At 27.9% G+C, this 57671-nt stretch carries 57 protein-coding genes and 1 other annotated feature (2 of these 58 cut by a window edge); of the genes, 16 read left to right on the top strand and 41 right to left on the bottom strand.

What is annotated here, in order from left to right; translation table 11 throughout:
- On the bottom strand, positions 1-34 hold the start of the coding sequence (infC, locus tag RWY47_RS00475) for a translation initiation factor IF-3 (protein ID WP_332840782.1). It extends 458 nt beyond the left edge of the window; only the first 34 of its 492 coding nucleotides appear in the window; the start codon lies at positions 32-34; the stop codon falls past the left edge of the window.
- A 372-nt stretch (positions 35-406) separates the two neighbouring features.
- Here infC and RWY47_RS00480 point away from each other — a divergent pair, with 372 nt between their 5' ends.
- Positions 407-1807 (top strand): ATP-dependent metallopeptidase FtsH/Yme1/Tma family protein, encoded by a 1401-nt coding sequence (locus RWY47_RS00480; RefSeq protein WP_021428474.1) that lies wholly within the window; start codon positions 407-409, stop codon positions 1805-1807.
- Positions 1808-1846: 39 nt separating this feature from the next.
- Here the strand turns inward: RWY47_RS00480 and thrS are convergent, their stop codons facing one another.
- The 13 genes from thrS to queG all read right to left on the bottom strand — a co-directional run bounded on the left by thrS (position 1847) and on the right by queG (position 17866).
- Complete coding sequence (thrS, locus tag RWY47_RS00485) at positions 1847-3766, bottom strand: threonine--tRNA ligase (protein ID WP_224170640.1); 1920 nt, start codon at positions 3764-3766, stop codon at positions 1847-1849.
- A gap of 54 nt (positions 3767-3820) precedes the next feature.
- Positions 3821-4051, bottom strand: a binding site (T-box leader).
- A 90-nt stretch (positions 4052-4141) separates the two neighbouring features.
- Positions 4142-4744 (bottom strand): DUF445 domain-containing protein, encoded by a 603-nt coding sequence (locus tag RWY47_RS00490; protein ID WP_224170639.1) that lies wholly within the window; start codon positions 4742-4744, stop codon positions 4142-4144.
- Between the two features lie 81 nt (positions 4745-4825).
- Positions 4826-5626 (bottom strand): putative sporulation protein YtxC, encoded by an 801-nt coding sequence (locus RWY47_RS00495; protein WP_021431710.1) that lies wholly within the window; start codon positions 5624-5626, stop codon positions 4826-4828.
- A 5-nt stretch (positions 5627-5631) separates the two neighbouring features.
- Positions 5632-6396: a DUF6873 family GME fold protein gene (locus RWY47_RS00500; protein WP_224170638.1), complete on the bottom strand. Its 765-nt coding sequence runs from the start codon at positions 6394-6396 to the stop codon at positions 5632-5634.
- A 144-nt stretch (positions 6397-6540) separates the two neighbouring features.
- Entirely contained in the window at positions 6541-7476 is a 936-nt protein-coding gene (locus RWY47_RS00505; RefSeq protein WP_035116942.1) for an ABC transporter permease, read from the bottom strand.
- Positions 7476-8570 carry an ABC transporter permease gene (locus tag RWY47_RS00510; RefSeq protein ID WP_021428498.1) on the bottom strand — a complete coding sequence of 365 codons (1095 nt, stop codon included), beginning with the start codon at positions 8568-8570 and terminating at the stop codon, positions 7476-7478. Before RWY47_RS00510 ends, RWY47_RS00505 begins: the two co-directional genes overlap by 1 nt.
- On the bottom strand, positions 8563-10131 hold the full coding sequence (locus RWY47_RS00515) for an ABC transporter ATP-binding protein (protein ID WP_224170637.1): 1569 nt from the start codon (positions 10129-10131) through the stop codon (positions 8563-8565). Before RWY47_RS00515 ends, RWY47_RS00510 begins: the two co-directional genes overlap by 8 nt.
- A gap of 460 nt (positions 10132-10591) precedes the next feature.
- Complete coding sequence (locus RWY47_RS00520) at positions 10592-11620, bottom strand: BMP family lipoprotein (RefSeq protein ID WP_021431705.1); 1029 nt, start codon at positions 11618-11620, stop codon at positions 10592-10594.
- A 215-nt stretch (positions 11621-11835) separates the two neighbouring features.
- Positions 11836-12306: a tRNA (uridine(34)/cytosine(34)/5-carboxymethylaminomethyluridine(34)-2'-O)-methyltransferase TrmL gene (gene trmL, locus RWY47_RS00525; RefSeq protein ID WP_021431704.1), complete on the bottom strand. Its 471-nt coding sequence runs from the start codon at positions 12304-12306 to the stop codon at positions 11836-11838.
- Positions 12307-12411: 105 nt separating this feature from the next.
- A complete protein-coding gene (locus RWY47_RS00530) occupies positions 12412-13779 on the bottom strand; it encodes a VanW family protein (RefSeq protein WP_224170636.1) in 1368 nt (455 codons plus the stop codon).
- Positions 13780-13782: 3 nt separating this feature from the next.
- Entirely contained in the window at positions 13783-14436 is a 654-nt protein-coding gene (gene nth, locus RWY47_RS00535) for an endonuclease III (protein ID WP_024619970.1), read from the bottom strand.
- A 223-nt stretch (positions 14437-14659) separates the two neighbouring features.
- Entirely contained in the window at positions 14660-16873 is a 2214-nt protein-coding gene (locus RWY47_RS00540; RefSeq protein ID WP_024619969.1) for a Lon protease family protein, read from the bottom strand.
- A 99-nt stretch (positions 16874-16972) separates the two neighbouring features.
- Positions 16973-17866 (bottom strand): tRNA epoxyqueuosine(34) reductase QueG, encoded by an 894-nt coding sequence (gene queG, locus RWY47_RS00545; RefSeq protein ID WP_150841910.1) that lies wholly within the window; start codon positions 17864-17866, stop codon positions 16973-16975.
- A 65-nt stretch (positions 17867-17931) separates the two neighbouring features.
- On the opposite strand from queG, the gene RWY47_RS00550 reads away from it, so the two are divergent.
- Complete coding sequence (locus RWY47_RS00550) at positions 17932-18336, top strand: RusA family crossover junction endodeoxyribonuclease (protein WP_021431699.1); 405 nt, start codon at positions 17932-17934, stop codon at positions 18334-18336.
- 27 nt (positions 18337-18363) lie between these two features.
- Here the strand turns inward: RWY47_RS00550 and RWY47_RS00555 are convergent, their stop codons facing one another.
- The 9 genes from RWY47_RS00555 to RWY47_RS00595 form a co-directional block, all read right to left on the bottom strand.
- The gene (locus RWY47_RS00555; RefSeq protein WP_021428514.1) at positions 18364-19359 is read right to left on the bottom strand and encodes an aldo/keto reductase; all 996 of its coding nucleotides are present in this window, start codon (positions 19357-19359) and stop codon (positions 18364-18366) included.
- A 117-nt stretch (positions 19360-19476) separates the two neighbouring features.
- A complete protein-coding gene (locus RWY47_RS00560; RefSeq protein ID WP_150841909.1) occupies positions 19477-20316 on the bottom strand; it encodes a deoxyribonuclease IV in 840 nt (279 codons plus the stop codon).
- 75 nt (positions 20317-20391) lie between these two features.
- A complete protein-coding gene (locus RWY47_RS00565; protein WP_024619966.1) occupies positions 20392-20955 on the bottom strand; it encodes a winged helix-turn-helix domain-containing protein in 564 nt (187 codons plus the stop codon).
- Positions 20956-21035: 80 nt separating this feature from the next.
- Positions 21036-21953 carry a glutaminase A gene (gene glsA / locus RWY47_RS00570; RefSeq protein WP_021428511.1) on the bottom strand — a complete coding sequence of 306 codons (918 nt, stop codon included), beginning with the start codon at positions 21951-21953 and terminating at the stop codon, positions 21036-21038.
- 95 nt (positions 21954-22048) lie between these two features.
- On the bottom strand, positions 22049-23704 hold the full coding sequence (locus tag RWY47_RS00575; RefSeq protein ID WP_150841908.1) for a nucleoside kinase: 1656 nt from the start codon (positions 23702-23704) through the stop codon (positions 22049-22051).
- 54 nt (positions 23705-23758) lie between these two features.
- Positions 23759-24502, bottom strand: a complete 744-nt coding sequence (locus tag RWY47_RS00580; RefSeq protein ID WP_224170635.1) for a TIM barrel protein — start codon at positions 24500-24502, stop codon at positions 23759-23761.
- 9 nt (positions 24503-24511) lie between these two features.
- Complete coding sequence (gene lepB / locus RWY47_RS00585) at positions 24512-25045, bottom strand: signal peptidase I (protein WP_021428444.1); 534 nt, start codon at positions 25043-25045, stop codon at positions 24512-24514.
- A complete protein-coding gene (locus RWY47_RS00590; protein ID WP_021428508.1) occupies positions 25029-25859 on the bottom strand; it encodes a hypothetical protein in 831 nt (276 codons plus the stop codon). Before RWY47_RS00590 ends, lepB begins: the two co-directional genes overlap by 17 nt.
- 14 nt (positions 25860-25873) lie before the next feature.
- Entirely contained in the window at positions 25874-26599 is a 726-nt protein-coding gene (locus RWY47_RS00595) for a PrsW family intramembrane metalloprotease (protein WP_021428388.1), read from the bottom strand.
- Between the two features lie 123 nt (positions 26600-26722).
- On the opposite strand from RWY47_RS00595, the gene sleC reads away from it, so the two are divergent.
- A complete protein-coding gene (sleC, locus tag RWY47_RS00600) occupies positions 26723-27985 on the top strand; it encodes a spore cortex-lytic germination protein SleC (protein ID WP_150841906.1) in 1263 nt (420 codons plus the stop codon).
- Positions 27986-28034: 49 nt separating this feature from the next.
- On the opposite strand, the gene RWY47_RS00605 is transcribed toward sleC, so the two are convergent.
- The 3 genes from RWY47_RS00605 to RWY47_RS00615 all read right to left on the bottom strand — a co-directional run bounded on the left by RWY47_RS00605 (position 28035) and on the right by RWY47_RS00615 (position 32298).
- Positions 28035-29390: a DUF3298 domain-containing protein gene (locus RWY47_RS00605; protein ID WP_224170634.1), complete on the bottom strand. Its 1356-nt coding sequence runs from the start codon at positions 29388-29390 to the stop codon at positions 28035-28037.
- Between the two features lie 162 nt (positions 29391-29552).
- On the bottom strand, positions 29553-31211 hold the full coding sequence (locus RWY47_RS00610; RefSeq protein WP_024619961.1) for a PTS transporter subunit EIIC: 1659 nt from the start codon (positions 31209-31211) through the stop codon (positions 29553-29555).
- A 250-nt stretch (positions 31212-31461) separates the two neighbouring features.
- Positions 31462-32298, bottom strand: coding sequence for a PRD domain-containing protein (locus RWY47_RS00615; RefSeq protein ID WP_224170633.1), 837 nt, complete (start codon positions 32296-32298; stop codon positions 31462-31464).
- A 292-nt stretch (positions 32299-32590) separates the two neighbouring features.
- On the opposite strand from RWY47_RS00615, the gene fba reads away from it, so the two are divergent.
- Complete coding sequence (gene fba, locus RWY47_RS00620) at positions 32591-33454, top strand: class II fructose-1,6-bisphosphate aldolase (RefSeq protein WP_021431687.1); 864 nt, start codon at positions 32591-32593, stop codon at positions 33452-33454.
- A gap of 56 nt (positions 33455-33510) precedes the next feature.
- Here the strand turns inward: fba and rlmD are convergent, their stop codons facing one another.
- From rlmD to RWY47_RS00670, 10 genes are all read right to left on the bottom strand, one after another.
- Positions 33511-34869, bottom strand: a complete 1359-nt coding sequence (rlmD, locus tag RWY47_RS00625) for a 23S rRNA (uracil(1939)-C(5))-methyltransferase RlmD (RefSeq protein ID WP_142730569.1) — start codon at positions 34867-34869, stop codon at positions 33511-33513.
- A 23-nt stretch (positions 34870-34892) separates the two neighbouring features.
- On the bottom strand, positions 34893-35615 hold the full coding sequence (locus RWY47_RS00630) for a pseudouridine synthase (RefSeq protein ID WP_021428518.1): 723 nt from the start codon (positions 35613-35615) through the stop codon (positions 34893-34895).
- Between the two features lie 15 nt (positions 35616-35630).
- Positions 35631-35960, bottom strand: coding sequence for a DUF1904 domain-containing protein (locus RWY47_RS00635; protein ID WP_150841904.1), 330 nt, complete (start codon positions 35958-35960; stop codon positions 35631-35633).
- A gap of 148 nt (positions 35961-36108) precedes the next feature.
- Positions 36109-36594, bottom strand: coding sequence for a hypothetical protein (locus RWY47_RS00640; RefSeq protein ID WP_021428520.1), 486 nt, complete (start codon positions 36592-36594; stop codon positions 36109-36111).
- Positions 36595-36617: 23 nt separating this feature from the next.
- A complete protein-coding gene (locus RWY47_RS00645) occupies positions 36618-37178 on the bottom strand; it encodes a 5' nucleotidase, NT5C type (RefSeq protein ID WP_021428469.1) in 561 nt (186 codons plus the stop codon).
- 214 nt (positions 37179-37392) lie between these two features.
- Positions 37393-38184, bottom strand: coding sequence for a hypothetical protein (locus RWY47_RS00650; RefSeq protein WP_224170632.1), 792 nt, complete (start codon positions 38182-38184; stop codon positions 37393-37395).
- 72 nt (positions 38185-38256) lie between these two features.
- Positions 38257-38949, bottom strand: a complete 693-nt coding sequence (locus RWY47_RS00655; protein WP_021428461.1) for a metallophosphoesterase — start codon at positions 38947-38949, stop codon at positions 38257-38259.
- A gap of 61 nt (positions 38950-39010) precedes the next feature.
- Entirely contained in the window at positions 39011-39805 is a 795-nt protein-coding gene (locus RWY47_RS00660) for a GTP pyrophosphokinase (protein ID WP_021428441.1), read from the bottom strand.
- Between the two features lie 58 nt (positions 39806-39863).
- Positions 39864-40769 carry an MBL fold metallo-hydrolase gene (locus RWY47_RS00665; protein WP_150841902.1) on the bottom strand — a complete coding sequence of 302 codons (906 nt, stop codon included), beginning with the start codon at positions 40767-40769 and terminating at the stop codon, positions 39864-39866.
- Positions 40770-40779: 10 nt separating this feature from the next.
- Positions 40780-41508 (bottom strand): YkgJ family cysteine cluster protein, encoded by a 729-nt coding sequence (locus tag RWY47_RS00670; RefSeq protein ID WP_021428409.1) that lies wholly within the window; start codon positions 41506-41508, stop codon positions 40780-40782.
- 87 nt (positions 41509-41595) lie between these two features.
- Between RWY47_RS00670 and RWY47_RS00675 the strand changes: the two genes are divergently transcribed.
- Together RWY47_RS00675 and RWY47_RS00680 are read left to right on the top strand one after the other, a co-directional pair.
- Positions 41596-41844: a hypothetical protein gene (locus RWY47_RS00675; protein ID WP_021428389.1), complete on the top strand. Its 249-nt coding sequence runs from the start codon at positions 41596-41598 to the stop codon at positions 41842-41844.
- Positions 41845-42066: 222 nt separating this feature from the next.
- A complete protein-coding gene (locus tag RWY47_RS00680; protein ID WP_021428442.1) occupies positions 42067-42405 on the top strand; it encodes a hypothetical protein in 339 nt (112 codons plus the stop codon).
- A gap of 109 nt (positions 42406-42514) precedes the next feature.
- Here the strand turns inward: RWY47_RS00680 and adhE (RWY47_RS00685) are convergent, their stop codons facing one another.
- Both adhE (RWY47_RS00685) and RWY47_RS00690 read right to left on the bottom strand, forming a co-directional pair.
- The gene (gene adhE, locus RWY47_RS00685) at positions 42515-45145 is read right to left on the bottom strand and encodes a bifunctional acetaldehyde-CoA/alcohol dehydrogenase (protein WP_150841901.1); all 2631 of its coding nucleotides are present in this window, start codon (positions 45143-45145) and stop codon (positions 42515-42517) included.
- Between the two features lie 229 nt (positions 45146-45374).
- On the bottom strand, positions 45375-45977 hold the full coding sequence (locus RWY47_RS00690) for a DUF4230 domain-containing protein (protein ID WP_021428438.1): 603 nt from the start codon (positions 45975-45977) through the stop codon (positions 45375-45377).
- Positions 45978-46085: 108 nt separating this feature from the next.
- Here RWY47_RS00690 and RWY47_RS00695 point away from each other — a divergent pair, with 108 nt between their 5' ends.
- Positions 46086-47033 (top strand): manganese-dependent inorganic pyrophosphatase, encoded by a 948-nt coding sequence (locus RWY47_RS00695; protein ID WP_150841900.1) that lies wholly within the window; start codon positions 46086-46088, stop codon positions 47031-47033.
- A 58-nt stretch (positions 47034-47091) separates the two neighbouring features.
- Here RWY47_RS00695 and RWY47_RS00700 read toward each other — a convergent pair whose 3' ends face one another.
- A complete protein-coding gene (locus RWY47_RS00700; RefSeq protein ID WP_150841900.1) occupies positions 47092-48039 on the bottom strand; it encodes a manganese-dependent inorganic pyrophosphatase in 948 nt (315 codons plus the stop codon).
- A 108-nt stretch (positions 48040-48147) separates the two neighbouring features.
- Here RWY47_RS00700 and RWY47_RS00705 point away from each other — a divergent pair, with 108 nt between their 5' ends.
- Both RWY47_RS00705 and adhE (RWY47_RS00710) read left to right on the top strand, forming a co-directional pair.
- Positions 48148-48750 (top strand): DUF4230 domain-containing protein, encoded by a 603-nt coding sequence (locus RWY47_RS00705; RefSeq protein WP_021428438.1) that lies wholly within the window; start codon positions 48148-48150, stop codon positions 48748-48750.
- Positions 48751-48979: 229 nt separating this feature from the next.
- The gene (gene adhE, locus RWY47_RS00710; RefSeq protein WP_150841901.1) at positions 48980-51610 is read left to right on the top strand and encodes a bifunctional acetaldehyde-CoA/alcohol dehydrogenase; all 2631 of its coding nucleotides are present in this window, start codon (positions 48980-48982) and stop codon (positions 51608-51610) included.
- A gap of 109 nt (positions 51611-51719) precedes the next feature.
- Here the strand turns inward: adhE (RWY47_RS00710) and RWY47_RS00715 are convergent, their stop codons facing one another.
- Complete coding sequence (locus tag RWY47_RS00715; protein WP_021428442.1) at positions 51720-52058, bottom strand: hypothetical protein; 339 nt, start codon at positions 52056-52058, stop codon at positions 51720-51722.
- A gap of 222 nt (positions 52059-52280) precedes the next feature.
- Complete coding sequence (locus RWY47_RS00720) at positions 52281-52529, bottom strand: hypothetical protein (RefSeq protein WP_021428389.1); 249 nt, start codon at positions 52527-52529, stop codon at positions 52281-52283.
- Between the two features lie 87 nt (positions 52530-52616).
- On the opposite strand from RWY47_RS00720, the gene RWY47_RS00725 reads away from it, so the two are divergent.
- From RWY47_RS00725 to RWY47_RS00755, 7 genes are all read left to right on the top strand, one after another.
- A complete protein-coding gene (locus RWY47_RS00725; protein ID WP_021428409.1) occupies positions 52617-53345 on the top strand; it encodes a YkgJ family cysteine cluster protein in 729 nt (242 codons plus the stop codon).
- Between the two features lie 10 nt (positions 53346-53355).
- Positions 53356-54261 (top strand): MBL fold metallo-hydrolase, encoded by a 906-nt coding sequence (locus RWY47_RS00730; RefSeq protein WP_150841902.1) that lies wholly within the window; start codon positions 53356-53358, stop codon positions 54259-54261.
- Between the two features lie 58 nt (positions 54262-54319).
- Positions 54320-55114, top strand: coding sequence for a GTP pyrophosphokinase (locus tag RWY47_RS00735; protein ID WP_021428441.1), 795 nt, complete (start codon positions 54320-54322; stop codon positions 55112-55114).
- Between the two features lie 61 nt (positions 55115-55175).
- On the top strand, positions 55176-55868 hold the full coding sequence (locus tag RWY47_RS00740) for a metallophosphoesterase (RefSeq protein ID WP_021428461.1): 693 nt from the start codon (positions 55176-55178) through the stop codon (positions 55866-55868).
- A gap of 72 nt (positions 55869-55940) precedes the next feature.
- Positions 55941-56732 carry a hypothetical protein gene (locus tag RWY47_RS00745; RefSeq protein ID WP_224170632.1) on the top strand — a complete coding sequence of 264 codons (792 nt, stop codon included), beginning with the start codon at positions 55941-55943 and terminating at the stop codon, positions 56730-56732.
- Between the two features lie 214 nt (positions 56733-56946).
- Positions 56947-57507, top strand: coding sequence for a 5' nucleotidase, NT5C type (locus tag RWY47_RS00750; protein ID WP_021428469.1), 561 nt, complete (start codon positions 56947-56949; stop codon positions 57505-57507).
- A 23-nt stretch (positions 57508-57530) separates the two neighbouring features.
- On the top strand, positions 57531-57671 hold the beginning of the coding sequence (locus RWY47_RS00755) for a hypothetical protein (RefSeq protein WP_021428520.1). It continues 345 nt past the right edge of the window; only the first 141 of its 486 coding nucleotides appear in the window; it begins with the start codon at positions 57531-57533; its stop codon lies beyond the right edge, outside the window.

Below are 57671 nucleotides of genomic sequence, written 5' to 3'. Positions count from 1 at the left end.
CTCTTATTTCCTTATCTCTTATCTCATCATTGATTGCTAATTCCTTACTAATAGTAGGACACCTCCAATTTTATATTAAAAAAGGCGAATGATATCATCATCCGCCATATAAGTTACTACAATTAATAAAACGCTTAAATCTTAACTTATATTTACCTTACTAACTTTATTGTTGTAAGGTGAGAAGCGGACTTCTTCTTGTTTTTTATTACTCTATATACTATACCATCAGTTTAAATAAGTGTCAATTATTTTTTTAATTTTATAATTAATTATTAGATTTATGGACATACTTTTAATGAATTAAATATTTTTAATTTGAAAAATATAAAAATTTAATAATATTAATTTGAAAATCGGCAAATATATGTAATAACAACAATTTTTATAACTGAGGTGTTTGACTATGAAAATGTTAAATAATTTTTTTAAGAAAATCAACAACCCTGCGCCTGCGTTTAATCAGACAAAAATGGAAAAAGAAACTTCTAATGACAACTCTGATTCAACTAAGCCTAAAACAACATTTAATGATGTTGCTGGATTAGAAGAGGTTAAAGAAGAACTATTTGAAATAGTTGATTTTATGAAAAACCCAACAAAGTATCAAAAAATGGGTGCTAAAATTCCTAAAGGTGTTTTATTCTATGGACCTCCTGGTACAGGTAAAACATTGCTTGCATCAGCTATGGCTGGTGAAACGAACGCATCATTTTTCAATGTAACAGGATCTGAATTCGTTGAAAAATATGTTGGTGTAGGGGCAAAAAGAGTTAGAACATTGTTTGAAAAGGCTAGAAAAGAAGCCCCTAGTATAATATTTATAGATGAAATTGACGCAATAGGAGCCAAAAGACATCTAGAAAGTAATAATGAAAAGGATCAAACATTAAACCAACTTCTTGTTGAGATGGATGGATTTAATAAAGATTCTAACATACTTATAGTAGGTTCAACTAATAGACTAGACTTATTAGATGATGCATTACTTAGACCAGGTAGATTTGACAGACATGTCCATATAGGAGAACCTAATTATCACACTAGATTAGAAATACTAAAAGTTCATACTAAAAACAAACCAATTGATAACTCCGTAGACTTAAACTTATTAGCTAAAAAAACTCACGGGTTCAATGGTGCTCACTTAGCAAATATAGCAAATGAAGCTGCTATATTTGCAGTAAGAGAAAGCAGCGAAAATATCAATAGTATTCATTTTGACAAAGCTATTGAAAGAGTTATCGCTGGACTTGAATCAAAAAATTCAAAACTTATTGAAAAAGAAAAACGTATAGTGTCTTACCACGAAGCTGGTCATGCTTTAGTTAGTAATACATTAGGTATAAACCCTATACAAAAAATATCTATAATACCTCGAGGTCAAGCACTAGGATATGTACTTCAACTTCCAGATGAAGATAGATATATTTATACTAAAGATGAACTTTTAGGAAAAATTAAAATCTTACTTGCAGGTAAAGCTGCTGAAGAAATAATATTTGGTCATAAATCTACAGGAGCTAAGGATGACTTAAAAAAAGTAACTGATATAGCAACTCAAATGGTTTGTGACTATGGTATGAGTAATCTTGGAGCTATGACTATAGATCAAAATCAAAAAAGCTTTTTATCAAAACAAATCCAAGAAGAAACTACTAGTATAATAGACTCTTGTTATGAAGAAACTCTTAATCTTCTAAACTCAAGTTTAAATGACCTTCATTTAGTTTCTCAACATCTATTTGACAAAGAAACTATGACTCACGAAGAGTTAAAAAATATAATAAGAAAAGAATGTGTATAAAAAAAAGTTAGCCTTAAAGGCTAACTTTTTTATTGTTTATTATGCTTGAATTACATTAGTTCTTTCTTCTACTTCTTTTAATACATTTGCAATAAATGCATCTATATCCATTGCACCCATTTCTCCATTATCTCTTGATCTTACAGAAACTTTCTTTTCATTAACTTCTTTTTCTCCAACCACTAACATGTAAGGAACTTTTTGAAGTTGAGCCTCTCTTATTTTATATCCGATTTTTTCAGCTCTATCATCAAGTTCTACTCTTATACCTTTATCAAATAATGCATTTTTAACTTCTTCTGCATATTCTTTAAATCTATCAGATACTAGTAATATTTTAGCTTGAACCGGAGATATCCAAGTTGGGAATTTACCAGCATAATGTTCTATTAATATACCTATAAATCTTTCTATACTTCCTAATGCAACTCTATGGATCATAACAGGTCTATGTTTTTCCCCATCTTCGCCTACATAACTAATATCAAATCTTTGTGGTAATTGCATATCTAATTGTATAGTTCCACATTGCCAAGTTCTTCCTAAGCAATCTTTTAAGTGGAAGTCTATCTTAGGACCATAGAATGCTCCATCTCCTTCATTTATTACATAAGGTAGATTTAATTCTTCTAAAGCTTCTCTTAATCCGTTTTCAGCTGCTTCCCACTCTTCATCTGTTCCCATTGAATCTTCTGGTCTAGTTGATAACTCTAAGTGATATTCAAATCCAAATGCAGAATACACCTTATCTATTAATGAAACAACACCTTTTATTTCATCTTTTATTTGCTCTGGTAGCATGAATATATGTGCATCATCTTGAGTAAATGCTCTAACTCTCTTAAGACCATTTAAAGCTCCAGATAATTCATGTCTATGAACTCTTCCTAACTCAGCCACTCTCATAGGGAAATCTTTGTATGAATGTTGCTTAAAGTTATAGTATAACATACCACCTGGGCAGTTCATTGGTTTTATAGCAAATTGCATATCATCTATATCTACAGTGTACATGTTTTCTTTATAGTGATACCAGTGTCCTGAAGTTTCCCATAATTTTTGGTTTAATATTATAGGAGTTTCTATCTCTACATATCCGTCTTTTCTGTGTAGCTCTCTCCAGAATTTTAATAATTCATTTTTAAGTTCCATACCTTTTGGTAAGAATAATGGAAATCCTGGCCCTTCTTCTGGTATGAAGAATAATTCTAATTCTCTACCTAATTTTCTATGGTCTCTTTTCTTAGCTTCTTCTACTAAGTGTAAGTATGCTTCTAAATCTTTATTCTTTTCAAAAGATGTTCCATATATTCTTTGTAACATCTTATTTTTTTCATCTCCACGCCAGTAAGCCCCTGTTACGTTTTGAAGTCTTATAGCTTTAACCTTTTTAGTAGAAGATAAATGTGGCCCTCTACATAAATCTGTAAAATCTCCTTGTTTATAGAAAGATATAATTTCTCCTTCAGGTAGTTCTGATATAAGTTCTACCTTATAGTTTTCCCCTTGTTCTTCCATTAACTTTATAGCATCTTCTCTACTTAATTCAAATCTCTCTATAGCTAAATCTTCTTTAGCTATTTTTTTCATTTCAGCTTCTATCTTTTCTAAATCCTCTGGAGTTAATCTGTACTCTAAATCTATATCATAGTAGAATCCATTTTCAATACTTGGCCCTATAGCTAATTTAGCTTCAGGGTATAGTCTTTTTATAGCTTGTGCTAGCATGTGAGCAGATGTATGTCTGAACACATCTTTTCCTTCTTCATCATCAAATTTAAATAAATTTAATTCGCAATCTTCATTAACTTCGAAATCTAACCCAACAACCTCTTCATTAACAGATGCAGCTACTATACTTCTAGCTAATCCTTCACTTATCGATTTAGCAATATCCATAACTGTAGTACCTTTAGAGTACTCCTTTACAGATCCGTCTTTTAAAGTAACTTTTATCATGACCTTACCTCCTTAATTTTTTTGTATAAAATAAAAAAACTCGGCCCATGAAAATCATGGGACGAGTAACATTCGCGGTTCCACCCAAGTTGGCATGTTATAAACATTGCCCTCTTGATGACTATAAGGTTGTCAACCGAGTACTTTTACTTATAAGCGCTTATAAGCTACTAAACTCTGCTCCAAGGTAGTTTTCAAATAGTCATTTTTAGATATACTTTCAGCCTATGATATATCCTCTCTGAAAATTGTTTCTATTTTACTCTTCCTTTTCATAGCAACTATATTAATATTAATACAAATTATATCAAATCAAGCGATATATATCAACTCTAAATATTATATAAATTTAAATATTTTTTTGTTACATAAAATTTATATAAAAATTGTTATTATACCTTGTATTATTCCTATAACAAAACCTAGTATTAATCCCAATAATTCTATATGCTTTAACTCATTGCTTGCTATACTAAGTATTATATCTTCTAATTCAAGTAAATCTAAGCTATCAACTTTTTCCTCTACTATTTGTTGTATATTTACTCTTTCATGCGCTTTTGATACAACTTCACTTCCTAGTTCATCAATAGAAGCACTAACTTCTTTTTCTATTATATCCTCTATATAGTTTTTTATAACAGATTTTATATAACTAGGTATAAGAGTCGCTTTTTCCTCTACTATAGAATTAACTTTAGACTTTATATATTCAGTAGCTTTTACTTTATCTTCTTCTGTTATTAAATTTTCTAATATATCATCTAAAGATACAAACTCATCTTGGATAACTTCTCCTATTTTTATAGCTATTTCTTTTCTTCGCTTCGGGATAAGACCTATTATTTCAAAATTTGCAAGAGGTATTTTTATAGGATTTATAGGCCTAAATATAAGCTTTATAGCTAATTTATTAGTTACATATCCGATAATACCTCCAATAATTGCCATTATCAAAATTATATATATATTGTTCATCTCAAATCTCCTTATTATTTTAATTAGAAACAATATATATTTTATACTTTAATGATTTTTTTTCAATACATTTTTTAAATTTTAAGATTTATTTTTTTCTTCTACCTTTTCTTCAAATATCGCTTTTATAGTATCTATAATTTCTCTAGATGAGTTAGTTTGTAAAGAATCGTATATAATTATATGATTTGGGCACAAAGAAAGCAATGTACTAATTAAGAAATCTTCATAATTTAAATTTTCTTTTATAAACATATTTATTAACTCTTCATCATTTTCATTTTCTATTATGTTGTCATTTTTATCATATAATATGAACGAGTTATCTTTCCTTATGTATACTTTCAATGTGTCAATTTTAGTTTCTTGTACATTTATAAAATATCTTAATACACTAATGAATTCATCATAGTCTTTCTCTATTAAATATTCTTCTAGTGCATCTTCACAAATGTTAGCTATATATCCCATTAGTTCTTTCATTCTAAACTTTACAAAACCATCCACATCTATATGGTCATTATTTAATATGTAATTATTCATTCTACAAAATATTATTTCTCTTAATAATAAGTCTTTACTTTTAAATACTTCTAATGATTTTAAATATATTTTTTCTATTTCCTGATTATACTTATCTCCATATGATTTCTGTATATATTCCTTCAATATAACCTCTTTTATTACTTGCATCAAAATATCAGTTATCTCTCTTGATATTTCTAGAACTGTTTCATCCGTTCTATCCTTCGTGCTTATTTTTATTTCTATAACATCATCATTGTAATTTATAATATTGCTAAACTTAGTTTGTTTTACAAATTGATTTACAGCTAATTCATATTTAGGCAATAAGCTCAGATAAATCTCTTTGTTGTCCATAGTCATCACTCCTTTCTAGTCATCAAAGGAATTATAGAACCTAAATCTAATAATTGTTCTTTGCTTAAACTTACTATTTCCTTATTTTTTGATTTTATAAATTTTTTTATAAGTTCATAATCTGGATGTTTTTTTACATCTCCTAAAAAAGCTATTTCATTTTTACTTATAAACCCTGTACATCCACCTATAAATCCATAATCTAATTGAAATAAATTTATATTTCCAGGTCTTATAAGAAGGCAATCTATACCATATTGTTTTACAGATTTATATATCCCTTTATCAGAAGTTATAATTGAATTTTCATCAACTATACAAATCGAACATTTAGAATATCCCTGTTTTACATTTACCTTTATAAGATTTTTTTTGTTTATGTAGTCTAAAATTTTTTCATCTGTATAATCAAAATTATGTATTGCAAATCTTCCCATCATAGTTACATTATATTGAATATTGTTAGGATATTTTTTTTCTATATAGCGACTTCCTTTAATTACATTAAATCCTAATGGAATTAATATCTCTGAATAAAACTCATATACATTTGGCGCTACAACTATATTTCCTTCACCTAAGTTGCATACACATATATCTGGATGATATTTTATAGCATCATAACATTCTTTACATTCTATAGTTTTTATTATTTGTATTTTTCTTCTTTTTAATTCTAGTTCTATATCGCAAGTAATTCTTTTATCTACCAACGCTAGACATAAATCACCATCAATTACAAAAGATTGTCTACTATGTACTGCTTTCATTTCACCGTTCCTTCTATATCGATTTTACTTTTATAATGCAACTAATATTTTATATACTTATTTTCATTTTTAATAGACTAATAATAATTTTTTTATATTTATTTTAGACATAAAAAAAGATGATAGCAATGCTATCATCTTTTTTTATCTTTCACCTTTTTTATATGGGTTTCCTAATGCTGCCGGAGCTTTAGAAGATTTTATAAATAACACTAACACCACTAATGTTATTACATATGGTATCATAGATAATAAATTCTCATTTATTCTAAATGGAAGTTCTGGGTTCCCAAAGAATACAGATAGAGCAGTTGAGAAACCAAATAGTAAACAAGCTGCCATAGCTCCTTGCGGCTTCCACTTACCGAATATAACAGCCGCCATAGCTATATATCCTTGTCCAGAGATCAATGTTGGTCTAAACGAAGAAACAATAGCTAAGCTCATAGATGCTCCTCCCAAACCAGCTAATATACCAGATGAAATTACCGCAATATATCTAACGCGATTTACATTAATACCTAAAGTATCTGCTGCTCCTGGATGTTCTCCAACAGATCTTATTCTAAGTCCTAACTTTGTTTTATATAAAACATACCACACTACAGCTACAAGTATAAATGCTATAAATACTGTTGCATAAGTGTTAAAAACTGTATTTAATATACTACCTTCTGCAAATAAACCATTTAAAGGTCTTGGTATTTTATCTTCCATAGCTATAGTTGGAGTCATCGTTGCTCCATCAAATAATATTTTCGAAGAAAATAATGCTACTCCAGGTGCCAGTAAATTTATAGCAACACCTGATATAGTATGATCTGCATTAAAACTTACAGTTGCAATAGCATGTATTAATGCAAATAAACCACCTGCTAATCCACCTATTAAAAATGCTATCCATGGATTACCTACTAAATAACCTGCTGCTGCCCCTGCGAAAGCACCTATAGTCATCATACCCTCTAATCCTATATTAACTATACCTGAATTCTCTGATAATACTCCACCTAATGCTGTAAATATAAGGGGCGTAGAGTACATTAAAGTCGTACTTAAAATTAAAGCTAAATCTTCCATTATTCAAGTCCCCCTTGTTTCTTTTTATTCTTATATTTGATAAATAACATTCTTATTACACTACTTAGTGCTATAAAGTAAACAATAGACCCTATAACAATGTTTATTACTTCTGATGGAGCTTGTATAGTTTGCATTTTTGTTCCACCATACTTAAGAGCTCCAAATAATAATCCTGAGAAAATTACACCTATAGGATTACTGTTAGCAATAAGTGCAACAGCTATCCCATCAAATCCATTTCCTTCTGGTGCTGCAAGTACTGTTATATTTTGTGCTACACCCATAACTTGAACTGCTCCCGCTAATGCTGCAAGCATACCTGCTATAGCCATAGATTTAAATATAGATGAATTTATATTTATTCCTCCATATTCAGCTCCAAATTTATTGTATCCAACACCTCTAAGTTCGTATCCTAAAGTTGTTTTAGATAATATAAAAGCTATTATTAAAACTAATATAATTGCTATTATTATACCCCAGTTAGCCTTTGTGGCTGGTCCTACTAGTCCCGTTAACCAATCTATACTTATGCTTGCACTCTCATTTATCATATGAGATGCTTCACTATTACCTTCTCTTAACCATGGTTGCATTATCATATAATTATTCAGATAAAACGCAATCCAGTTTAACATTATGGTAGATATAACTTCATTAACTCCAAATTTTGATTTTAAAAAACCTGCAAATCCTCCCCAACAGGCTCCCGCTAGTGCAGCTACAGCTAAAGTAAGAGGTATATGTATTATTGCTGGTAAATGAACTGTATATCCTACTATAGTTGCTGCTAAAGCACCTATAATAAACTGACCTTCTGCACCTATATTGAATAATCCTGTTTTAAACGCAAAAGCTATTGATAAACCTGTTAAAATTAACGGAGTAGCCTTTATAATAGTCCATGCTATATACTTAGGTTTACCGATTATTCCTTCAATCATTACTGAATAAGCTTCTATTGGATTAAATCCCGCTATAGTTAAAGCTATTGCCCCTACTAATAATCCTAAAAATATAGATATAATAGAAAATACTATCGTATTATTAGCAAAAGAAATTTTCTTTTTTGCCTTAACATCATTACTCATTATCTACACCTCCTGCCATCATAAATCCTAAAGTATTTTCATCTGCATTCTTAGCATCCACAATGCCAACTATTTTTCCTTCATAAATTACAGCTATTCTATCTGATAGATTCATAACTTCATCAAGTTCTAAAGATACTAATAAAACTGCATTACCTGCATCTCTTTGTTCAACTATCGCCTTATGAACAAATTCAATTGCTCCAACATCTAACCCTCTAGTAGGTTGCGTTGCTATTAATACCTGAGGTTGTCCTGTCGCATCTCTATCTACTCTTATGTTGTCAACCTCTCTACCAATTATGACCTTTTGTTGATTTCCTCCAGATAAAGATCTAGCCTTTAATGTAAAATCAGTTGGTCTAACATCAAATTCTTCTATTATTTCGTTTGCATGTTTTTCAATTTCTTTATTATTTAAAACTCCATTTTTAGAGAATCTTTTTTCTTTATATCTTTGTAAAACTGTATTTTCAGCAACTGTAAAATCTAGTATAAGCCCTCTTTTATGTCTATCCTCTGGTATATTTTTTATACCTTTTTTGAATATATTAATTGGCTTTTCATTTATAAGTTCAGAACCATTAACCTTTACACTTCCTGAATCTGCTTTTTTCAACCCAGTTAATATTTCAACAAGTTCAGATTGACCATTTCCATCTACACCTGCTATTCCTAAAATTTCTCCAGCTCTTACCTCTAAAGATAAATCATTTAATACTTGTACTTTTCTATTGTCTTTAGCACTTATATTTTTAACTTCAAGTATTATATCTCCTACTTTAGAATCTTCTTTATCAACTTTAAAGCTTACTTCTCTACCTACCATCATAGCTGCCAATTCATCTTCTGTTGTATCTGCTACCTTTACCGTTCCTATATCTTTACCTCTTCTTATGATAGTACAGTAATCTGCTGCTGCCTTTATTTCTTTTAATTTATGAGTTATTATTATTACTGATTTTCCTTGCTTAGTTAAGTTCTTTATAATATTCATAAGCTCATTTATTTCTTGTGGCGTTAAAACTGCAGTAGGTTCATCTAATATTAGTATGTCTGCCCCTCTGTATAAAGCTTTCAGTATTTCAACTCTTTGTTGCATCCCAACACTTATATCTTCTACTTTTGAATTAGGATCTACATGTAATCCATATTTTTTTGAAAGATCACTAACATCTTCTATCGCTTTTTTCATGTCTATTGCTCCGATACCTTTTGTAGGTTCTGTACCTAGTATTATATTCTGAGCAACTGTAAATGGCTGTACTAACATGAAATGTTGGTGAACCATACCTATCCCATGAGATATCGCTACATTAGGGTTTTCCATTCTAACGTTTTCCCCTTTTATAAATATCTCCCCTGAAGTCGGATGGTATAGCCCATAAAGAATATTCATTAATGTTGACTTTCCTGCTCCATTTTCACCTAATAAAGCATGTACCTCACCTTTATGTACAGTCAAATTTATATTATCGTTAGCTGTGAAATTTCCAAACTTTTTAGTTATACTTTTCATTTCTACAACTTTTAGACTGTGGTCTACATTGCTATTAATCATAGTTTATAATAACCCTCCTTATTTACTTATCGCCAATTTTATTATACTAAAAAATAAGTATTATAACAATTTAATTTCAACAAATAGTAGGTAATATTTTATTTATTGTACATACTTTTTGTTATTTTTTGTCATTTTTATAATTTAATTTTATATTTATTATAATTTAAATTTAAATTGTAAGTTATAATACATTAGATTCCTTACAAATAACCATATTATTTATTTTTTATGTTATTCTAAATATTTATGTTATTTTTTGATAAATCCTCTTTATTTATAAAAATTTTTTTAATATTTTCTTAATTTTTTAATTCGTATTCATATATATATAATTCATTTTAAATCTAATTTACATTTATTTACCTCAAACAATTTATCTAAATTTTTATCATAGTTAATTTGGGCGAAAAAAAAGACTAGCATAGCTAGTCTTTTTTATTAAATTAATTTAATTTAATTATTTTACATCTTTCATTGTAGATGGAACTTTTATTTCTCCACTCTTAATTTTATCACCTTGTTTATTAACAAATTCTAATACATCTGGAGATACATCTTCTTTTGTAGTATCTGCTACTCCAACTCCATCTTCATTTAATCCATAAACAGTTACTTTTCCACCATTAAACTTACCATCAACTAGGTTTTTAACAGTATCATAAACCCCAACATCAACTCTCTTTATAGCTGAAGTTATAACAGTTTCTGGAGCAACACTATTTTGGTCTCTATCAACACCTATAGCTTTTTTACCAGCTTCTTTAGCTGCTTCTATAACTCCATTACCAGTATCACCTGATGCATGGAATATTATATCTACACCATTAGATATCATTTGATTAGTTATAGATTTACCTTTTGCTGGATCAGCAAAACTGTTTGCATATTGAGATATTACTTCAGCATCTGGTTTTGCAGCTTTAACTCCTGCTGTAAATCCAGCTTGGAAAGTTTCAATTACTGGGCCTTCCATTCCTCCAACAAATCCTACTTTATTAGTTTCTGTAAGTTTACCTGCTACTAATCCTACTAAGTATGATGATTCTTCTGCTTTAAACATTATACTTTCTACATTTTTAGGTGGTTTTCCACCGAAATCAGCATCTATTAATGCAAATTTTTGATCTGGATAAGATTTTGAAGCATCACCTATAGCCTTTTCCATCTTAAATCCAACACCAATTACTAAGTTTGCTCCATCATCTATTGCTGTTTCTATATTGTTAGCGTAATCTGATTCTTGCTTAGACTCTATGTACTTAACATCTACTCCTAAGTCTTTCTTAGCTTTTTCTAAACCTTCCCATGCACTTTGGTTAAAAGATTGGTCATTTACTCCACCAACGTCAGTTATCATAGTTACTTTTACTTTGTCATCCCCACCTGAATTGCTGTCTTTTGAATCTTTAGAAGGACTGCATCCTACTAACATCGATCCTGCTAATACAGTAACAAGACCTATAGACAATAACTTTTTAAGTTTCATAATTACCTCCTATGAACATCTTTCTTATAATTTCTTACCATAAATTTTACACTATATGCAAAATATTTTCTACATTTAATTTTAATTTTATTCACTTTTTTTAATATTTAGTGTATACAATTTAAAAAAATAAGAAGATAGGAAATCTTTTTCATAATCATAATAAGATTTCTCACCTTCTTTTTGAACCTATTTTTTATCATATAGTATACACTTTATCTCAGATTAGGATATCCTATTTGTCTTAACGCTTCAAATAATACTATAGCTACAGAATTTGATAAATTTAAAGATCTAGCTTTTTCTATATCAACCATAGGTATTCTTATTGCAGTTTCTAAATTATCCATTATTAAACTTTCAGGTAATCCTTTAGTTTCTTTTCCAAACACTATAAATGAATTTTCTTCATATTTTACATCTGAGTGTGTTTGTTTAGCTTTAGTTGTTGAGTAAAAGAATTTAGCATCTGGATTTTGTTCTCTTACTTCATCAAAACTATCATAATATTTTATTTCAACTAAATCCCAATAATCTAAACCTGCTCTTTTTAGATATTTGTCATCCATACAAAAACCTAAGGGTCTAACTAAGTGAAGAGTTGTACCAGTTGCAGCACAACTTCTTATTATATTTCCTGTATTTTGTGGTATTTCAGGTTCTACCAATACGATATTTAAAGACATACGTAATCCTCCTTAACATTTTATAAGTCTAATTATATCAAAAGTTTTCATTTCTAAAAACTTATAAAATAATAAAATAATATAAATCTCCTTACATTAGGAGATTTATATTATTTCAGAGTTCAAGTTTTTTGTTGTATCTACCTTTTTCTTTGTTCCCTTTATTAAAACTTTATTTTTAGGAGGGTAGTAGCTTTCATTAATTAATTCTTCATTTATAGAAGATCCATCTTCATTCTTATAAACTCTGTATGTTTTTACTTTGTATCCATTTCTGCCTTTGCTTTCTATTCTAGTTTCTCCTTCATATAAAGCTTTGCTTTCTTTTTCTATAGTTTTAGGCTTTATAATTCCTGCTATATCAGTTCTTATATCTACTATCTTTTTATCATTTTCGTTCCCATATATAGTAGTTATTATTTTATTATCTCTTACCTCATTTTTTATTAGAATAGGACTTTTATAATTATTTTTAAATATTAAATCAATATTTCCATAAGATACAGTAGCATCTCTTCCTTTTTCTATATATCCACTAGGTATACTATGATTTCTAGCTTGTACGATTTCAAGTCCTGAGTATAGTGCAGCATTATATACAGTACTAGATACCTGACATATTCCTCCACCCATTCCTAATTGCATTTCTCCATTTACTATTATAGGCGCGCTCTTAAATCCTTGTTCTGTGCTTCTTTTACCTATAATATTATTAAATGAAAACTCTTCATTATAGTCTATTAATACATTATTTATTTTATTTATAGCTAATTTTATGTTACTAACTCTATTTTGATTTTTCGAGTTAAATTTTGTTTCATATTGACCTAATAATGTATTTATATTTACTAACTTTTCATAAGTATATTTTGGATTTATCGTTTCTGTGTATATATTAATATTTCCAAATTTTTTATTTTTTATATTTTTATCAATTTCACTAAGTAGAGCTTCTTTCTTTAAATTAACTCCATATACCTCTTTACTAATATTAAAATTGTTATTTTCTACTGTTATAGTCGCATCAACTGGTGCAATATCTATTTCTTTGGACAAATTATTGATATATTCATTTAATTTTGCTTTATCATATTCAGTATCAACATTTAATTTTATACTTTTACCTATACTTAAATTAAATTTTGTTTTTGTATTATTAAAAAAGTCACTACCTCTACCTATGTTAATAGCTGTATTTACAGCATCCTCTACTTTAAATTTAAAGTTAATTTCGTTTAAAGATAGATTATATTTCTTATCTCCATAAAATAATTCTATAGAATCTTTCTTATATAAAGATTTATTTAGTTTTTTTATCGCATCACTTTCTGTCAGTCCCGAGACATCAATATTTTCAATATATATATTTTTATAGATTTTACTTTCTTTGCTCATACAATAAGATTTATACGTCAATCCAAAACAATATAACATAACTAATGTTACTAAGAAAAATATTTTCTGTCTCTTCAATTTTTAGTCATTCCCTTCTTTATAATAGTCACAGTATTCAACTAATGGGCATATATTACATTCTGGTTTTCTTGCTTTACAAATTCTCCTTCCATGAAAAATTATTAAATGATGTGCTTTTGACCATCTTTTTTTCGGTAAAACTTTCATAAGTTCAAATTCTGTTTTTTCAGGAGTATCAGTTTTTACTAACCCAATTCTATTAGATACTCTAAATACATGAGTATCTACAGCAATTGCATCGACTCCAAAAGCATTACTTAGTACTACATTTGCAGTTTTTCTTCCCACTCCAGGAAGTTTTGTCAATTCTTCCATATTATCAGGAACTTGACCCCCATAATTAGAACAAAGCAACACTGATGTTTCTTTTATTTTTTGAGCTTTACTTTTATATAGCCCACAACTTTTTATTTCCTCACTAATTTCAAATGTGTTAAGTTTAGCAAATTCTTCAGCTGTATTATACTTCTTAAACAATTCAGATGTAACTTTATTAACCCTAACATCAGTGCATTGAGCAGATAATATAGTTGCAATTAGAAGTTCAAATGGAGTTGTGTAATTTAATTCACACTCTGCATTTGGATATGTTTCTTCTAATATATCTAATATTTTTTTTATATTTTCTCTATTTTTCTTTTTTGCTTTTGCCATTTTTAATTCCCCCTTGTTGTAATTTTACATATATAATATATAACAATTTTAAACATAATTTAAACATATATAAAATTATACTTATTAAGTTTTATATCTATTTACTTATATTATTTATCAAAACAAAATAATATATATACTATAATTATATTTATTATCTTGTAATATTTTGTTATTTGCCCAAAATAAAGGAACTGCAGTAAAAATGCAGTTCCTTTATTTTTTATTTATCTAATTCACTATATTTTTTTAATTTTTCAATAGCTAAGCTTTTAACTTCTTCAAAAGTTTTATCTGTCAATATTTCTATAGCCTCTTCAATTCTATCTATAGGATATATATGAAATCTACCTTCATTTATAGCATTTCTTACTTCTTCAACAAGAACTAGATTTCTAAGGTTATTCCTTGGTAATATTACACCTTCACTTCCTGTTAAACCTTTTTTCTTGCATGCATAATAAAATCCTTCTACTTTTTCAGTAACTCCACCTACAACTTGTATATCTCCTTTTTGATTTATGGATCCCGTTGCCCCAATATTTTGTTTTATAGGAACTCCACTTAATGATGATAACATGGCATAAAGCTCTGCTCCAGATGCACTGTCTCCATCTACGCCACCATAGTTTTGTTCAAAACATATATTTGCATTAAGTGATAAAGGAAATTCTTGTGCTAAATTTTCTAGTAAAAATCCATTTAATATAAGAACGCCCTTACTGTGTATAGGTCCGCTCATTTCAACTTCTCTTTCTATATTTACAATTCCAGAGCTTCCAGGTGCAGTAGTAACTGTTATTCTACAAGGTCTTCCAAATGAGTACTCACCCATATTTAAAACTGATAATCCATTTATAACCCCAACTTTAGATCCAGTTGTTGATATTAATGTAAACCCATTTTCTATAGATTCATCCATTTTCTTTTCTATTTTACTAAATCTTTCTCTTCTCTCTTTAATTGCTTTTAATACATCTTCTTTATCTACATATTTAGATCCTCTTATTTTTGAATAAGCATCTCCTTCTACTAAAATCTCTACAATTTTATTAAATTTAGTTGATAATTTTTCTCTATCACCTGTTATCCTAGTACTATACCTAACAACTTGCTCTACACCTTCATAAGTAAAATGATTTAAATTGTTACTATTACAATACGAAGCTATGAAATTTGCCAATCTAGTTTCATTGTAATCATTTTTTTTCATTTCATTGTCAAAGTCTACAAATATTTTAAAATATTTATTAAACTCAGGATCATAGTTGTATAGTAAATTATACATATAGTTATTTCCTATAAGTACTACTTTTATATTAACAGGTATATTCTCTGGCTTTATAGCTGTTTGTGTATCTAAAGTTATTTCACCTTGTTGTATTGTTTTTTTAAGTATATCCCAAGATAAATTGTATCTCAGAAGTTGATCCACATACAGTACTAAGTAACCTCCATTAGCTTTATGCACTGCACCTGGTAACAGCTTAGTGAAATCTGTTTTTACAGTACCATTATAGTACTCGTATTCCGCCTTCCCAAATAAGTTTGCTGGACTCGGGTTTATTTCCACAATTACGGGTGCCCCACATCTATCTAATCCATTATCTACTAACAAGTTCACTTTATATCTTGTAAAGTGTTCTTTATCGTACTTTTCTTTCAAATCTTCTTCATCCATATAGAATAAGTACACATATTCTAAAATATCATTTTTAGTATCATCTAAATACTTTCTTACTTTCTCAAAGTCTCCATATTTTTCAAGTAAACTATCTATATGTGGATCTACTATATATTTTCCTACTTCATATTCTAAATCTAAAAGAGCTTCTTTTGCATCTTCTTCTATATCTTTAATTTTATATGCAATTTGTATAGCTGCATTTTCTAATTCCTTTTTAACTTTATAAAATTCTTCAGAAGTTGTATCTACATCTTCATCTTGTGGCGTGAAAATCATGCCTACCTTACTATTTTTTAATTTAAATCCTTTTTCTTCTCCATACTTCTTAATTTTTTGGAGTAAGTTTTCTTTTTCAATTTCAAAATCATCTAATAATTCATTTTTACTTATTTCAAATTCTTCACTTTCGAATGCATCCTTAAGTTCATCCAATAAACTTTCTATTAACTTTTCCATATCTTTCTTAAATAATTTACCCATACCTTTATCTAGTGCAATAGCTATAGGCTCTCTGCTATTTTCAAAGTTATATACATAGCACCAGTCTTTATGGTCATTTTTATCTTCTGCATGCATTTTTAAAGCACTAAGTACATAAGTAGTTTTCCCTGTCCCACTATCCCCAGCTACAAAGATGTTATATGCAGGATTATCTATTTTAAGTCCAAGCTCCATAGCTTTTGTTGCATTTTCTTGCCCTATTATCTCATTTAAGCCCTCTAGTTGAGAGGTATTAGCATATCTAGCCATATCCATCCCCCTTTAAAATTCCTTTTTATATAATATGTTTCTAGCTACTAAATGTTAAGTAAAAAAATAAAAAACTTCTAACTGTACAAGTTAAAAGTTTTATCTTTCTAGTATTTCAATATTTCTTTGTATTATCTTTTTACCTCTCCAACTAAAAGCTTTTTCTTTATATCTTCTTCTAAATTCTTTGTTTGATATATTATTTATTTCTTCTTCTTTTAAATTATATATCAATTCTTCTTTAAATTCTTTAATATTTGTTTTTGAGATACTTATGTTGTGTGGGCATACATCTTGGCATATATCACATCCAAATATTTTTTTATTATTTTTCAATGCAATTTTTTCATCTTCACTTAAATCTTCTTTTTTCTGAGTTATATATGATAAACATTTTTTAGGATTCATTTCAAAATCACCTAATATAGCTTTTCCAGGACAAGATGTTATACATTTTCCACATTTAGCACACGATTTTTCGCTTTTTTTATCTGGTTCAAAATAATAGTTATTTATTATATACCCTATAAATACAAAAGATCCATATTCATCAGTTATTATATTATTATTTATTCCATAATACCCTATTCCACTTATACTTGCTAAATATCTATCTATTAGTGGTCCATTATCTGTAAATATCATATATTGAAATTCTTCAGTTTTACTATCTATATAATCTGCAATTTGTTGTAATTTTTCTTTTACAACTATATGATAATCCTTTCCATAACAATACTTTGATAAATTAGAATCTACTACGTCTTCAACAAAATATGGAAAAGCACATACTATTATACTCTCTGCATTTTCCATGCTAGCTCTCGGATTAATTCTTTTCTCAACAGATGGTTCTTCCATTCCTGTTATAAAATCTTTTTTTGTTCTATCTTTTATAATATTTTCCAAGTCGTGATAAGGTCCAACTCCTGCTATTCCTACACAATTAATTCCTATACTTTCACAAAATTCTTTTAATTTATTCTTATTCATAAATTTCCCTTTCATTAATTTCTATTTACATTTATAATAACTAAGGTATAAAGGATGTGGTATATATGATAAAGTTGACAATTCCAGGTAGACCAATAAGTAAATCCAATTTTAAACTTCACAATATTCACGGTCAATCTTGGATGCCCTCTAAAGGCAAACACTCTAAGTACTTAGCATATGAAAATATGATTGCTGGATATATAAATACACAATACGATGGCCCTTGTATAGAAGAGGACCTTATAACTGTATTGAAACTATATTTTCCAAATAAAAAAATGGGCGATTTACATAACTATCCTAAAAGTATATGTGATGGAATAGAAAAAAGCGGTATTATAAAAAATGATAAACAGTTAAAGCCAGTTCTTTTGTTTGATTTTATAGATAAGGAAAACCCAAGAGTAGAAATAGAGTTATATCCTTTGTCTGAGTACAAAGTTGATTATACTATTACTAAGAAATAGCAAATCCCCCTTTATAGGGGGATTTTTTTACCCTAAAATATTGGATACATCTTTTAGCATTTCTCTTATAGGTAATTCATATGGACACTTACTTTCGCACTTCCCACATTCTATACAATTAGAAGCATTTACATCTAAACTTTTATATCTATCTTTTGACCACTCTTTTAAGTTGTATCTACTATAATATCCTTCAAGTAAAAAATTCATAGGTATATTTATCCCTACAGGGCAAGGCATACAGTATTCGCAACGTCTACAAAATCTATTCCCTAATTTTTCTATAATATCTTTTATCTCTAAATTTTCTTCATCAGTTATATTAAGATTATTTAAGACTGATGTATTTTCAATAACCTGATCTACACTATCCATACCTGGGATAACTACATCTATATAGTCTTTAGATAATATATATTTTATAGCTAATTTTGCATTGTCAATAGCTCCTCCAGCAAGAGGCTTCATTACTATTATCCCTATACCATTTTTATTAGCTTCTTTAAATATTTCATCAGCTTGATCTTCTACTATATTATACGGAAACTGAATTGTATCAAACTTACCACTATTTACTGCTTTTTTTATTGTATCTATACTGTGACTCGTTATTCCTATATGCTTTATTTTTCCTTCTTCTTTACATTTTAAAAGAGCTTCATAAGCCATATCATCATCAAATATTCCATCATATTCATCTGGCTTTAAATTGTGAAGCTGATATAAATCTATATATTCAGTTTTAAAATTATTTAAACTTATATTTACATCTCTTATCATATCATCATAACTTCTAGACATACTTTTAGTAGCTAATATAAATTTATCCCTTTTACCTTCAATTGCATTCCCTATGTACTCTTCACTTACAGTATATCCTCTGGCTGAATCTATAAAGTTTATTCCTTGATTTATAAGCTCATTTATAACTAAATTTGTATCTTCTTGAGTTATTCTTTGTATTGGAATCCCTCCAAACCCAACTCTATTTAATTCAATATTAGTGCTTCCTAATTTTCTCATAAATCATCCCCCAATTTTATTTCATTTTTTGATTTTCCTAAACAATTAATTTCCGTTTTTATAAATTAAGACGATACTTTGTAAATATCGTATCTTATTTTTATATTATATATTATTTTATTGTATTTGTTTTATAATATCTTTTATCATTTCAATTTCTCTTTTATGACCCTCATCTTCTAATGGAGTTTCTAAGAAAAATGGTAAATGTTTTAACTTAGGATGAGTAATAAATCTTATTATTGCATCTAATCCTATCTCACCTTCTCCAATACAAGCATGTCTATCTTTTTTCGCTCCAAAAGGCATCATACTATCATTAAGGTGGACTGCCTTTAATTTATCTAAACCTATAATATTATCAAAATTATCTAAAACCGAATCTAAATCATTAACAATATCATATCCAGCTGAAAATACATGACAAGTATCTAAACATACGCCTAGCCTTTCATTATGATCAACTTTATCGATTATAGCCTTTACCTGGTCAAAACTAAACCCTATTTCACTTCCCTTTCCAGACATCGTTTCAAGTAGTACCATTATATTTTCATTTCCAGTTATAGCTTCATTAAGCGCATTAGCTATTTTATCTATACCTGTATCTACTCCTGACCCAACATGGCTACCTGGATGAAAACACATATATTCAATTCCTAAAGAATCCATTCTTTGAATATCTTCTTTTATAACCATTCTTCCAAATTCATAAACTTCTTCTTTTGCACCAGCTAAGTTCATTGTATATGGAGCATGTGCTAATAGTGGGCCAAATTTGTTGTCTTTTCTTATTTGTTGAAATTTCATTATATCTTTTTCATCAAAAGATTTAGCATTGCCACCTCTTGGATTTCTACTGAAAAATTGGAATGTATTTGCTCCTATACTTACAGCTGTTTCTGCAGCTTTTGCAAAACCTTTTGCTATCGAAATATGTGGTCCTATTACTATCACTATGTTCCCTCCTAAATTTTATATTCGTTTATAATATACCCAAAAAAATAAGTATCAACAAATTTTGTTGATACTTTATGCTTTACATTTTTCTTCTAATGGTATCGTTATCAATGCTAAGTCGTATTTCATCTCAGCTTCATTATGTTTTCTATTTAATACAATTTCATTAATTTTTTCTTCTATTGTATTGGATAACTCTTTTATTTCACTTTTACTTAAGCAAACTTGATTATAATTAGCTATGTACTCACTATCTATATCATTTTCCTCTATAGCTTTATAAAATAAGTTACTCATATTCTCAAACTTCGATATGCATATATCCCCTATATCTTTATCTTCTGTATTACTGTTAAAATTTAAAGCATTCTTCCCTATAACAATATGCTTAGCTGTAGGATAATAATACTTTTCAACAATTCCAGATTTAACCTTCTCTTCTACTAAATCTAATACACCAACCTTATACAAAGTCTTTATGTGGTAATTTATTTTTGCATGCGGTTCATCTAGCAATTGAGATAATTGTTTTGCTGACAACGGAATTGATTTAAACGCATTTAAAATATCTATTCTTCTTGGATGTGCAATTGCTTTTATGCACTCTAAATCTCTTAGTACTAAAACTTCTTTCATTCCCCCACCACCCATAAAAATATTTAATTATATAAATAATTATATATTATCAAGTAGTAATTGTCAAAAAATTCTCTATTTTAGAATATATTTATTTTGTACTGTTCACTTAAAGATTCTAATATCTTTATACCCGCAATACTATTGCCTTTTTTATCAAGGGCAGGTCCATATATTCCAATTCCCATCTTCTTAGGAACTGAAGCTAATATACCACCTCCAACACCTGATTTTGCAGGAATTCCAACTTTTATTGCAAATTCTCCAGACGCATCATACATTCCACACGTTACCATAAACGTCTTAACTATACGTGATATTCTTTCATCTATAAGTCTTTCTCCAGTTTCAACATCCACTCCATAAGATGCTAAGTTAACGCCTATTCTAGCCAAGTCTATACAGTCAATTTCTATAGAACATTGCTTGAAATATAAGTCTAAAACTTCTTCTACATCACCTTCTATAAATCCATCATTTTTTAGTAGGTAAGCCATAGCCCTATTTCTATCTCCTGTTAATTTCTCCGATTCATATATATCATAATTTATTTTTAAATTATCATTTTTAGCTAGTGTTCTAAAAAAGTTTAACATCTTTTCTTCTTTTTCTTTAAGATCCTTGCCCTTTATCATGGAAGTTGTAACTATAGCTCCTGCATTTATCATCGGATTGCAAGGCTTCTTAGATTCTTTAGTTTCTAATTTCATAATAGAGTTAAATGGGTCTCCACTAGGTTCCATTCCAACTTTTGAGAACACATACTCCCAATCATTTTCACTAAGTACTAAAGCTAGTATTATAGGTTTAGATATACTCTGAATTGTGAACTTTTTATCAAAATTCCCAGCCGTATGAATTTCATTGTTCATATCAATCATGCATATCCCTAAATCATCTTGTCTTGCATTTTTTAATTCTGGTATATAAGTTGCTACATGTCCATAATTTGTATATTTTCTGTTGTCTTCAAGTATTTGTTCTAATACATTTTCCATACACATTCCTCCTTATTTTTTAATAACGTCACAAGATTATAAGTAATATAATACAAAAAATCCTGGGTTTATGTCAACTTCCCAGGATTCCAAGTCTAATCAACAATTCTACTACCTCCAATAAATTCTCTAATTATAGATGTTGGAGGTATATCTAATTCATCGTCTAACTCTACAAAATATTGTAAAAACTTTAATATTCTATTAGACTCTATAAATGCTTCGTTGTCATCTTCAATTTGTTCTAAAAGTGGCTTTGCATATTTCTTTAAAACCGCTAACTCATATAAACAAGCTGAGTTAAACATTATATCAGCTTCTTCTTGATAAGGGAATATATTTTTATCTTCTCCTCTTCTTACTGACCACCAATTTAAAATAGTTTTTTCAGCACTATATCCTCTAAAATTGTAGTCTCTCACTATTCTTCTTATAAGTCTTAAGTCTGTTGTTGGTATTCTATTGTGGTTATCTAAATTTATTTGAGTAAGAACACTTATATATATTTTAAATTTATCCTTATCATCTATACTCTGTGTTAGCATTGGATTTAATGCGTGTATACCTTCTAGAATGATAGGTTGGTCTTTTTCAATTTTTAAAGTTTTTCCGCTAAATTCTCTTTTTCCTGTTTTAAAATTAAATTTTGGAAGTTTAATTTCTTCACCTTTTAATAATTTTTCTAAATCACTGTTAAATAATTCTAAGTCTATTGCATATATAGATTCAAAATCAAAATTACCAAACTCATCTAAAGGAGTATCTTCTCTATCAACAAAATAGTCATCTAAAGAAATAGGCACCGGATGTAAGTTATTAACTTTTAATTGTATAGATAATCTATGTGCAAAACTTGTTTTTCCAGATGAAGATGGCGCAGCTATTAATATAACTCTTTTATTATTTTCTTTTATTATGTCTGCAATTTGCGATATCTTTTTTTCATGCAATGCTTCAACTATACTGATTATTTCTCCGTATTTTTTACTTTCTATAGCTTCATTTAAACTAGCAACCTTGTCTATTCCAATAAGTTCAGACCAAACTTCTGACTCTTTATATATATTAGAAAGCTTTGGCTGAGCTACAAAATTTTGAGGTTCATTTTTATTTTCTTTGCTTGGTCCTAATATAACTACTCCTGATTGCCATTTTTTTATATCGAAAGTTTTAACATAGCTAGTAGACGGCAACATATGACCATAAAAATGATTTATATATCCACCGCATTTATATAATTTCACATCTTCATATTCTTTATACTTTAATAATTCTGCCTTTGCATTTTTATTATTATTTTTAAGTATTTTTATTGCTTCCGATTTATCTGTAACAATTTTTTCTATTTTTAAATCAGATTCTATTATGCTTTTTACTTTTGCCTTTATTTTTTCTATATCTTCTTCTGTAACTTCACTTTTATTATTTTTTATTTCACAGTATAATCCATTTGATAATGAGTGTTCTATTGTAACCTTACACCCATTAAAAATTTCTTCACATGCTTTTATAAAAACCAAAGACAACGTTCTCATGTAAACTCTCATTCCATCTGGTTGAGTTGTATCAATTAATTCTAAATCACAATTTTTATCTAAAGTACTGTTTAAATCTTTTAATTTATTTTTTATCTTTCCTATTGTTACTATACCCTTATATTCATTACTTAAATCTTTCGCTATTATATCTAAAGCTACATTTTTAGGATATTCATAATTTTTATTATTAATTTTTATATTTATAGTTTCCATAAATCTTTCTCCTATCCTTTAATATGTCTATTTATAAAGTTAGAACGATTTATTTTACATAAACCGTTCTAACACTTTTATAGATTCATCTATATCTTCATATTTAATTTCCAAAACTGCATATTGAATCTTCATAGACATTAAATTTTTTAAACTTTCTAAATCTAAAATTCCTTTTCCAATCCCAACATGCAAATCTTTTTTCCCATCATTATCACTTAAATGTATCAAATTTATTTTGGAATTTAATATATCTACAAAACAATCCTCATTTATTAAGTTATGACCTGTGTCATAACAAAATTCAATATTGGCTATATTATTTAATATATATTCAAATTCATTTGCTGTTGTTCCTATATTGCATATATCTCCACCATTTGTATATGTATTTTCTATAAAAACATACTTATTTTCTAAGTTTATTGACTGTAGAAATTTTATAGAATTATCTAAATACTTTTGCTTATTTCTCTCAAATCTAGACTTTATTACATATCCTAAGTGCATATTAAAATATTTTATATCAAGTTCTTTTAATTCTGAATTCATTTCATGTATAAACTTTACCCATGAATTTCTTATATATTCTACATTTTCACAACTGTTTAATTCCATAGGCAAATGAATCCCTATACTTATGTTATTTCTTTTAAATTCATCTTTATATAATAGAACTTTTTTACATTCAATTAAATTATCTATACCTATTTCTATATGATTTATATTTTTATTTGTTTTACATATACAAATAGCACGATCTATTTCATGAACTAAAGCAGATATTCCTAATTTCATTTTAAACTCCTATGAAACTTTACCAATTTTATTGAAAGGTAATAGTCTAATCACAACTTTACCCATTATATCACTTTCTTTTACTATACCTACCTCAGGATCTCTACTATCCATGCTGTTACCTCTGTTGTCTCCCATTGCAAATATATATCCTTTTGGAATAGTTGTGTCTATTTCACCTTCAGTTTTTTGACCATGTATATAAGGTTCATTTTGAAGCTTTCCATTTATATACACATCTCCATTTGTAATCTTAAGATGGTCACCAGGAACACCTATAACTCTTTTTACTAAATCTTTTTCTTTTCCATTAGCTTGCACTAAATCAGATTTAAAAACTATAATATCTCCTCTTTGAGGCTCTTTATGGTTATAGGCAACTCTATTTATTATTAAATAGTCTTTTTCCTCAAGTGTTGGATACATTGATGAGCCTTGTACTAATGTAGGTCTAACAAAGTGAGTTATTACAAGTGCTATGACTAGTGAGGTAACTATTATTTTTATCCATTCTATTATTTCTTTTTTAACATTTGCGCTCAAATTCACCATCTCCTCCATGTTCTACATACTTAGATAAAAGTTCTATAACTATATCATTTATATGTTCATACTTTTTAGTATTTATTCCCAAATCTAAAAGTTCACACGCCTTTATCAAGTCATAAACAACTTCCATAGGACTTCCATAAATTTTTTCAATATCTTCTTTACTTACACCTCTAAATCCATGGCCTACAGGGCTTTCATTTCTAAGTCTTATTAAATTTTCAAGCTTTTCACTATTTAGTATTTCAAGAACTCTGTCCATCCTTTTAGTTTGTTTTAGATATCTTTTTATATACTGAGTTACACCATGTATAAGATTACCATTATATATATTATACTTCTTTTTTAATGTATATAGTATATTTTTCTTAGATACCATATTGCCATGCATTGATACAGTATACCTTTTGCCTTCTTTCGTATTAACAAATATATATTTAAATAAAGCTTCTTTTAATCTATACAATCTTCCTAAAAAATCTATATATTCCTCATTAACAATTTGAATTTTTATATTTTCAATTAACTCTGATAGTATATCTTCAGGTTCTCCTTTATTTAAATTTTCTAAATTAGTTATAAGATTTTTAATTTCTTTTCTCTCCAGCATTTGTTCACTTAAATTATTAGTAAGTTTAAGTGCAGTTTTAAAATCAAAATTAGTAGCATATTTACATGATTTTAATAAATAATATAAATCTCCACTCTCTATTCCGCATTCAATTAATATATCTAAAACACCATCGTAATCATATCTTTGCAAAAACTTAGATATTACTAATTCTTGACTTTTGTTTATATAACTCATAAAATCACTCCTATTTATTTTTTATGTTTATGTTTCTTTTTCTTTAATCTTAAAAAACGTCTTCTAGCATAATCTGTGTATTCATCTAACTTATCTAAGCTTATTTTCCATAAATAAATTAAATAAATAACAAAACATATAGAAGCCCCTGTCGTTTTTATCATAGCTAAAATATCAAATACTCCATGTAAAACTATCGGTATTAAAATCAACTTAGCTAAAAATACTTTTCTTACTTTAGGCTTATCCAAATTAAACTTATACATAGATAAGTAATATCCCATATTTATTGCAAATAAAACATGTGCAGGAATAGATATTACAGCCCTAGCTAATCCAATTTGTAATAAATTTAATTGGTTTCCATGAAAAATATAAATAAGATTTTCTATTGTAGCAAATCCGAGAGTCGTAAATATACTGTAAACTATTCCATCTAATTTTTCTGTATAATGCCTACTTCTTAAAGTATAAGGAATTAAAATCATAATTTTTAAAATTTCTTCTGTTGCAGCTGCTACTACAAATGCAGTGTAAATTAAGTTTAAATGCGAATTATCAATCTTAGCTTTAAGTAATATATCTTCAATAGCTATTGCAGGTATACTTATCAATGTACCTATAAAAAATAATCTTATAAGTACCTTTATAGGTTCTTTATCATATTTATCTTTTATATATATCCATATTAAAATCGCTATTGTAGGCGCTAGAGATATTATTAACAAGTCTAATTTCATTTTTTGAATTACCTTTCTTTTTTATCATTCATATTATATTATTTCCAAATATCTTAACAAAATAATACCTTTATTCATACTATGTATAGATAAGTTGATTTCATATAAGAAAGGAGTTTTTTTATGCAAGATGGTTTTTTAACTGTTAGCGTCGTAGATAGTACTACTAACTTTCCAGTTGTAGGTGCAAACGTAAACGTATACTCCGTAGGAGATGACAATAAAGCCTCGACAGTAATTTATCAAAATTTAAAAACCGATATCTCTGGTCAGGTTGTTGGTTTAAATCTAGCTGCTCCAGATTTAATATATTCTCAACAACCAAGTGATGTAAGACCTTACAGTCAATATATAGTAGAGGTTATCAAAGATGGATACGAAACAATTATAATTAATGGTACACAAGTTTTGGCAACGGTTATAGCTCAACAAGGTATACAAATGGTACCTCGTCAAAGAAGTAAGCGCTTATATAGTAGACAAAACGAAATAGTAGTGGATATAGGAGCTCATACATTATGGGGTACTTATCCTCCTAAGATTCCTGAAAGCGACCTAAAGCCTATTCCACCTCCAACAGGGTTCGTTGTTTTAGATAATCCAGTAGTCCCAGAATTTGTAGTTGTGCATGATGGATTGCCTGAAAACAAAAATGCTCCTGACTATTGGGTGTATTTTAAAGACTATGTAAAAAATGTTGCTTCTTCAGAGATTTATTCTACATGGCCAACAGAAACGATACTGGCTAATGTAATAGCAATTGTTTCATTTACATTAAATAGAGTTTTTACTGAATGGTATAGAAGTAAAGGTTACTCATTTACCATTACTTCAACTACAGCTTATGACCACAAATATATTCACGAAAGAAATGTATTCGATACTATAAGCATTGCTGTAGACGAAGTTTTCAACACTTTTATAAAAAGACCTCCAACTGCTAGACAGCCTTTGTTAGCACAATATTGTGATGGAAATAAAACTCAGTGTCCTGGTCAAATGACTCAGTGGGGAAGTAAAAATTTAGGAGATCAAGGCCTTAGTTATGAAGAAATTTTAAGAAAGTTTTATGGTGAAAGTATAGTTCTTGAAAAAGCTCCAATAGTAAGTGGAGTTCCTGTATCATTCCCTGGCGAACCTCTAAAAGTAGGCTCTTCAGGTAAAGATGTTAGAACAATTCAAAATCAATTGAATGCTATTTCTAAGGGATATCCTGCAATTCCTAAAGTTAAAGAAGATGGAGTATTTGGTCAGGATACTGCAAACTCTGTTAAAGTATTTCAAGGTATATTTGGATTACCTAAAAGCGGAATTGTAGACTTTAAAACATGGTATGAACTTTCTAGAGTTTATGTTGCAGTTACAAAAATAGCTTCTTTAATTTAAATCCAACAATTTAATCGAAAAATTTAAATAGTGTAGTAATATTACTACACTATTTAAATATATTTATATATTTTTCATTTAAAATGTGATTTATTTTATCTGAACTTATTCTAAACTCTGGAATTCCACCTGCAAAAGGAGCTATTTCATACAAATCAAAATATATAACTAACTTATCATCTTGAATGTAAAATTTTTGATTTTCAGAAATTGATTTAAAACTATATTCTTGTTTATTTTCTTTTATTTCATCCCTTATTAAACCATTTATAACCTTTTTATAATCTGCGTTTTCTTTAAACAAATCTTTTAAATTTAAGTTTTGTCCGTTTTCTATAAATATATTATAGGATCTATTCTCATAGTATCCATGAGCCCCTCCACTATATTGGTAAATTTTAATTAAAATACTTAGCATTGAATCACTATTCTTTTTAACATCAAAATCTACGTTATATATATACGGAGTTATATATTCTTTAGGTGTATTTTTTAAAAAGTCTTTAGCCTCTTCTTCTACTTCAAAATACCCATTCATTATGTCATTTTTTATAAGTTCATTTATATTTTTCTCAATATTTTTATTTTCAGTTATTATGATTGGTACATTTATTATACTATTTAAATAAGTATTGTTTTTAGTTATAGTTTGAGTATCGATTTGTGCCACTATTGGATTTGTGTTTATATCTTTTATCTTATTATTAAATGCTGTAACTGGAATTTTAAAATCATAAATATTTTTTCTATTACTAATTTGGTATGGATTAAAATATACACATATACCTTCATTAGTTATATAGTAATTTGTATATTTATCTATTCTTATTTTATTTTTATCTATTTTAATATTTTTTTTATTAGCATCATTAATAATATAATTTTCTATTGTGTCTTTGTAATCTTGATTATTTTTTAAAAAATTGTCTATATATATTCTTTGCCCTGTTTTTAAATCAAATACATAACTATCTTTTATTCTTTCGTATTTCTTATTTTTTATATATATATCTTTATATATAAGAATATTCAATACATTTTTATCTTCAAATACCACATGATAATTTATATCTATTTTCTCACCTTTATAATTTTTAGAAACATCTTTTCTTTGTTTTTTTAAATTAATAAATTCATTTATATTTTTTCTTATATATGTATTTATATATCTTTCTATATCTTTATCCTCATAGTCTACAACTGGCATATTTACATTAAATTTTAGTCCATCATAATCAATACTACTTTTATCTGCTATTATCTTTACAGTTTTAAAACCTTGTATTATTGATGTTTTTATTTCATTGATACTCATATTTTCATTTAATTTTAAATTTATAAAAATAGCAGAAATTGATACAATTGTAATTATAATTAAGGATATAATCTTTTTTATATTTACCATAGTATATATTCCTCCTGTTGCATAATATATAGTATGTGATTTATAAGTAAAAAATATTATACCTATATTTTGTAATACAATTTATTTTTCTTAATTTACTAACAAGCATATAATTTTTTAAACATAAAAAAAGCCTTAAAGTTAAACTTTAAGGCTTTTTATTTATCTTCCTAATATTTTATTAATTTGTTGTTTGTATGCGTCAGCTTTAGCTCCGTATATAACTTGGATTCCTTTACCAACTTCCATAACCCCAACAGCACCAAGTTCTTTAAATCTAGTTTTTTGAACTTTAGAAGTATCTTTTACTTCAACTCTTAGTCTAGTTATACATGCATCTACAGAAACTATATTTTCAGCTCCTCCTAATGCCTCTAAAACATATGGTGCATTTTCTTCTATTTCACTATTAGCTGATTTTCCGCCTTTTTCTGCTTGATAATCAGCTTTTGTATATAATTTTGTTTCTTCTTCATTTTCATCTCTACCTGGAGTTTTTAAGTTTAATTTAAGTATTAAAGTCTTGAATAAGAAGTAGTAAACTACTGCATATACAGCTCCTACCATTATAACTCTTAACCAGTTAGTTGGAACTCCTGCTCCAGCTGGAAGTATTCCAAATAATGAGAAGTCTATAAATCCTCCAGAGAATGTCATTCCTATAAATACATTTAATACATCCATTAGTAAGAATGAAATACCTGCAAGTATACAGTGAACTCCATATAAAACTGGTGCAACAAATAAGAATGTAAATTCTAATGGTTCAGTTATACCTGTTAAGAAAGATGTAACTGCTGCTGATAATAATAAACTTCCAACAACTTTTTTCTTACTTGGAGCAGCTGTATGATACATTGCTAATGCTGCTGCAGGTAATCCAAACATCATGAATGGGAATTTACCAGCCATAAATCTTGTTGTTCCTGCTACTATTCTTGACATAGTTTCTGGTGAAGCTCCTACTAAATCCTGCATACTTCCTAATTGTGCAAAGTATGCATAGTTTGCACCTTGAACTGTTTGCCAAGTTCCATCTATTAAAACATGACCATCAACAAAAGAACCAAACCAGAATGGTGTATAGAATACATGGTGTAATCCAAATGGTATTAATGATCTTTCTATAACTCCGTAGAAGAATGTTCCTACTGCACCTGCATTGTTAACTCCTAATGCTATAAATGCTATTCCATCTTGAACAAATGGCCAAACAAATGCAAGTATTCCACCTACAATTGCCATAGCTATTGAAACTACTATTGGAACAAATCTTGATCCTGAGAAGAATCCTATAACTTGTGGTAATTGTATATTGTAATATTTATTGTGTAAAGTAGATGTAACTATACCAGTTATAATACCACCAAATACAGACATATTAAGTGTGTATATACCTAATGTTGTAGTTACATATGTTGCATACTGAGCTGGAGTGCTATCTGGAGTTATAACTCCTAATTGTGTAACTCCTAATCCAAGTAATACACCTATAACTTTATTCATTATTAAGAATCCAAATACTGAAGCAAGTGCTGATGTACCTTTATCCTCTTTTGCAAGCCCTACTGCTGTACCAACTGCAAATAATAGAGGTAAGTTTCCAAATACTATATCTCCTACACCTTGCATTATCTGTAAAATTACTGTTACTGCAGGTATAGATACAAATGCTATTAGTGGTTGATATATAGCTGGCGCATTTTGTAATGCTGCTATATTAAGAAGCGCTCCACCAACTCCTAATAATATCCCTGCAACAGGTAATGCTGCTATTGGAAGCATTATTGCTTTACCTATTCTTTGTAAAAATTGAAGCATATTATAATTCCTCCTTAATTTTTTAGTATGACTAATCAAATTAAATTTAAATTAACATTTTATACATATTACTATGATAAATAAAAAAGAGCTAAAATATTCATATTTTTACGTATTATAAAATAATCGTATAAATACAAATATATTAGCTCTTGCCTGCTTTACCAGTAACACGCTCATTTATTAAGTATATGTTATATTATAGCATCTAATTTAAACCTTGTAAACAGTTTCCCGACTTTTTTCTACATTATTTTTTTGTTTTTGTTATTAGTCTATCAATGTGTAGTGTAATGAATCCTATTTCATTTTCACTTAACTTTATATCATAATTTTCATTTAAATAATTGCATAATGTTTCAGATATGTTGTATGAGTTCTTTAACTTTTCCTTTATATGATCTAATAACATATTTTCTTCTGAAATTCCTTTTACAGCTCTATTTATAGCTAGCCTTAAATGTATTATCAGCCTATTATAATATATAGAATCTTTGCATATATTTATACCTAATTCTTTTTCTAAAAAATCAATAGCTTCTTTAATTATTATAGCTTGCTTAGCACTATCAACAACTTTTGTTTTATTTAATATTCCATTTATATGCATCGTTACAAACGCAACTTCATCTTCTGTTAAATTTATACCTAGTGCTCTATTTATAAAATCAATTATATCTTTAGCTAAATCCCACTCATATTCATATAGGGTTTTTAATTCTGCCTTAAATTGATTTTCTAAATATATATTGTCAAAGTATCTTTCTATAGCAAATACTAAGTGGTCTAACAATGCCATATGAGATTTATCATTCATATCCACATTTATACTATTATCTAATATAGATAAACTTTCTGTGGCAACACCAATATAGGTTGGATTTATAGAGTTATATAATTCTTCTATATTTTTATATCTATCTTCATTTATAACAAATATTTTTTCAATTTTATTAGTATCTTTAAAAATTGAATTTATAGTTGCCTTAAATCCAATTCCACTTCCTACTAAAATGTACTCTTTATTTTGATTTTCTTCTACGCATAAGATAACATTATTATTGAAGCTCTTTATAATTTTGTACATATATGCCCTCCTAACTATAGACTATGTGAGAGTTGAATTAAATATGGTTTTCCCATATATAAATATACAATATTTCATACTTTAAGTATACCTGTTTATTTATAATTAATCGCTAAATTTACATAATATTAAATATTTTTATAAAACTTTTTTTATCCAAAACAAAAATCTAATTTAATATTTTATTTTCATTTTTGTCCTTTTAGGGTATAATATGCATTAGGTATATACATAACTTTTTAACAATCTTGTTATTGTTATTAAAGTTAATTTTCTTATGGAGGTTTTTAATATGTTAGTTTCAGCTAAAGAAATGTTAAACAAAGCTAGAGAAGGTAAATATGCTGTTGGTCAATTCAACATAAATAACTTAGAGTGGACTAAAGCAGTATTACTTACAGCTCAGGAAAACAATTCTCCAGTTATACTAGGGGTATCTGAAGGTGCTGGTAAGTACATGGGTGGATATAAAACTATAGTTGGTATGGTTAATGGAATGTTAGAAGAATTAAATATAACAGTTCCAGTAGCTCTACATTTAGATCATGGTAGTTATGAAGGAGCATTAAAAGTAATAGAAGCAGGATTCTCTTCTGTAATGTTTGATGGTTCTCATTATTCTATTGAAGAAAATATAGAAAAAACAAAAGAAGTAATAAAAATAGCAAATGCTAAAGGAATATCTGTAGAAGCAGAAGTTGGTTCTATAGGTGGAGAAGAAGATGGTGTTGTTGGTGCTGGTGAAATAGCTGACCCTAATGAATGTAAATTAATAGCTGATTTAGGTGTTGATATGTTAGCAGCTGGTATAGGAAACATACATGGTCAATATCCAGAAAATTGGGCTGGATTAAACTTTGATGCTTTAGAAGCTATAAACAATGTTACAGGAGACATGCCATTAGTTTTACATGGTGGAACAGGTATACCTGCTGATATGATAAAAAAAGCTATATCTTTAGGTGTTTCTAAAATAAACGTTAATACAGAGTGTCAATTAGCTTTCGCTGCTGCTACTCGTAAATATATAGAAGAAGGAAAAGACCTACAAGGTAAAGGTTTTGACCCTCGTAAAGTTTTAGCTCCAGGATTTGAAGCTATAAAAGCTACTGTTAAAGAGAAAATGGAATTATTCGGTTCTATAAACAAAGCTTAATATATAAATTGAAAGCTATCTCGTAAATCGAGATAGCTTTTTTAGTTTATATTATTTTAATTTTTCTTATATAATTTTACAATTGTTTCAACATGAGGAGTATTTGGGAACATGTCCATACATTTAACCTTTTCTACCTCATATCCATATTTTTTAAACTCTACTAAGTCTAATACTAAAGTTTTTGGATTACAAGATATATAAACTATCTCTTTAGAATCAAATTTTGATATATCTCTTATAGCATCTTTATGAACTCCTGGTCTTGGTGGATCTACTATTATTATATCTGGCTTAGCTTTTAATTTATTAACTGTTTTAGCTACATCTCCTGCTATAAACTCACAATTTGTTAAGTTATTTAATTTTGCATTTTTATTTGCAGCTTCAACAGCTTCCTCTATAATCTCTATACCATAAACTTTTTTAGCTTTTTCAGCCATAACTTGTCCTATTGTTCCAGTCCCACTATATAAGTCAAATACTACTTTATCATTATGTTCCCCGACAAACTCTCTAGCTATTTTGTATAATTCTTCAGCACCTTTTGTGTTTGTTTGGAAGAATGAGAATGGAGATATCTTAAATTTAAGGCCTAAAAGTTCTTCTTGTATATAATCTCTTCCATGTAAAACTATTAGTTCATCACAATTAACTGCATCTGCTAACCCGTCATTTATTGTGTGTAATATACTTACTAAATCAGCTTTTAAGTCTAAGTTTAGAAGCATATCTTTATATTCTGTCATATCGAAATCTTCTTGAGATGATGTAACGATGTTAACCATCATTTCATTTGTATTTATACCTTTTCTTACTACAAGATTTCTTAAATAACCTTTATGACTCATATTTCTGTAATAAGGTGTATTCTTTTCGTTAAAATATTCTACTGTAGATGTTAAAACATTTATAAAATCATTGTCTACTAAAAAACATCCATCAACAGTTAAAATATCAATATGTTTCCCTTTTTTGTGTAATCCTAAAGTTAATGGTCCATCTTTCATTTCATCTCCGAAAGTATACTCCATTTTGTTTCTATATTCTTTAGTTTGAGGACTTTGCTCGATACCTTGGAAGTTAAATCCAAATATATCTTGCTCTAAAAATAAATCCATTACTTGTCTTTCTTTTATTTCTAATTGTTTTTCATAAGGCACAGATAACATACTACACCCACCACATACGTTAAAATGCTTGCATGGTGTTTCAGTCTCTAGTGGTGAACTTTCTAAAAGTTCCATCATTTTTACTTCAGCTTTTCCACTTTTAGTTTTTTTAACCGAAGCCTTAACTTTTTGTCCAGTTATTCCGCCTTTCATATATATGTCTCTATTTCCTAAACGACTTACTGACGTTCCTCCAAATTCCATTTTATCTATCTCAAATTCTATAATATCTCTTCTTTTCACTCTTTAATCCTCCGTATACAAAATTATCTTTCTTCTATTAATTTAACTTCTTCTTCTGTTAATTCTCTATATTCTCCCAACTCTAAACTTTCATCTAGATTTAGTTTTCCCATAGAAAGTCTCTTTAAGTACGTAACTTTTTTGTCTACACTTTCAAACATCCTTTTTACTTGATGAAACTTACCTTCATGTATAGTAAGCTCTATTTTAGATACGTCTCCACTTTCAAGAATAATAAGTTCTGCTGGCATAGTTTTATAGCCATCATCTAATATTACTCCTTCTTTAAAAGCTTTTATATCATCTTCTGTTACAACTCCATCAATTTCTGCAAAGTAAGTTTTAGGAACATGACTCTTTGGTGATAAAACCCTATGTGATAATTGTCCATCATTAGTTAATACTAATAACCCCTCAGTATCCTTATCTAACCTTCCTACTGGAAACGGTTCAAATGCTAATGATTTTTTATCTATTAAATCTAAAACTATAGGATCATGTTTATCAAAAGTAGCTGATATATATCCATCTGGTTTGTTTAACATTAAGTATATAAATTCTTTATATTCTATAGTTTCTCCATCAAAATTTATGATATCTTTATCCGTATCAACTTGAAGACCCGGGTTATTTTCTATTTTCCCATTTACTTTAACTAGTCCATTTTTGCAATCTCTCTTTATTTCAGCTCTACTTCCATAGCCTAAGTTAGAAAGTACTTTATCTAATCGTTGTTTTTTAGCCATAATCTGTACCTTCCTTTAAAAATGTTCTCCATTTTCATAATACTTTTCTTTCTCAAAGACTGTAAAAGCTAAATCCATACTTTCTACATCTAAATTATTTATTATACTATCAGTTATAATTTTAGCAACTACATCTTGAACTTCCTGTCCTCTATCAAACCATGCAACTTCTACAAAAGGATATACCTCTGCAATCTTTCCATCTCTTATAGCAACTGACTTTATACACTCTATTTCAAAATAATCTCTTGGGCATTTAACTGCTTCAACTAATTTATCTATCATATTCTCGCTTATTTTACATACATCAGTTTCATTTATTCCTCTTATTTTTATTTGTGGCATCCCATTTCCATCCTTTCTTTTATTTTTATTCATCTTATTTTATAGGTATTATTATACTTTTAATTTTTCATTATTACAATTTATATTCTTTTACATTAAAATGGGGGTGTCTTAAATGTTTTTATTTAAGGCATCCCCAAAACTATTTTTAGCTATAAAATTTAGAATCTCCATTTAATTGTTTTTTTCCTATTAACTCAGTCAAGCTAGTAAGTGATGCAATGCTTATATCTTTAAAGCTTATTACAAATACCAACTTAAAATCTGTAAATGTTTCATCTATACTATAAACATTAAAAAAGCATCTTATATCATCATTTAAATACTGTTCTCTTAAATCCGACTCAATTTCATCTGTAATATCTTTTACAAAAGCTCTTACATCTTCAAATAATATTTGAAATTCTTCTACAGTAGCTTCTTCACCTAGTTCTTCAAGTAGTTCATTAATCTCTTCTACTGAAAACATACTATCATCTAACTGACAATCAAATGCCATTATGCTGTCTTCTTTTATATCTTTAGATATATCTTGAACACTAATAAAGTCTTCACGTTCACTTAACATGTGTTTTATATCTTTACTTTTTATACTTATTGTTTGTTTTTTATTATTTATTTTAACTTCTAACAACTATCTAGCCCCCCACTTTAAGTTTATTGGAGACTTAATATAAATGCCTTTATATCATCCCAATTTTTTACTCTTATTATATTTTCATTTTCAATATTCTTGTTATAATTATTGTCTAATAATAATACAGTTAATCCTTCAGATGCCAATTGTTCAGCATTACTTGGATTATCTTCTATAAATATATTACATTCTAATTCTTTTGCTTTACTAACTTTGTAATCACTTCCTAATAAGTGTACATCTATATATCCTAAATCATTATCAGATAGCCATCCTGTAGTTATATCCTTCAATATCTCACTTCTAGCTGTAACAAAGTACAAGTTATGATTTTCATTTAATTCCTTTATAACTTCTTTAGCTCCATCTACAACATTAGCTTCTTTGTAAGCATGAATGAAATCAGTGTGGAATGATTGTAATAAATCATCTAGTTCTACTTGATATAATTCTTCTAACTTATGTGTTACACAATCTTCTTCTGTTATTTTTTTATTGTACATATCATTTAAGTACGGAATAAAATGATATGGATTAGTTATCGTTCCATCTATATCTATGCATATATTTAACTTTCCCATTTTTACCTCCAAATAAAACTTTATATTATTGTAGTTAACACATTATAACATACTAGATATTATAAATCAAAATAACACTATTTAGTATATGTTTGTGTTTTAAAAAAATTCACTTTGGTTACTTATATGTCTGAATAATCTATAACTAAAAGCATAAAAAAAGCTTGTACAATACAAGCTTTTTATGTTCTACGTTAAACATTATATCAAATTTCTATAAACTTTTTATTGTATCTAAAAAATTTTTAATTTCCTTATCAGATAAGCTAAGATATTCTTTTATCTGACTTATATACTTTAAGTTTTTAGTTTTTAACATAGTTTGTGCACATTCCATAGCTTTGCCCCTTAAAATATAAGCCTTTTGTACACATATTTTAGAATATTCTAATTGGTTAGTCGCATCTTCATTAGAAAGTTTAGGTACTTCCATGTCTTCATAAGTTTGCACTACTTCATCACACATTTCTTTAGCATATGCAACATCTTTTTTAGCTTTGTTTATAGTCTTAACATTTATATCTAAATTTTTAGTATTTGGAAGGCATTCCCTCATAGGTACTAATGCTTTTCTTTCTATTTTATATATTTCACTTTTAAAGTTTTGTACTGTCTCTTTATCACTTTTTTGCATAGATACACTATCTACTTCATTTGTATTATATTCTTCTTTCTTAGAATCATTCTCTGTATTTGAAGATTGCTTTTCACTATTTTCAACTTTCTTAGTTTCCCTTAACTCGGATTCTTTAGCTTCTATTTTTTCATTTTTATATTTGCTTTCTTGGTTATCTTCATACTGTTCATTAAAAGCATAACTTCTATATTCTAAAATTTCTTCTATTTTATTTATCGTACTTATATATATATTACAGATTACTATAACAGTGGCAACTACTACATACATACCTCCATATATACTTGCCCTTTTAAAATCATCTTTGTTTTTAAACAAGACCCATAAAGGCAATATATATAAAAGCAAAATTACTAATGCCCATCTCACATTAACAACTCCTTTACCTAAAGTTTATATTTCAGGTTTGATATATTAATAGTATTTACCATATTTTATTAATTAATCCATAATTTTTATCAAATTAAAATCTACATAATCACAAGATACCAAATTATATTCAACTTCATTTCTAATTCCCTTTAATCCCATTTTAAATGATTCTTTTCCATGTAAATGCCCATATACCACTTTTTCAACTCCGTAAGACTCATATATTTCTGTAAATAAAGATGGATCTAGTTTATCATTAGTCGGTGGGTAATGTGTTATAACTATTGTCTTTTTAAATCCAGCCTTCTTAGCTGCATCTAAAGAAAGTTTTAGTCTATGAGCTTCTCTTTTATAAATTTTCTCATCATCTTCTGTAAATTTAACATCATTAGGGCATATCCATCCTCTAGTTCCACAAATTGCATATTCTTCATATTGATAAAAGTTATTTTGTAAGAAACTCATATCATCATATAATTTATTTAATTTTGCTACTGTCGTCCACCAATAATCATGGTTTCCTTTTACATATATCTTTTTTCCAGGAAGATTATGTATTATATTTAAATCTTCTTCTGCCTCGTTCATATTTATAGCCCAAGATGTATCTCCAACAATTAATACTGTATCTTCTTCATTAACTTCACTTTTCCAACTATTAATTATCTTCTCTTCGTGATTATCCCAGTTATCTCCAAATATGTTCATAGGCTTATTAACAGCAGTTGAAAAATGTAAATCTCCTATTGCATATAAACTCATGTTAATGTCCTTTCTAAATTATATTTGATTTTCTTAAGCGTAAAAAAAAGAAGCGAGATTACTACCCTCTTCTTTTTTTATTATACCCTTCTAAAAGGGTATCTATCTCATTTTTTAAAGCTAGTATTTCAGTTATATCTCTTTCCGTATCAATCCTATCTAATCTTCTTTGATATACTATAGCTTTATGAGTTTCACCTAAATCGTAAAGCTCTTGTATTTTTCCTAAAACATCTCTAACCGTTATAGATTTAACTTGATACATAACTTGAGCTTTCATTATATGCTCTCTAATTTCGCTCATCTCTTGATCTAGTAAAAATGCTGCATCAGCCGCTCTTCTCAATCTCATAGCTAAATCCTCTGGTATATAGTGTTCATATTTATATTTTAAAGAATGCTCTATCGTAGCCCAAAAGTTCATAGCTAGAGTTCTTATTTGAATTTCACATAGAATTTCTTTATATCCTAACGCAGTGTTTATAGGATATCTTATTATTACGTGGTAACTTCTATATCCACTATCTTTAAAGTTTTCAATATAATCCTTTTCGTAGACTATCTCCATATCATTTCTTGATTTTATAAGATCTACTATAGTATATATATCTTCAACGAATTGACACATTATTCTTATTCCAGCTATATCTTCCATATCTTCCAAATTAGCAATATCTAGCCTCTTTGCTTTTGATATTATGGATGAAATTTTTTTAGTTCTTCCTGTTACAAACTCTATAGGAGAATACTCTCCTCTTTTTAGAAACTCTTTTCTTGTATTCTTAAATTTAACTTTCAGTTCTTCCACAGCGTGTTCATAAGGAACAAGTATCTTATCCCACTTTTCGTATTCCATTATTTCTCACCCTTTATTTTCAGATTTGTCAACTTCTATATTTTAACATAAATTATATTCATTTTGTATAATAAAGAACATCTCCATCTTCTATAAAATATTTAATTTCACCTAATTTATTTAGGTAACTTATCATTCCAACCAACGTTGACTTAAAGAAGTGATATTCCTTATAATTATAACTTAAATTGTTTTCATTCAATATAATTTTCAAAATAGACTCTAAGCTTTTAGGCTCTTTCATTATATTTCTTATTTGATTTAAATATTTATTTACTGACTCTCTATGTTTCTTTAATAAGTCTAATGTTTCAAATTTATCTAACTCTTTTTTGCAATGACCTAACACAACATATTCAAAATCTATTGTCTGTAATAAATCCAATGAATTTAAATATGCTTCTACATCAAATATAAATAACAAATCAAACTTATATAAAAGTTCCTCGCCTACTAGCATGTCTCCTAAAAAAAGCACCTTATCTTTAGTTAGCACTCCTACTGAACCAGCTGTATGGCCTTTTAAATCAATTATTTCTATATATTCTCCATTTATATGTAATTTTCCTGGTTTTATAGTCCTATCTATACTTACATTTTTCATATTTTTACTCATTAATATATTATCGAAAAATTCATTAGTATTTCCACCCATTATATATGTAGAAAATAAGATAGGATTATCTATATACAACTTTGAATAGAAACTAGACATATTTACTAAATTAGGGTATTTTTCTTTAAATTGATATCCCGCTCCATAGTGGTCATTGTGTTCATGCGTGTTTATCATCCATTTTATGGTTATTCCTTCTTTTTCTAAGTCTCTAATTATATTTCTAGGTCTAACACCTGGAAGCCCTGGATCTATAATCAAAGCACTTTTATCATTAAACACATAAACCCCAGTGTTTGTTCCTCCTCTTATGTAAAAAGAGTTTCCTTTTATATTTTTAAATCTCATTAGAATCACCTTACAATACTATTGTTTTTAATCTATCTAAAGCACACTTTCTTACGCTCTCATCTTTTGATACTCTTATTTTTATATTATAAGCTGTATCTTCGTATAATAATGATTCTATAAAATACTCTACGATACCTCTATCCTTGAATTCTATATTCATTATTCCTTTTGAATAAATTTTCGAATCTAATACCATCATAGAATCTGCAAAGTTAAGTCTTTCATCTTTTCTCAAATATCTATCATTTGGTTTAAATGATTCACAGTAATTTATTTTAAAATTCACAACATCATTATTAATTTCAAATTTATATTTATCTTTTATTAAAGATGCATACTCTTTATTTCTATTACTTATATTTTCTAAGTTTGAGTTATAGTCCTCTTTTGTCCAGTGTCCATATATTCTGCAATTTAAAGGTCTAACTTCATAAATTAAGCATCTATTATTTTCATCTTTAAATGGACAGGGACTCTTTTTTACATATTCTAAGAAATAATAATCTATAACCTTACTCAAACATTTTTTTCTTAAATCTTCATCAAGGCTTAAATAATGGTATATATTTATAAATTCAATTAAATTTATACCTACTGATTCCATACAACAATTACCACACCCTGTACAATTTCCATTAGGTACAGATTCATATACTTTATTTAACTCATCTATTAACTTATTTTCTTTTGCAAAATTTATGCTTTTCTCTATATCAATCTTTTTTAGGCTAGCCATTATTAATACTCCTTGTTATAATTATTAGGTTAATACAAACACTTATTATAACATATTTTTTCGAAACTTATTAGGAGGTACTTTTATATGAATAGATATACAAAAGTTATAAATATGATGGAAAGTTACTATACAAAAGATTATGAAAAGAAGAAAAAAAACGTAACTAAAGTTAGGGAAGTAAGAGAAGATACTGTTAGAAAATTCTTCTTACAAGGTGATTGCGAAGTTTTAGTAATATTAGAAGATAGCGGTAGAGAAATACTATTAGATGACTTTTCTTCAGAAGAAGATATAAAAAAATACTTAGGCCCTAAATTTATAAATAAAAAATAATTCTTTCTCCCTAAAATTTTAGGGAGTTTTTTTGATTTTTGTGTTATAAAACTTAAAATTGAGGTAATAATATAATATATAAATATTTAAACAATATTTAACTCAATCTCCCCAATTGTGAGCTTTCGTTCCCCCGATGAAAGCTCTTTTTTATTATAATATTGATATTTAAAATTTTTGGAGTATAATAGTTTATTAATAACTATTAAGGAGTTGTTGTTTATGATTAAAATAGGAAATTTAAATTTAGATACAGAATTTGACTATAGAATTATAAGAGAGGAAGATAACGATATAGATTTATTTATTGATATTAATTATAGAAGCTTAGATATAGATTGTGGCGATAGTAGTATTTTCTTTGCATCAAGGTTACAATTTCCATTCGTTAGATCAATAATACTTAGATTCAATAAATTAAATAATTTAATGACAGTGCATCTTATGAGAGATATTGATTTATTCTCTGCATTCGCAAACTTTGAAATTGATTACTCAAATTCAAGTATATCTATTAAAAACGATAAGGAAAAAGTAATTTTTACTAAACAAGCACTATAATTGCAAATAAATAAGGGGGCCTTAATAGGCCCCTTTATTTATTACTTATAATCAAAGTATAGTATACCATTCTTCACTAGTCAATTTATTTTCTGAAAATTCTCATTTCTTATTTTTTATCAACTTTTCCAAATGCAGTTAAGTATATATCTTTTAATTCTGATACAAGTGGATATCTTGGATTAGCTGGTGTACATTGATCGTCAAATGCATCTAAAGCTAATTTATCAACTGCAGCTTCAAAATCTTTTTCACTTACTCCACATTCAGCAATTGTTCTTGGTATATTAAGTTCAACTAATAATTTATTTACAGCATCTATTAAGCTATCAACGCCCTCTTCTGTAGTTTTAGCTTTTAACCCTAAGTATCTTGCTATTTCAGCATACTTCTTATCAGCTACAAATGATTTATATTTAGGGAATGCTGAGAACTTAGTTGGTTTAGTTGCATTATATCTTATAACATATGGTAATAATATTGCATTAGATCTACCATGTGATATATGGAATTCTGATCCTAATTTATGAGCTAATGAGTGATTTATTCCTAAGAATGCATTTGCAAATGCCATACCTGCCATACATGATGCATTATGCATTTTTTCTCTTGCCTCTTTATCACTACCATCTTTATATGCTCTTGGAAGATATTCAAATACCATTTGTATAGCTTTTATAGCTAATGCATCTGTATAATCTGTAGCCATTACTGACACGTACGCTTCTATTGCATGAGTTAATACGTCTACTCCTGTATCTGCTGTAACAGCTTTAGGAACTGTCATAACAAAGTTAGGATCTATTATTGCTATATCTGGAGTTAGCTCATAATCTGCTAAAGGATATTTTACGTTATTAACTTTATCTGTTACTACTGCAAAAGATGTAACTTCTGAACCTGTTCCTGAAGTTGTAGGTATAGCTACCATTTTTGCCTGTCTTCCTAATTTAGGGAACTTAAATACTCTTTTTCTTATATCCATAAATCTTAGTCTTAAATCATCAAAGTTCACTTCAGGATTTTCATAGAATAACCACATACCTTTAGCTGCATCCATTGATGATCCTCCACCTAAAGCTATTATAGTATCCGGTTTAAATTGTCTCATAACATTTGCCCCATTTAATACTGTATCTACTGATGGGTCTGGTTCTACATCTGAAAATACTTCTATCATAACTGGGTTGTTTCTCTTTCTTAAATGATAAGTTAATTTATCTACATATCCTAATTGAACCATCATTCTATCTGTAACTATCATTACTCTATTAGTATCTGCCATTTTCTCTAAATAGCTAACTGATCCAAATTCATGATAAACTCTCTCTGGTATTCTAAACCATTGCATATTATTTCTTCTCATAGTAACTTTTTTAATGTTTATTAAATTTACTGCTGATACATTGTCTGTTGTTGAGTTATTACCCATAGATCCACATCCTAACGTTAATGATGGCATATTTACATTATATATATCACCTATTGCTCCATGAGTTGAAGGTGCATTTACAAGTAATCTACCTGTTCTAACCTTTTTCCCAAACTCTAGTATTATATCGTCGCTATTTGAATGTATAACTGCAGAGTGTCCAAGACCACCAAATTCTGTCATTTCTACACATTTTTGTATTCCTTCTTTATAACCTTTTACTTTATAACAAGCTAAGACTGGACTTAATTTTTCTTTAGATAATGGATAATCATATCCAACTCCTTCAAGTTCAGCAACTAATATTTTTGCATTTTTAGGTGCATTCTTTATACCTGCCATTTGAGCTATTTTATAAGCACTTTGTCCTACTATGTCCGCATTTATTGTACAGCTCTCTTTGTTTATAACTAATCCTTCTAATAATTCTTTTTCTTCTTTATTTACGAAATAGCAATCATAAGATTTCATTAATCCTACCACTTCATCATAAATTTCTTCATCTATTATTACAGCTTGTTCTGATGCACATATCATTCCGTTATCAAATGTTTTTGATAATATTAAATCATTTACTGCTTGTTTTGCATCAGCTGTTTTTTCTATATAACATGGTACGTTCCCTGCTCCTACTCCTAAAGCTGGTTTTCCAGAAGAGTATGCAGCTTTAACCATACCTGGTCCCCCTGTTGCTAATATTAATGACACTCCATCATTTTTCATTAAAGCGTTTGAAGCTTCAATTGATGGCTCTTCTATCCATTGAATACAATCTTTTGGTGCTCCTGCTGCTATAGCTGCATCTCTAACTATTTTAGCAGCTTCAGATGAAGACTTTTGAGCCGATGGATGGAAGCTAAATATAATTGGATTTCTACTTTTCATAGCTATTATAGATTTAAACATAGTTGTTGAAGTTGGGTTTGTTACAGGAGTAACTCCTGCTATAACACCTATAGGTTCTGCTATTAACTTATAATTTTCTTCTTCATTTTCCTCTATAACACCAACTGTTTTTTTGTACTTTATACTATTATAAACGTACTCAGTTGCAAATATGTTTTTAGTTACTTTATCTTCGAAAACTCCCCTTTTAGTTTCGTCTACAGCAAGTTGAGCAAGTTCTATATGTTTATCAAGACCCTTCATTGCCATTTCTTTAACAATCTTATCTACAGCTTCTTGATCTAACTTCATCATCTCAGCTTTAGCTATATTAGCTTTTTTAACTAAATCGTTAACCTTTTCAGATGCTGTCATTTCTTTTAAACCATTCATATTCACTACCTTTTTAGCTTCTTTAGTCATTTTAAAATCCTCCCAAGATATTAGTTGATTTATATCAATGTTAGTTAATTAACAAACTTTATGTTTATATAATATATCCTGAGAAAACAATTGTCAATAATTTTTCGTTAATTTTTTATCTATTTGTAAAATATTTTTAAAATGAATTTTAAAAGTCTATTTTCATGTAATTTTTTGTATAAAAAAGCTATTGATTATTGAATCAACAGCTTTTTTTATACAAAAATTACTATTCCTTAAAATTTATAATAACTTCTTTATATCCTAAATTTTTTAGATTACCTTCTAAATTTTTCTTTATACTAATCTTAACTTCCTCTAAAAAACCTTCATCTATAACTTTCTTTTCATATTCTTTCTTGCTATTAGATAGTTCTTTTAGAACCTCATTTACCTCAACTCTATTGAATAGTGCATTTTTTACATCATATATATATACATTTTCTTCATCTATATAGTGTTCTATTATCCCCCACTTATTAATGTTTATAGTTATTGAATTTCTTGTGTTGTTTGCTATTGTTATGTCTTTTAAGTTTACTCCACCCTTTACTATCCCATTGTACTTTATAATAAAAGATTTTTCTGTGAATGGGATTTTAATATTTTTAAAGCTTTTATCCTTAGTAATAGTAACTATATTGCTATAATTGTACTTAGAAGTTGAAAGTTCTGCTACTTTTTCTATTGTATTTAATACCTTAGATGTGTCCTGTGGTGGTTTTTCGGAAAAAATTAGTCTTGATGAAATTATCCCCCCTATTAAAATACCTATAAATATAAACAGTATTAAAAGTTTATTCTTATTAATTTTTTTGTGTTTTTGTAGCAAATTTTTCCCTCCTTTTGATATAATATAAGCTACGATTAAAGTTTTTAATTTTGTTAACTTAAGAAAAATTAATCCATAAATTTTTTTAAATATGAAAGGAGATTTAAAATGACTTTATTAGTTTTCGGTCATAAAAACCCAGATACAGATTCTATCTGTTCATCAATATCATTAACATACTTAAAAAATCAATTAGGAAATACAGCTAAAGCTTATGCTTTAGGTGAAGTAAGAAAAGAAGCTCAGTACGTTTTAGACTACTTCAAAGTTGAGGCTCCAACTGTATTATCTTCTATATCAAATATATGCAAGGATGATGCTAACTTAGTACTAGAAGGTAAGCCTCAAGTTGTACTAGTAGACCATAATGAGTACGGACAAAGTATAGATGGTTTAGAAGATGCTGAATTAGTTGAAGTAGTTGATCATCATAAATTAGGAGGGATGCAAACTTCTACTCCTTTATCAATGAGATTAATGCCTGTTGGATGTACTTGTACAATAATAACTCAAATGTTTAAGGAAAATAATATAGAAATACCTTATGAGATAGCTGGATTATTAATGTCTGCTATACTATCAGATACTTTATTATTCAAATCTCCAACAACTACAGATATGGACAAAAAAGCTGTTGAAGAATTAAATAAAATAGTTAAAGTAGATGTTGAAAAATATGCTATGGATATGTTTAAAGCTGGTTCTTCATTAGATGGATTTACAGTTGAAGAAATAGTAAATATGGATTTCAAACCTTTTGATATGGAAGGTAAAAAAGTTGGAATAGGACAAGTATTTACTTTAGACATAGATGCTGTTCTTAATAAGCAAGATGAATTCTTAAACTATATAAACAGTACTGATTTCGATATGTTAGTATTAGCTATTACAGATATAATAAAAGAAGGATCTTATCTAATATACAAAGCTGAAGATAAAATAATATCTGATGCATTTGGTGTTAATGCTTCTCAAGGAGTGTTTGTTGAAGGAGCTGTTTCTAGAAAGAAACAATTAGTTCCAAATTTAACAGAATCTGTTAAGAAAAATAAATAGTATTTAATAAAATAGGGAGTAGAGATATTAATATCTCTACTCCCTATTTTATTAAATACTATTTATTTTTCTTAACAGATTCTGTTAAATTTGGAACTAATTGTTTCTTTCTAGAAACAGCTCCTTCAACAAACACTCCTTGAGAAGCATTAACACCAAATGCATCAGATATTATTTTATCTTCAGCTTTGTATATTAGATAAGATCCTTCTTTTATTATATCTGTAATAGCTAATACTAACATATCGAAATCAGTACTGTTTATATAGTTTAAGAATTCATCTTGCTTATTAAGAACAGCATCTATGTCTAAAGTAAATACTTGTCCTATTCCAACTTTTTTACCTTCCATATCAAAAGGTTTGAAATCCATATTTACTATTTCTTCAACTGTAAATCCATCTAATGAAGAACCAGCTTTAAACATATCCATAGCATATTTTTCAACATCTACTTTAACTATTTTATTTAATTCTTCAACAGCTTTTTTGTCCATATCTGTAGTTGTTGGAGATTTGAATAATAAAGTATCTGATAGTATAGCAGACATTAATAATCCAGCTATCTCATAAGGTATTTCTATATTATTTTCCTTAAACATTTGAGTTATTATTGTACAAGTACATCCAACAGGCATTAATCTCATTGATAAAGGAGTAGAAGTTTGCATCCCTCCTAATTTATGATGATCAACTACTTCAACTAATTCAGCATCTTCTAAACCATCTATACTTTGTCCGTACTCATTATGGTCTACTAGTACAACTTGAGGCTTACCTTCTAGTACTAAGTTAGCATCATCCTTGCATATATTTGATATAGAAGATAATACAGTTGGAGCCTCAACTTTGAAGTAGTCTAAAACGTACTGAGCTTCTTTTCTTACTTCACCTAAAGCATAAGCTTTAGCTGTATTTCCTAATTGATTTTTTAAGTATGTTAATGATATTGATGAACAGATAGAATCTGTATCTGGGTTTTTATGACCGAAAACTAATAAAGTCATTTTAAATCTCCTTTCATATTTAAAAAAATTTATGGATTAATTTTTCTTAAGTTAACAAAATTAAAAACTTTAATCGTAGCTTATATTATATCAAAAGGAGGGAAAAATTTGCTACAAAAACACAAAAAAATTAATAAGAATAAACTTTTAATACTGTTTATATTTATAGGTATTTTAATAGGGGGGATAATTTCATCAAGACTAATTTTTTCCGAAAAACCACCACAGGACACATCTAAGGTATTAAATACAATAGAAAAAGTAGCAGAACTTTCAACTTCTAAGTACAATTATAGCAATATAGTTACTATTACTAAGGATAAAAGCTTTAAAAATATTAAAATCCCATTCACAGAAAAATCTTTTATTATAAAGTACAATGGGATAGTAAAGGGTGGAGTAAACTTAAAAGACATAACAATAGCAAACAACACAAGAAATTCAATAACTATAAACATTAATAAGTGGGGGATAATAGAACACTATATAGATGAAGAAAATGTATATATATATGATGTAAAAAATGCACTATTCAATAGAGTTGAGGTAAATGAGGTTCTAAAAGAACTATCTAATAGCAAGAAAGAATATGAAAAGAAAGTTATAGATGAAGGTTTTTTAGAGGAAGTTAAGATTAGTATAAAGAAAAATTTAGAAGGTAATCTAAAAAATTTAGGATATAAAGAAGTTATTATAAATTTTAAGGAATAGTAATTTTTGTATAAAAAAAGCTGTTGATTCAATAATCAATAGCTTTTTTATACAAAAAATTACATGAAAATAGACTTTTAAAATTCATTTTAAAAATATTTTACAAATAGATAAAAAATTAACGAAAAATTATTGACAATTGTTTTCTCAGGATATATTATATAAACATAAAGTTTGTTAATTAACTAACATTGATATAAATCAACTAATATCTTGGGAGGATTTTAAAATGACTAAAGAAGCTAAAAAGGTAGTGAATATGAATGGTTTAAAAGAAATGACAGCATCTGAAAAGGTTAACGATTTAGTTAAAAAAGCTAATATAGCTAAAGCTGAGATGATGAAGTTAGATCAAGAAGCTGTAGATAAGATTGTTAAAGAAATGGCAATGAAGGGTCTTGATAAACATATAGAACTTGCTCAACTTGCTGTAGACGAAACTAAAAGGGGAGTTTTCGAAGATAAAGTAACTAAAAACATATTTGCAACTGAGTACGTTTATAATAGTATAAAGTACAAAAAAACAGTTGGTGTTATAGAGGAAAATGAAGAAGAAAATTATAAGTTAATAGCAGAACCTATAGGTGTTATAGCAGGAGTTACTCCTGTAACAAACCCAACTTCAACAACTATGTTTAAATCTATAATAGCTATGAAAAGTAGAAATCCAATTATATTTAGCTTCCATCCATCGGCTCAAAAGTCTTCATCTGAAGCTGCTAAAATAGTTAGAGATGCAGCTATAGCAGCAGGAGCACCAAAAGATTGTATTCAATGGATAGAAGAGCCATCAATTGAAGCTTCAAACGCTTTAATGAAAAATGATGGAGTGTCATTAATATTAGCAACAGGGGGACCAGGTATGGTTAAAGCTGCATACTCTTCTGGAAAACCAGCTTTAGGAGTAGGAGCAGGGAACGTACCATGTTATATAGAAAAAACAGCTGATGCAAAACAAGCAGTAAATGATTTAATATTATCAAAAACATTTGATAACGGAATGATATGTGCATCAGAACAAGCTGTAATAATAGATGAAGAAATTTATGATGAAGTGGTAGGATTAATGAAATCTTATGATTGCTATTTCGTAAATAAAGAAGAAAAAGAATTATTAGAAGGATTAGTTATAAACAAAGAGAGCTGTACAATAAATGCGGACATAGTAGGACAAAGTGCTTATAAAATAGCTCAAATGGCAGGTATAAAGAATGCACCTAAAAATGCAAAAATATTAGTTGCTGAACTTGAAGGAGTTGGATATGATTATCCATTATCTAAAGAAAAATTAAGTCCAGTCTTAGCTTGTTATAAAGTAAAAGGTTATAAAGAAGGAATACAAAAATGTGTAGAAATGACAGAATTTGGTGGTCTTGGACACTCTGCAGTTATACATTCAAATAGCGACGATATAATACTAGAGTTTGGGAAAAAGGTTAGAACAGGTAGATTACTTGTAAATGCACCTTCAACTCATGGAGCAATAGGTGATATATATAATGTAAATATGCCATCATTAACGTTAGGATGTGGATCTATGGGTAATAACTCAACAACAGACAATGTATCAGCAGTAAATTTAATAAACATTAAAAAAGTTACTATGAGAAGAAATAATATGCAATGGTTTAGAATACCAGAGAGAGTTTATCATGAATTTGGATCAGTTAGCTATTTAGAGAAAATGGCAGATACTAATAGAGTAATGATAGTTACAGATAGAATGATGGTTCAATTAGGATATGTAGATAAATTAACTTATCATTTAAGAAAGAGAAACAACCCAGTTATGATAGAAGTATTTTCAGATGTAGAACCAGACCCATCAGTAGATACAGTATTAAATGGGGCAAATGTTATGAGACAATTTAAACCGGATACTATAATAGCTTTAGGTGGAGGATCATCAATGGATGCAGCTAAAGGTATGTGGTTATTCTATGAAAATCCTGAAGTGAACTTTGATGATTTAAGACTAAGATTTATGGATATAAGAAAAAGAGTATTTAAGTTCCCTAAATTAGGAAGACAGGCAAAAATGGTAGCTATACCTACAACTTCAGGAACAGGTTCAGAAGTTACATCTTTTGCAGTAGTAACAGATAAAGTTAATAACGTAAAATATCCTTTAGCAGATTATGAGCTAACTCCAGATATAGCAATAATAGATCCTAACTTTGTTATGACAGTTCCTAAAGCTGTTACAGCAGATACAGGAGTAGACGTATTAACTCATGCAATAGAAGCGTACGTGTCAGTAATGGCTACAGATTATACAGATGCATTAGCTATAAAAGCTATACAAATGGTATTTGAATATCTTCCAAGAGCATATAAAGATGGTAGTGATAAAGAGGCAAGAGAAAAAATGCATAATGCATCATGTATGGCAGGTATGGCATTTGCAAATGCATTCTTAGGAATAAATCACTCATTAGCTCATAAATTAGGATCAGAATTCCATATATCACATGGTAGATCTAATGCAATATTATTACCATATGTTATAAGATATAATGCAACTAAACCAACTAAGTTCTCAGCATTCCCTAAATATAAATCATTTGTAGCTGATAAGAAGTATGCTGAAATAGCAAGATACTTAGGGTTAAAAGCTAAAACTACAGAAGAGGGCGTTGATAGCTTAATAGATGCTGTAAATAAATTATTAGTTGAACTTAATATACCAAGAACAATTGCTGAATGTGGAGTAAGTGAAAAAGATTTTGAAGCTGCAGTTGATAAATTAGCTTTAGATGCATTTGACGATCAATGTACACCAGCTAATCCAAGATATCCACTTGTATCAGAATTAAAAGATATATACTTAACTGCATTTGGAAAAGTTGATAAAAAATAAGAAATGAGAATTTTCAGAAAATAAATTGACTAGTGAAGAATGGTATACTATACTTTGATTATAAGTAATAAATAAAGGGGCCTATTAAGGCCCCCTTATTTATTTGCAATTATAGTGCTTGTTTAGTAAAAATTACTTTTTCCTTATCGTTTTTAATAGATATACTTGAATTTGAGTAATCAATTTCAAAGTTTGCGAATGCAGAGAATAAATCAATATCTCTCATAAGATGCACTGTCATTAAATTATTTAATTTATTGAATCTAAGTATTATTGATCTAACGAATGGAAATTGTAACCTTGATGCAAAGAAAATACTACTATCGCCACAATCTATATCTAAGCTTCTATAATTAATATCAATAAATAAATCTATATCGTTATCTTCCTCTCTTATAATTCTATAGTCAAATTCTGTATCTAAATTTAAATTTCCTATTTTAATCATAAACAACAACTCCTTAATAGTTATTAATAAACTATTATACTCCAAAAATTTTAAATATCAATATTATAATAAAAAAGAGCTTTCATCGGGGGAACGAAAGCTCACAATTGGGGAGATTGAGTTAAATATTGTTTAAATATTTATATATTATATTATTACCTCAATTTTAAGTTTTATAACACAAAAATCAAAAAAACTCCCTAAAATTTTAGGGAGAAAGAATTATTTTTTATTTATAAATTTAGGGCCTAAGTATTTTTTTATATCTTCTTCTGAAGAAAAGTCATCTAATAGTATTTCTCTACCGCTATCTTCTAATATTACTAAAACTTCGCAATCACCTTGTAAGAAGAATTTTCTAACAGTATCTTCTCTTACTTCCCTAACTTTAGTTACGTTTTTTTTCTTCTTTTCATAATCTTTTGTATAGTAACTTTCCATCATATTTATAACTTTTGTATATCTATTCATATAAAAGTACCTCCTAATAAGTTTCGAAAAAATATGTTATAATAAGTGTTTGTATTAACCTAATAATTATAACAAGGAGTATTAATAATGGCTAGCCTAAAAAAGATTGATATAGAGAAAAGCATAAATTTTGCAAAAGAAAATAAGTTAATAGATGAGTTAAATAAAGTATATGAATCTGTACCTAATGGAAATTGTACAGGGTGTGGTAATTGTTGTATGGAATCAGTAGGTATAAATTTAATTGAATTTATAAATATATACCATTATTTAAGCCTTGATGAAGATTTAAGAAAAAAATGTTTGAGTAAGGTTATAGATTATTATTTCTTAGAATATGTAAAAAAGAGTCCCTGTCCATTTAAAGATGAAAATAATAGATGCTTAATTTATGAAGTTAGACCTTTAAATTGCAGAATATATGGACACTGGACAAAAGAGGACTATAACTCAAACTTAGAAAATATAAGTAATAGAAATAAAGAGTATGCATCTTTAATAAAAGATAAATATAAATTTGAAATTAATAATGATGTTGTGAATTTTAAAATAAATTACTGTGAATCATTTAAACCAAATGATAGATATTTGAGAAAAGATGAAAGACTTAACTTTGCAGATTCTATGATGGTATTAGATTCGAAAATTTATTCAAAAGGAATAATGAATATAGAATTCAAGGATAGAGGTATCGTAGAGTATTTTATAGAATCATTATTATACGAAGATACAGCTTATAATATAAAAATAAGAGTATCAAAAGATGAGAGCGTAAGAAAGTGTGCTTTAGATAGATTAAAAACAATAGTATTGTAAGGTGATTCTAATGAGATTTAAAAATATAAAAGGAAACTCTTTTTACATAAGAGGAGGAACAAACACTGGGGTTTATGTGTTTAATGATAAAAGTGCTTTGATTATAGATCCAGGGCTTCCAGGTGTTAGACCTAGAAATATAATTAGAGACTTAGAAAAAGAAGGAATAACCATAAAATGGATGATAAACACGCATGAACACAATGACCACTATGGAGCGGGATATCAATTTAAAGAAAAATACCCTAATTTAGTAAATATGTCTAGTTTCTATTCAAAGTTGTATATAGATAATCCTATCTTATTTTCTACATATATAATGGGTGGAAATACTAATGAATTTTTCGATAATATATTAATGAGTAAAAATATGAAAAATGTAAGTATAGATAGGACTATAAAACCAGGAAAATTACATATAAATGGAGAATATATAGAAATAATTGATTTAAAAGGCCATACAGCTGGTTCAGTAGGAGTGCTAACTAAAGATAAGGTGCTTTTTTTAGGAGACATGCTAGTAGGCGAGGAACTTTTATATAAGTTTGATTTGTTATTTATATTTGATGTAGAAGCATATTTAAATTCATTGGATTTATTACAGACAATAGATTTTGAATATGTTGTGTTAGGTCATTGCAAAAAAGAGTTAGATAAATTTGAAACATTAGACTTATTAAAGAAACATAGAGAGTCAGTAAATAAATATTTAAATCAAATAAGAAATATAATGAAAGAGCCTAAAAGCTTAGAGTCTATTTTGAAAATTATATTGAATGAAAACAATTTAAGTTATAATTATAAGGAATATCACTTCTTTAAGTCAACGTTGGTTGGAATGATAAGTTACCTAAATAAATTAGGTGAAATTAAATATTTTATAGAAGATGGAGATGTTCTTTATTATACAAAATGAATATAATTTATGTTAAAATATAGAAGTTGACAAATCTGAAAATAAAGGGTGAGAAATAATGGAATACGAAAAGTGGGATAAGATACTTGTTCCTTATGAACACGCTGTGGAAGAACTGAAAGTTAAATTTAAGAATACAAGAAAAGAGTTTCTAAAAAGAGGAGAGTATTCTCCTATAGAGTTTGTAACAGGAAGAACTAAAAAAATTTCATCCATAATATCAAAAGCAAAGAGGCTAGATATTGCTAATTTGGAAGATATGGAAGATATAGCTGGAATAAGAATAATGTGTCAATTCGTTGAAGATATATATACTATAGTAGATCTTATAAAATCAAGAAATGATATGGAGATAGTCTACGAAAAGGATTATATTGAAAACTTTAAAGATAGTGGATATAGAAGTTACCACGTAATAATAAGATATCCTATAAACACTGCGTTAGGATATAAAGAAATTCTATGTGAAATTCAAATAAGAACTCTAGCTATGAACTTTTGGGCTACGATAGAGCATTCTTTAAAATATAAATATGAACACTATATACCAGAGGATTTAGCTATGAGATTGAGAAGAGCGGCTGATGCAGCATTTTTACTAGATCAAGAGATGAGCGAAATTAGAGAGCATATAATGAAAGCTCAAGTTATGTATCAAGTTAAATCTATAACGGTTAGAGATGTTTTAGGAAAAATACAAGAGCTTTACGATTTAGGTGAAACTCATAAAGCTATAGTATATCAAAGAAGATTAGATAGGATTGATACGGAAAGAGATATAACTGAAATACTAGCTTTAAAAAATGAGATAGATACCCTTTTAGAAGGGTATAATAAAAAAAGAAGAGGGTAGTAATCTCGCTTCTTTTTTTTACGCTTAAGAAAATCAAATATAATTTAGAAAGGACATTAACATGAGTTTATATGCAATAGGAGATTTACATTTTTCAACTGCTGTTAATAAGCCTATGAACATATTTGGAGATAACTGGGATAATCACGAAGAGAAGATAATTAATAGTTGGAAAAGTGAAGTTAATGAAGAAGATACAGTATTAATTGTTGGAGATACATCTTGGGCTATAAATATGAACGAGGCAGAAGAAGATTTAAATATAATACATAATCTTCCTGGAAAAAAGATATATGTAAAAGGAAACCATGATTATTGGTGGACGACAGTAGCAAAATTAAATAAATTATATGATGATATGAGTTTCTTACAAAATAACTTTTATCAATATGAAGAATATGCAATTTGTGGAACTAGAGGATGGATATGCCCTAATGATGTTAAATTTACAGAAGATGATGAGAAAATTTATAAAAGAGAAGCTCATAGACTAAAACTTTCTTTAGATGCAGCTAAGAAGGCTGGATTTAAAAAGACAATAGTTATAACACATTACCCACCGACTAATGATAAACTAGATCCATCTTTATTTACAGAAATATATGAGTCTTACGGAGTTGAAAAAGTGGTATATGGGCATTTACATGGAAAAGAATCATTTAAAATGGGATTAAAGGGAATTAGAAATGAAGTTGAATATAATTTGGTATCTTGTGATTATGTAGATTTTAATTTGATAAAAATTATGGATTAATTAATAAAATATGGTAAATACTATTAATATATCAAACCTGAAATATAAACTTTAGGTAAAGGAGTTGTTAATGTGAGATGGGCATTAGTAATTTTGCTTTTATATATATTGCCTTTATGGGTCTTGTTTAAAAACAAAGATGATTTTAAAAGGGCAAGTATATATGGAGGTATGTATGTAGTAGTTGCCACTGTTATAGTAATCTGTAATATATATATAAGTACGATAAATAAAATAGAAGAAATTTTAGAATATAGAAGTTATGCTTTTAATGAACAGTATGAAGATAACCAAGAAAGCAAATATAAAAATGAAAAAATAGAAGCTAAAGAATCCGAGTTAAGGGAAACTAAGAAAGTTGAAAATAGTGAAAAGCAATCTTCAAATACAGAGAATGATTCTAAGAAAGAAGAATATAATACAAATGAAGTAGATAGTGTATCTATGCAAAAAAGTGATAAAGAGACAGTACAAAACTTTAAAAGTGAAATATATAAAATAGAAAGAAAAGCATTAGTACCTATGAGGGAATGCCTTCCAAATACTAAAAATTTAGATATAAATGTTAAGACTATAAACAAAGCTAAAAAAGATGTTGCATATGCTAAAGAAATGTGTGATGAAGTAGTGCAAACTTATGAAGACATGGAAGTACCTAAACTTTCTAATGAAGATGCGACTAACCAATTAGAATATTCTAAAATATGTGTACAAAAGGCTTATATTTTAAGGGGCAAAGCTATGGAATGTGCACAAACTATGTTAAAAACTAAAAACTTAAAGTATATAAGTCAGATAAAAGAATATCTTAGCTTATCTGATAAGGAAATTAAAAATTTTTTAGATACAATAAAAAGTTTATAGAAATTTGATATAATGTTTAACGTAGAACATAAAAAGCTTGTATTGTACAAGCTTTTTTTATGCTTTTAGTTATAGATTATTCAGACATATAAGTAACCAAAGTGAATTTTTTTAAAACACAAACATATACTAAATAGTGTTATTTTGATTTATAATATCTAGTATGTTATAATGTGTTAACTACAATAATATAAAGTTTTATTTGGAGGTAAAAATGGGAAAGTTAAATATATGCATAGATATAGATGGAACGATAACTAATCCATATCATTTTATTCCGTACTTAAATGATATGTACAATAAAAAAATAACAGAAGAAGATTGTGTAACACATAAGTTAGAAGAATTATATCAAGTAGAACTAGATGATTTATTACAATCATTCCACACTGATTTCATTCATGCTTACAAAGAAGCTAATGTTGTAGATGGAGCTAAAGAAGTTATAAAGGAATTAAATGAAAATCATAACTTGTACTTTGTTACAGCTAGAAGTGAGATATTGAAGGATATAACTACAGGATGGCTATCTGATAATGATTTAGGATATATAGATGTACACTTATTAGGAAGTGATTACAAAGTTAGTAAAGCAAAAGAATTAGAATGTAATATATTTATAGAAGATAATCCAAGTAATGCTGAACAATTGGCATCTGAAGGATTAACTGTATTATTATTAGACAATAATTATAACAAGAATATTGAAAATGAAAATATAATAAGAGTAAAAAATTGGGATGATATAAAGGCATTTATATTAAGTCTCCAATAAACTTAAAGTGGGGGGCTAGATAGTTGTTAGAAGTTAAAATAAATAATAAAAAACAAACAATAAGTATAAAAAGTAAAGATATAAAACACATGTTAAGTGAACGTGAAGACTTTATTAGTGTTCAAGATATATCTAAAGATATAAAAGAAGACAGCATAATGGCA

The organism is Paraclostridium sp. MRS3W1 (assembly GCF_032465715.1).
Classification (GTDB): domain Bacteria; phylum Bacillota; class Clostridia; order Peptostreptococcales; family Peptostreptococcaceae; genus Paraclostridium; species Paraclostridium dentum.
This window is presented reverse-complemented; position numbering and strand designations above follow the sequence as displayed.

Bases quoted from the DNA above. Each gene is read 5' to 3' on its own strand.
- RWY47_RS00630 (WP_021428518.1), bottom strand. From the start codon at position 35,615: ATGGCTAAAAAACAACGATTAGATAAAGTACTTTCTAACTTAGGCTAT.
- nth (WP_024619970.1), bottom strand. From the start codon at position 14,436: ATGGCAAAAGCAAAAAAGAAAAATAGAGAAAATATAAAAAAAATATTA.
- RWY47_RS00590 (WP_021428508.1), bottom strand. From the start codon at position 25,859: ATGAGTTATATAAACAAAAGTCAAGAATTAGTAATATCTAAGTTTTTG.
- RWY47_RS00580 (WP_224170635.1), bottom strand. From the start codon at position 24,502: ATGAAATTAGGAATATCTGCTTTAGTTCATGAAATAGATCGTGCTATT.
- RWY47_RS00480 (WP_021428474.1), top strand. From the start codon at position 407: ATGAAAATGTTAAATAATTTTTTTAAGAAAATCAACAACCCTGCGCCT.
- RWY47_RS00495 (WP_021431710.1), bottom strand. From the start codon at position 5,626: ATGGACAACAAAGAGATTTATCTGAGCTTATTGCCTAAATATGAATTA.
- RWY47_RS00700 (WP_150841900.1), bottom strand. From the start codon at position 48,039: ATGACTTTATTAGTTTTCGGTCATAAAAACCCAGATACAGATTCTATC.
- adhE (WP_150841901.1), bottom strand. From the start codon at position 45,145: ATGACTAAAGAAGCTAAAAAGGTAGTGAATATGAATGGTTTAAAAGAA.
- RWY47_RS00675 (WP_021428389.1), top strand. From the start codon at position 41,596: ATGAATAGATATACAAAAGTTATAAATATGATGGAAAGTTACTATACA.
- RWY47_RS00575 (WP_150841908.1), bottom strand. From the start codon at position 23,704: ATGGAAACTATAAATATAAAAATTAATAATAAAAATTATGAATATCCT.
- thrS (WP_224170640.1), bottom strand. From the start codon at position 3,766: ATGATAAAAGTTACTTTAAAAGACGGATCTGTAAAGGAGTACTCTAAA.
- queG (WP_150841910.1), bottom strand. From the start codon at position 17,866: ATGAATAAGAATAAATTAAAAGAATTTTGTGAAAGTATAGGAATTAAT.
- sleC (WP_150841906.1), top strand. From the start codon at position 26,723: ATGCAAGATGGTTTTTTAACTGTTAGCGTCGTAGATAGTACTACTAAC.
- glsA (WP_021428511.1), bottom strand. From the start codon at position 21,953: ATGGAAAATGTATTAGAACAAATACTTGAAGACAACAGAAAATATACA.
- RWY47_RS00660 (WP_021428441.1), bottom strand. From the start codon at position 39,805: ATGGAATACGAAAAGTGGGATAAGATACTTGTTCCTTATGAACACGCT.
- RWY47_RS00665 (WP_150841902.1), bottom strand. From the start codon at position 40,769: ATGAGATTTAAAAATATAAAAGGAAACTCTTTTTACATAAGAGGAGGA.
- RWY47_RS00670 (WP_021428409.1), bottom strand. From the start codon at position 41,508: ATGGCTAGCCTAAAAAAGATTGATATAGAGAAAAGCATAAATTTTGCA.
- RWY47_RS00715 (WP_021428442.1), bottom strand. From the start codon at position 52,058: ATGATTAAAATAGGAAATTTAAATTTAGATACAGAATTTGACTATAGA.
- RWY47_RS00595 (WP_021428388.1), bottom strand. From the start codon at position 26,599: ATGAAATTAGACTTGTTAATAATATCTCTAGCGCCTACAATAGCGATT.
- trmL (WP_021431704.1), bottom strand. From the start codon at position 12,306: ATGTCTTTAAATATCGTATTGGTAGAACCTGAAATACCACAAAATACA.
- RWY47_RS00610 (WP_024619961.1), bottom strand. From the start codon at position 31,211: ATGCTTCAATTTTTACAAAGAATAGGTAAAGCAATAATGCTTCCAATA.
- RWY47_RS00565 (WP_024619966.1), bottom strand. From the start codon at position 20,955: ATGAAAGAAGTTTTAGTACTAAGAGATTTAGAGTGCATAAAAGCAATT.
- RWY47_RS00605 (WP_224170634.1), bottom strand. From the start codon at position 29,390: ATGGTAAATATAAAAAAGATTATATCCTTAATTATAATTACAATTGTA.
- RWY47_RS00730 (WP_150841902.1), top strand. From the start codon at position 53,356: ATGAGATTTAAAAATATAAAAGGAAACTCTTTTTACATAAGAGGAGGA.
- RWY47_RS00695 (WP_150841900.1), top strand. From the start codon at position 46,086: ATGACTTTATTAGTTTTCGGTCATAAAAACCCAGATACAGATTCTATC.
- RWY47_RS00750 (WP_021428469.1), top strand. From the start codon at position 56,947: ATGGGAAAGTTAAATATATGCATAGATATAGATGGAACGATAACTAAT.
- RWY47_RS00725 (WP_021428409.1), top strand. From the start codon at position 52,617: ATGGCTAGCCTAAAAAAGATTGATATAGAGAAAAGCATAAATTTTGCA.
- fba (WP_021431687.1), top strand. From the start codon at position 32,591: ATGTTAGTTTCAGCTAAAGAAATGTTAAACAAAGCTAGAGAAGGTAAA.
- RWY47_RS00505 (WP_035116942.1), bottom strand. From the start codon at position 7,476: ATGGAAGATTTAGCTTTAATTTTAAGTACGACTTTAATGTACTCTACG.
- RWY47_RS00520 (WP_021431705.1), bottom strand. From the start codon at position 11,620: ATGAAACTTAAAAAGTTATTGTCTATAGGTCTTGTTACTGTATTAGCA.
- RWY47_RS00680 (WP_021428442.1), top strand. From the start codon at position 42,067: ATGATTAAAATAGGAAATTTAAATTTAGATACAGAATTTGACTATAGA.
- RWY47_RS00645 (WP_021428469.1), bottom strand. From the start codon at position 37,178: ATGGGAAAGTTAAATATATGCATAGATATAGATGGAACGATAACTAAT.
- RWY47_RS00540 (WP_024619969.1), bottom strand. From the start codon at position 16,873: ATGGCTAGATATGCTAATACCTCTCAACTAGAGGGCTTAAATGAGATA.
- RWY47_RS00740 (WP_021428461.1), top strand. From the start codon at position 55,176: ATGAGTTTATATGCAATAGGAGATTTACATTTTTCAACTGCTGTTAAT.
- RWY47_RS00615 (WP_224170633.1), bottom strand. From the start codon at position 32,298: ATGTACAAAATTATAAAGAGCTTCAATAATAATGTTATCTTATGCGTA.
- RWY47_RS00550 (WP_021431699.1), top strand. From the start codon at position 17,932: ATGATAAAGTTGACAATTCCAGGTAGACCAATAAGTAAATCCAATTTT.
- RWY47_RS00555 (WP_021428514.1), bottom strand. From the start codon at position 19,359: ATGAGAAAATTAGGAAGCACTAATATTGAATTAAATAGAGTTGGGTTT.
- RWY47_RS00490 (WP_224170639.1), bottom strand. From the start codon at position 4,744: ATGAACAATATATATATAATTTTGATAATGGCAATTATTGGAGGTATT.
- RWY47_RS00735 (WP_021428441.1), top strand. From the start codon at position 54,320: ATGGAATACGAAAAGTGGGATAAGATACTTGTTCCTTATGAACACGCT.
- RWY47_RS00500 (WP_224170638.1), bottom strand. From the start codon at position 6,396: ATGAAAGCAGTACATAGTAGACAATCTTTTGTAATTGATGGTGATTTA.
- adhE (WP_150841901.1), top strand. From the start codon at position 48,980: ATGACTAAAGAAGCTAAAAAGGTAGTGAATATGAATGGTTTAAAAGAA.
- RWY47_RS00510 (WP_021428498.1), bottom strand. From the start codon at position 8,570: ATGAGTAATGATGTTAAGGCAAAAAAGAAAATTTCTTTTGCTAATAAT.
- RWY47_RS00515 (WP_224170637.1), bottom strand. From the start codon at position 10,131: ATGATTAATAGCAATGTAGACCACAGTCTAAAAGTTGTAGAAATGAAA.
- RWY47_RS00655 (WP_021428461.1), bottom strand. From the start codon at position 38,949: ATGAGTTTATATGCAATAGGAGATTTACATTTTTCAACTGCTGTTAAT.
- RWY47_RS00720 (WP_021428389.1), bottom strand. From the start codon at position 52,529: ATGAATAGATATACAAAAGTTATAAATATGATGGAAAGTTACTATACA.
- RWY47_RS00635 (WP_150841904.1), bottom strand. From the start codon at position 35,960: ATGCCACAAATAAAAATAAGAGGAATAAATGAAACTGATGTATGTAAA.